The 56856-nt window shown below is 67.8% G+C and carries 61 protein-coding genes (1 of these 61 only partly in view); 19 read left to right on the plus strand and 42 right to left on the minus strand.

The genetic code is table 11. The annotated features are described in order from the left end of the window. The coding region (locus tag A5712_RS06795; protein ID WP_156766452.1) for a DUF222 domain-containing protein at nt 1-409 on the minus strand (409 nt) is incomplete at its 3' end. 194 nt (nt 410-603) lie between these two features. On the opposite strand from A5712_RS06795, the gene A5712_RS06800 reads away from it, so the two are divergent. After that, on the plus strand, nt 604-870 hold the full coding sequence (locus A5712_RS06800; protein WP_231982013.1) for a hypothetical protein: 267 nt from the start codon (nt 604-606) through the stop codon (nt 868-870). Nucleotides 871-883: 13 nt separating this feature from the next. Here A5712_RS06800 and A5712_RS06805 read toward each other — a convergent pair whose 3' ends face one another. The 10 genes from A5712_RS06805 to A5712_RS06850 are packed head-to-tail and all read right to left on the minus strand — an operon-like array spanning nt 884 to nt 10458. Further along, nucleotides 884-1657 (minus strand): hypothetical protein, encoded by a 774-nt coding sequence (locus A5712_RS06805; RefSeq protein ID WP_082973312.1) that lies wholly within the window; start codon nt 1655-1657, stop codon nt 884-886. A gap of 10 nt (nt 1658-1667) precedes the next feature. Beyond that, on the minus strand, nt 1668-2414 hold the full coding sequence (locus A5712_RS06810; RefSeq protein ID WP_068102811.1) for a hypothetical protein: 747 nt from the start codon (nt 2412-2414) through the stop codon (nt 1668-1670). A 16-nt stretch (nt 2415-2430) separates the two neighbouring features. After that, a complete protein-coding gene (locus A5712_RS06815) occupies nt 2431-3396 on the minus strand; it encodes an MlaD family protein (protein ID WP_068102813.1) in 966 nt (321 codons plus the stop codon). Continuing rightward, nucleotides 3393-4454, minus strand: a complete 1062-nt coding sequence (locus A5712_RS06820) for an MlaD family protein (RefSeq protein WP_068102815.1) — start codon at nt 4452-4454, stop codon at nt 3393-3395. Before A5712_RS06820 ends, A5712_RS06815 begins: the two co-directional genes overlap by 4 nt. Then, nucleotides 4451-5608 (minus strand): MlaD family protein, encoded by a 1158-nt coding sequence (locus A5712_RS06825; RefSeq protein WP_068102820.1) that lies wholly within the window; start codon nt 5606-5608, stop codon nt 4451-4453. Before A5712_RS06825 ends, A5712_RS06820 begins: the two co-directional genes overlap by 4 nt. 1 nt (nt 5609) lies before the next feature. Beyond that, nucleotides 5610-6632, minus strand: a complete 1023-nt coding sequence (locus tag A5712_RS06830) for an MlaD family protein (RefSeq protein WP_068102822.1) — start codon at nt 6630-6632, stop codon at nt 5610-5612. Further along, nucleotides 6632-7642 (minus strand): MlaD family protein, encoded by a 1011-nt coding sequence (locus A5712_RS06835; protein WP_068102824.1) that lies wholly within the window; start codon nt 7640-7642, stop codon nt 6632-6634. The genes A5712_RS06830 and A5712_RS06835 overlap by 1 nt, the downstream gene beginning before the upstream one ends. Next, nucleotides 7639-8691 (minus strand): MlaD family protein, encoded by a 1053-nt coding sequence (locus tag A5712_RS06840; RefSeq protein WP_068102826.1) that lies wholly within the window; start codon nt 8689-8691, stop codon nt 7639-7641. The genes A5712_RS06835 and A5712_RS06840 overlap by 4 nt, the downstream gene beginning before the upstream one ends. Nucleotides 8692-8694: 3 nt before the next feature. Continuing rightward, nucleotides 8695-9555: an ABC transporter permease gene (locus tag A5712_RS06845; RefSeq protein WP_068102828.1), complete on the minus strand. Its 861-nt coding sequence runs from the start codon at nt 9553-9555 to the stop codon at nt 8695-8697. Between the two features lie 9 nt (nt 9556-9564). Then, on the minus strand, nt 9565-10458 hold the full coding sequence (locus A5712_RS06850; RefSeq protein WP_369830365.1) for an MlaE family ABC transporter permease: 894 nt from the start codon (nt 10456-10458) through the stop codon (nt 9565-9567). Nucleotides 10459-10913: 455 nt separating this feature from the next. Between A5712_RS06850 and A5712_RS06855 the strand changes: the two genes are divergently transcribed. Genes A5712_RS06855 through A5712_RS06875 form a run of 5 tightly spaced genes read left to right on the plus strand, consistent with a single transcriptional unit; the run spans nt 10914 to nt 15022 of the window. After that, nucleotides 10914-11858, plus strand: coding sequence for a DUF4129 domain-containing protein (locus tag A5712_RS06855; protein ID WP_068102831.1), 945 nt, complete (start codon nt 10914-10916; stop codon nt 11856-11858). Further along, nucleotides 11855-12337: a hypothetical protein gene (locus A5712_RS06860; RefSeq protein WP_068102833.1), complete on the plus strand. Its 483-nt coding sequence runs from the start codon at nt 11855-11857 to the stop codon at nt 12335-12337. Before A5712_RS06855 ends, A5712_RS06860 begins: the two co-directional genes overlap by 4 nt. Further along, nucleotides 12334-13302: a MoxR family ATPase gene (locus tag A5712_RS06865; RefSeq protein ID WP_068102835.1), complete on the plus strand. Its 969-nt coding sequence runs from the start codon at nt 12334-12336 to the stop codon at nt 13300-13302. Before A5712_RS06860 ends, A5712_RS06865 begins: the two co-directional genes overlap by 4 nt. 5 nt (nt 13303-13307) lie before the next feature. After that, nucleotides 13308-14579, plus strand: a complete 1272-nt coding sequence (locus tag A5712_RS06870; protein ID WP_068102837.1) for a DUF58 domain-containing protein — start codon at nt 13308-13310, stop codon at nt 14577-14579. Next, a complete protein-coding gene (locus tag A5712_RS06875; protein ID WP_068102842.1) occupies nt 14576-15022 on the plus strand; it encodes a hypothetical protein in 447 nt (148 codons plus the stop codon). Before A5712_RS06870 ends, A5712_RS06875 begins: the two co-directional genes overlap by 4 nt. Nucleotides 15023-15034: 12 nt before the next feature. Here A5712_RS06875 and nuoN read toward each other — a convergent pair whose 3' ends face one another. The 26 genes from nuoN to A5712_RS07005 all read right to left on the minus strand — a co-directional run bounded on the left by nuoN (nt 15035) and on the right by A5712_RS07005 (nt 41067). After that, nucleotides 15035-16615 carry an NADH-quinone oxidoreductase subunit NuoN gene (gene nuoN / locus A5712_RS06880; RefSeq protein ID WP_068102844.1) on the minus strand — a complete coding sequence of 527 codons (1581 nt, stop codon included), beginning with the start codon at nt 16613-16615 and terminating at the stop codon, nt 15035-15037. Continuing rightward, nucleotides 16612-18186 carry an NADH-quinone oxidoreductase subunit M gene (locus tag A5712_RS06885; RefSeq protein WP_068102846.1) on the minus strand — a complete coding sequence of 525 codons (1575 nt, stop codon included), beginning with the start codon at nt 18184-18186 and terminating at the stop codon, nt 16612-16614. Before A5712_RS06885 ends, nuoN begins: the two co-directional genes overlap by 4 nt. Further along, nucleotides 18180-20066, minus strand: coding sequence for an NADH-quinone oxidoreductase subunit L (nuoL, locus tag A5712_RS06890; RefSeq protein ID WP_068102847.1), 1887 nt, complete (start codon nt 20064-20066; stop codon nt 18180-18182). Before nuoL ends, A5712_RS06885 begins: the two co-directional genes overlap by 7 nt. Nucleotides 20067-20078: 12 nt before the next feature. After that, nucleotides 20079-20378 (minus strand): NADH-quinone oxidoreductase subunit NuoK, encoded by a 300-nt coding sequence (gene nuoK, locus A5712_RS06895; RefSeq protein ID WP_007168303.1) that lies wholly within the window; start codon nt 20376-20378, stop codon nt 20079-20081. Beyond that, nucleotides 20375-21175: an NADH-quinone oxidoreductase subunit J gene (locus tag A5712_RS06900; RefSeq protein ID WP_068102849.1), complete on the minus strand. Its 801-nt coding sequence runs from the start codon at nt 21173-21175 to the stop codon at nt 20375-20377. The genes nuoK and A5712_RS06900 overlap by 4 nt, the downstream gene beginning before the upstream one ends. Continuing rightward, the gene (gene nuoI, locus A5712_RS06905) at nt 21172-21717 is read right to left on the minus strand and encodes an NADH-quinone oxidoreductase subunit NuoI (RefSeq protein ID WP_068102852.1); all 546 of its coding nucleotides are present in this window, start codon (nt 21715-21717) and stop codon (nt 21172-21174) included. Before nuoI ends, A5712_RS06900 begins: the two co-directional genes overlap by 4 nt. Then, complete coding sequence (gene nuoH / locus A5712_RS06910; protein WP_197519319.1) at nt 21710-22969, minus strand: NADH-quinone oxidoreductase subunit NuoH; 1260 nt, start codon at nt 22967-22969, stop codon at nt 21710-21712. The genes nuoI and nuoH overlap by 8 nt, the downstream gene beginning before the upstream one ends. 8 nt (nt 22970-22977) lie before the next feature. Beyond that, nucleotides 22978-25473 carry an NADH-quinone oxidoreductase subunit G gene (locus tag A5712_RS06915; RefSeq protein ID WP_082973313.1) on the minus strand — a complete coding sequence of 832 codons (2496 nt, stop codon included), beginning with the start codon at nt 25471-25473 and terminating at the stop codon, nt 22978-22980. 7 nt (nt 25474-25480) lie between these two features. Next, nucleotides 25481-26815 (minus strand): NADH-quinone oxidoreductase subunit NuoF, encoded by a 1335-nt coding sequence (gene nuoF, locus A5712_RS06920; protein WP_068102857.1) that lies wholly within the window; start codon nt 26813-26815, stop codon nt 25481-25483. After that, nucleotides 26815-27573, minus strand: a complete 759-nt coding sequence (nuoE, locus tag A5712_RS06925) for an NADH-quinone oxidoreductase subunit NuoE (RefSeq protein ID WP_068102860.1) — start codon at nt 27571-27573, stop codon at nt 26815-26817. Before nuoE ends, nuoF begins: the two co-directional genes overlap by 1 nt. Further along, a complete protein-coding gene (gene nuoD / locus A5712_RS06930; protein ID WP_068102865.1) occupies nt 27570-28868 on the minus strand; it encodes an NADH dehydrogenase (quinone) subunit D in 1299 nt (432 codons plus the stop codon). Before nuoD ends, nuoE begins: the two co-directional genes overlap by 4 nt. Continuing rightward, nucleotides 28868-29596, minus strand: coding sequence for an NADH-quinone oxidoreductase subunit C (locus A5712_RS06935; protein WP_068102867.1), 729 nt, complete (start codon nt 29594-29596; stop codon nt 28868-28870). The genes nuoD and A5712_RS06935 overlap by 1 nt, the downstream gene beginning before the upstream one ends. Continuing rightward, on the minus strand, nt 29593-30147 hold the full coding sequence (locus A5712_RS06940; RefSeq protein ID WP_068102870.1) for an NADH-quinone oxidoreductase subunit B family protein: 555 nt from the start codon (nt 30145-30147) through the stop codon (nt 29593-29595). Before A5712_RS06940 ends, A5712_RS06935 begins: the two co-directional genes overlap by 4 nt. 8 nt (nt 30148-30155) lie before the next feature. Next, nucleotides 30156-30533 (minus strand): NADH-quinone oxidoreductase subunit A, encoded by a 378-nt coding sequence (locus A5712_RS06945; protein ID WP_067012336.1) that lies wholly within the window; start codon nt 30531-30533, stop codon nt 30156-30158. Between the two features lie 263 nt (nt 30534-30796). Then, on the minus strand, nt 30797-31198 hold the full coding sequence (locus A5712_RS06950; RefSeq protein WP_068102872.1) for a response regulator transcription factor: 402 nt from the start codon (nt 31196-31198) through the stop codon (nt 30797-30799). A 29-nt stretch (nt 31199-31227) separates the two neighbouring features. Beyond that, entirely contained in the window at nt 31228-31770 is a 543-nt protein-coding gene (locus tag A5712_RS06955) for a YceI family protein (RefSeq protein WP_068102875.1), read from the minus strand. 34 nt (nt 31771-31804) lie between these two features. After that, a complete protein-coding gene (locus A5712_RS06960) occupies nt 31805-32206 on the minus strand; it encodes a nuclear transport factor 2 family protein (RefSeq protein WP_068102876.1) in 402 nt (133 codons plus the stop codon). A gap of 66 nt (nt 32207-32272) precedes the next feature. Next, nucleotides 32273-32617: a DUF6285 domain-containing protein gene (locus A5712_RS30700; RefSeq protein ID WP_068102877.1), complete on the minus strand. Its 345-nt coding sequence runs from the start codon at nt 32615-32617 to the stop codon at nt 32273-32275. Further along, nucleotides 32614-33606: a phosphotransferase family protein gene (locus tag A5712_RS06970; protein WP_068102882.1), complete on the minus strand. Its 993-nt coding sequence runs from the start codon at nt 33604-33606 to the stop codon at nt 32614-32616. The genes A5712_RS30700 and A5712_RS06970 overlap by 4 nt, the downstream gene beginning before the upstream one ends. Beyond that, nucleotides 33603-34841 (minus strand): acyl-CoA dehydrogenase family protein, encoded by a 1239-nt coding sequence (locus A5712_RS06975; RefSeq protein ID WP_068102883.1) that lies wholly within the window; start codon nt 34839-34841, stop codon nt 33603-33605. The genes A5712_RS06970 and A5712_RS06975 overlap by 4 nt, the downstream gene beginning before the upstream one ends. A 2-nt stretch (nt 34842-34843) precedes the next feature. Beyond that, nucleotides 34844-35461 carry a TetR/AcrR family transcriptional regulator gene (locus A5712_RS06980; RefSeq protein WP_068102884.1) on the minus strand — a complete coding sequence of 206 codons (618 nt, stop codon included), beginning with the start codon at nt 35459-35461 and terminating at the stop codon, nt 34844-34846. After that, entirely contained in the window at nt 35461-36372 is a 912-nt protein-coding gene (locus tag A5712_RS06985) for a hydroxymethylglutaryl-CoA lyase (RefSeq protein WP_068102886.1), read from the minus strand. Before A5712_RS06985 ends, A5712_RS06980 begins: the two co-directional genes overlap by 1 nt. Continuing rightward, on the minus strand, nt 36369-37568 hold the full coding sequence (locus tag A5712_RS06990; RefSeq protein WP_068102887.1) for a CaiB/BaiF CoA-transferase family protein: 1200 nt from the start codon (nt 37566-37568) through the stop codon (nt 36369-36371). The genes A5712_RS06985 and A5712_RS06990 overlap by 4 nt, the downstream gene beginning before the upstream one ends. Further along, on the minus strand, nt 37565-38740 hold the full coding sequence (locus A5712_RS06995) for an alpha/beta fold hydrolase (RefSeq protein ID WP_068102891.1): 1176 nt from the start codon (nt 38738-38740) through the stop codon (nt 37565-37567). The genes A5712_RS06990 and A5712_RS06995 overlap by 4 nt, the downstream gene beginning before the upstream one ends. Next, nucleotides 38740-39831, minus strand: a complete 1092-nt coding sequence (locus A5712_RS07000) for a homogentisate 1,2-dioxygenase (protein WP_068102893.1) — start codon at nt 39829-39831, stop codon at nt 38740-38742. Before A5712_RS07000 ends, A5712_RS06995 begins: the two co-directional genes overlap by 1 nt. A gap of 264 nt (nt 39832-40095) precedes the next feature. Then, nucleotides 40096-41067: an NADPH:quinone oxidoreductase family protein gene (locus A5712_RS07005; RefSeq protein ID WP_068102896.1), complete on the minus strand. Its 972-nt coding sequence runs from the start codon at nt 41065-41067 to the stop codon at nt 40096-40098. Between the two features lie 136 nt (nt 41068-41203). Here A5712_RS07005 and A5712_RS07010 point away from each other — a divergent pair, with 136 nt between their 5' ends. Continuing rightward, a complete protein-coding gene (locus A5712_RS07010; protein WP_068102898.1) occupies nt 41204-41725 on the plus strand; it encodes a GNAT family N-acetyltransferase in 522 nt (173 codons plus the stop codon). Here A5712_RS07010 and A5712_RS07015 read toward each other — a convergent pair. The 3 genes from A5712_RS07015 to hisN form a co-directional block, all read right to left on the minus strand. Continuing rightward, nucleotides 41718-42923 (minus strand): acyl-CoA dehydrogenase family protein, encoded by a 1206-nt coding sequence (locus A5712_RS07015; protein WP_068102903.1) that lies wholly within the window; start codon nt 42921-42923, stop codon nt 41718-41720. The two genes, A5712_RS07010 and A5712_RS07015, sit on opposite strands and share 8 nt — an antisense overlap. Nucleotides 42924-42955: 32 nt before the next feature. Beyond that, nucleotides 42956-44365, minus strand: coding sequence for an acyl-CoA dehydrogenase family protein (locus A5712_RS07020; RefSeq protein WP_068102907.1), 1410 nt, complete (start codon nt 44363-44365; stop codon nt 42956-42958). Nucleotides 44366-44454: 89 nt separating this feature from the next. Further along, nucleotides 44455-45234: a histidinol-phosphatase gene (hisN, locus tag A5712_RS07025; RefSeq protein ID WP_068102911.1), complete on the minus strand. Its 780-nt coding sequence runs from the start codon at nt 45232-45234 to the stop codon at nt 44455-44457. Between the two features lie 22 nt (nt 45235-45256). Between hisN and A5712_RS07030 the strand changes: the two genes are divergently transcribed. Further along, complete coding sequence (locus A5712_RS07030; protein WP_068102915.1) at nt 45257-45586, plus strand: hypothetical protein; 330 nt, start codon at nt 45257-45259, stop codon at nt 45584-45586. A gap of 3 nt (nt 45587-45589) precedes the next feature. On the opposite strand, the gene A5712_RS07035 is transcribed toward A5712_RS07030, so the two are convergent. Further along, nucleotides 45590-46762 carry a PPE family protein gene (locus A5712_RS07035; protein ID WP_068102917.1) on the minus strand — a complete coding sequence of 391 codons (1173 nt, stop codon included), beginning with the start codon at nt 46760-46762 and terminating at the stop codon, nt 45590-45592. Between the two features lie 389 nt (nt 46763-47151). Here A5712_RS07035 and A5712_RS07040 point away from each other — a divergent pair, with 389 nt between their 5' ends. Further along, entirely contained in the window at nt 47152-47943 is a 792-nt protein-coding gene (locus tag A5712_RS07040; protein ID WP_068102920.1) for a universal stress protein, read from the plus strand. Nucleotides 47944-47953: 10 nt separating this feature from the next. Then, complete coding sequence (locus tag A5712_RS07045; RefSeq protein ID WP_369830366.1) at nt 47954-48604, plus strand: response regulator; 651 nt, start codon at nt 47954-47956, stop codon at nt 48602-48604. 9 nt (nt 48605-48613) lie between these two features. On the opposite strand, the gene A5712_RS07050 is transcribed toward A5712_RS07045, so the two are convergent. Continuing rightward, entirely contained in the window at nt 48614-49984 is a 1371-nt protein-coding gene (locus A5712_RS07050; protein WP_068102924.1) for an FAD-dependent oxidoreductase, read from the minus strand. Nucleotides 49985-50124: 140 nt separating this feature from the next. Here A5712_RS07050 and prfB point away from each other — a divergent pair, with 140 nt between their 5' ends. From prfB to A5712_RS07095, 9 genes are all read left to right on the plus strand, one after another. Next, on the plus strand, nt 50125-51243 hold the full coding sequence (gene prfB, locus A5712_RS07055; protein WP_068102926.1) for a peptide chain release factor 2: 1119 nt from the start codon (nt 50125-50127) through the stop codon (nt 51241-51243). Beyond that, the gene (locus A5712_RS07060) at nt 51233-52228 is read left to right on the plus strand and encodes a mechanosensitive ion channel family protein (protein ID WP_068102928.1); all 996 of its coding nucleotides are present in this window, start codon (nt 51233-51235) and stop codon (nt 52226-52228) included. The genes prfB and A5712_RS07060 overlap by 11 nt, the downstream gene beginning before the upstream one ends. Next, a complete protein-coding gene (locus tag A5712_RS07065; protein ID WP_068102930.1) occupies nt 52225-52704 on the plus strand; it encodes a hypothetical protein in 480 nt (159 codons plus the stop codon). The genes A5712_RS07060 and A5712_RS07065 overlap by 4 nt, the downstream gene beginning before the upstream one ends. Before the next feature lie 43 nt (nt 52705-52747). After that, nucleotides 52748-53437, plus strand: a complete 690-nt coding sequence (gene ftsE, locus A5712_RS07070) for a cell division ATP-binding protein FtsE (protein WP_067153866.1) — start codon at nt 52748-52750, stop codon at nt 53435-53437. Then, entirely contained in the window at nt 53438-54331 is an 894-nt protein-coding gene (ftsX, locus tag A5712_RS07075) for a permease-like cell division protein FtsX (RefSeq protein ID WP_067153867.1), read from the plus strand. A gap of 2 nt (nt 54332-54333) precedes the next feature. Continuing rightward, nucleotides 54334-54843, plus strand: coding sequence for an SsrA-binding protein SmpB (gene smpB, locus A5712_RS07080; protein ID WP_068102932.1), 510 nt, complete (start codon nt 54334-54336; stop codon nt 54841-54843). A 92-nt stretch (nt 54844-54935) separates the two neighbouring features. Beyond that, complete coding sequence (locus tag A5712_RS07085) at nt 54936-55685, plus strand: EamA family transporter (protein ID WP_197519320.1); 750 nt, start codon at nt 54936-54938, stop codon at nt 55683-55685. A 33-nt stretch (nt 55686-55718) separates the two neighbouring features. Beyond that, a complete protein-coding gene (locus A5712_RS07090) occupies nt 55719-56564 on the plus strand; it encodes a maleylpyruvate isomerase family mycothiol-dependent enzyme (protein WP_068102936.1) in 846 nt (281 codons plus the stop codon). Nucleotides 56565-56710: 146 nt separating this feature from the next. After that, nucleotides 56711-56856, plus strand: the 5' end (the start) of a protein-coding gene (locus A5712_RS07095; RefSeq protein ID WP_068102938.1) for a hypothetical protein. It continues 817 nt past the right edge of the window; the window shows 146 of its 963 coding nt (coding positions 1-146); the start codon lies at nt 56711-56713; the stop codon falls past the right edge of the window.

Below are 56856 nucleotides of genomic sequence, written 5' to 3' on the forward strand. Positions count from 1 at the left end.
TGTGGTCCTCCCCGAGCGCGCCCGCTTCGACCGCTCCCGCCAGCACCTCCAGTTCGGGCGGCACCGGTGGTCCGGTCGGCGAGCGCCGCGGCCGAATCCGCGCGGCCAGTTTGAACCGGCGCGTCAGCTCCCCGCCGGTGATGCGCAGCCGCGCGCACACCCGGCCCCGCAGCCCCGGGCTGGACTCGGCGCCGTCGGGCGGTTCGGCGATCTCGGCGAACACCCGATACATCAACCCCCGGTTGGTCCGCTGCTGGGTCTCGAGCCGCTCGGCCACCGCGACGCGAAAGTCGTTGCCCACCAGATCCGACGAGGTGCCCCGCAGCACATCGTGGGCGGCGTCGATCGCGTCCAAAGCGGCGCTGATCCGCTCGCATGCCGCCTCGGCGCCGATGAATCCCACACCCACAACCTATCGAACAAATGTGCGAACCAGGCCGGCCGAACACCAATCTGTGGATAAAACCGAGACTGTGGATAAAGCTAGGGCCAATGCTCGGACCTTTAACACGAATTCTGCCCGTACCGCTCGTGGTCGCCGCGGTCACGATGTGCCCGCCGGCGTCGGCCGCCGGTGACTGGGAATGCAGCATTGTCCTACCGGTGGCCGACCGGCTCGAGAACGTCCTCGACCTCGTAAGCCCTTCCGGGACACCGCCCTACGTGGCGGGCCAGATCAGAAACGCCCTGTCACCACTGAACGGCTTGCGCGGTCCGGCTGCGGTCGACCTGCGGCTTCGATCGGACATGCTGGCTGCGCAGATCGACACCAGCGACCCCTATCGACCGGCGAGCCCGGAACTACTCGCCGGCGATCTCGTCCAGGCGCGACAGCAACTGGTCGCGTCCCGCGCGGCGTGCGCCCCTTGAATACGCCGGAGCGTTATTGCTGCCCGCGGCGCCAGCGCCGGATGTCAAGGCGCTCGGCGCCCGGCCAGATGGCCATGGCGGCCGGCGACGCGCAGAAAGATTCCTCCGCCTGGCGCAGGCTCATGTCGACCGCATGGAGGCCGTCTTCCTGGTGGGCGCGGCAGATGACGGTCAGGACCCGGTGCGTGTCGGGGTCGACCTGCTCGGCCTCGATGGTCAACACGACGACCAGCGTGTAGCCGGCTCCCGTGGGCAGATAGAAGGTCAGGTCTCGGCTGTCCAGCGCCCCCGCGTTGGTGACCAGGTAGCCGTCACCGCTGGGATACGCGGCCTGCGCGACCATCTGGGTGCGTTCGAAATGCAGCCGGTCGCCCGGCGCCCGCCACACCGTGAATCGGGTATTCGGGCTGCCGTTGAACGGGTGTCGCGCGATCGGGATGATCAGCTCGTCGCGCCCGTCGCCGTCGATGTCCTCCAACCCGACGCCGCCCGGGCTGGACGGCTCCAACAGCTCGTCGATCGTCTGGACCACCTCGCCCGACCCGTCGGTCACGACGACCTTGACCGCGCGGGGCCCGGGCAGCTCGGGCACGGTCCAGTAGGTGACCGCGAAATCCAGCGCGCCGGAATGCATTCGGCAGTCCGTGTGTGGCGACTCCGCGCTCGGCGCGATCACCGCGGCCGTCTGCGGGCACGAAGGCAACGACGTGTCGGCCGACGCGATCGGGCACACCGTGCCCGCCGTCGCCATCGTCACGATCGCGCCCAGCAGGGCCAGCCGCCGCACGGGTGCGCGCCTACCGTTTCGGTGCCGGCTTGGCCGGAGCCGGACTGGGCGCCGGAGCGGGAGCGGCCGGGGGAGGCGGCTCGGGCGCCGGGAGCTGCTGCTCGATCGGCGGGCGGGCGCCGGCCTTGGGGCCGATGTCGGCGACCTGCCAGGCATTGCCCACCCTGTTCACCGTGACCTGCAGCAGGATGATCGACACCTTCGGCGTCGGGTTTTGCAGATTGCGGGTGGTCTGATGGGCCGACACCACCACCTGGTAGACCCCGCCCGGCTGGGCCACCGGGTCCGTGGCCAGCACCTCACCGGTGGAGGTGACCTGGGCCTGCAGCATGATGCTTTTCAGCAGGTCGGAGGCGTTGACGTATTTGTCCTTAAGTTGTTGCGACACACCGTCTTCCACCGAGCGGAAGAAGGCGTCCGGGTCTTCGAAGCTGTAGGTCAGCGACTTCAGCGCATACTCCTTGGCCAGCTGTGCCGCGGCGTCGCGGTCGGCCTGCTGCTGACGCAGCTGCGCGAGCTGGCCGGTCACCTGGTGGTACTTGATGAACCCGAACACCCCGCCGGCGAGCACCGCCGCCGAGACAACGGCCGCCCCCCATCGCCTCGAGATCTTCGGCCGGAACCTGGAGAATCGTCGGGGCGGCTCGTCGGCCTCGTCGGCCGCGTCGGCCTCTACGGTGTCTTCTGCCCCGTCTTCGGGCGCCGTGGGCTCGGTGTCGTCCACGGTTTCATCTTTGTCGACAGTTGAATTGGTCATGCCCGTTCTTTCTTGATCATTGGTGCCATGCCGGGACGTTCAGTTGAACCCGCATGCCGCCGGTGTCGTTGAAGGTCGATTCCCAGAAGTCGAGCCAATGCCCGGCGTCGACCTTGACGTCGTGCAGCGGTGCGAGCGCGGGTTCCAGCACGGTGGCGAAGGTGCTCAGCGGACCGGCCAGCATGTCGATGTACTGGCTCATCTTGCCCACGAGAATGCCCGCCGGGTCGTCCGGGCCCACCACGCCGACTCCGCTGTGCGAAAGGGTTTCGAATTCGTGGACCATCCGCAGGAATGCCGGCACCGAACGCGGCAGCAGTTTTCCCGTCTCGCTGATCACTTCGCCGGCGTTGATGTCACCCAGGTTGGTGGTCATCGTCGAGACGTTCTCGAACAGGGTGGCCATCAACTGCTTGTCGTCGTGGATCACCTTGGCCGTCAACCCCGCCGTGGTGGCAAGGGAATCGAGGGTGGCGTCGTTGCCGGCGAACGCGGCGGCGACGTTGCTGATGATGGTGCGTACCTGGTCGAGGTTGAGCGCCGAGACCAGGGCATTCACCTTGGTGAGCAAGTCGGCGCCGGTAACCATCGGCGCGACGCGGTCCGGCGGGATCACCGCGCCGTCGGCGAAGTACGGCGGCGCAATGAGTTTCGGTTTGAAGTCGATGTACTGCTCGCCGGCCGCGGAGAGGTTTTCCACGCTGATCGGGCTGTCGGCTGGCACCGGGTGTTCGCGGTCGAGGTCGATTGAGACCGCCAGCCCGGTCGCGGTGGTCTGGATGCCGGTCACCCGCCCGACCTTGATGCCGCGCATCGTGACTTCCGATGTGGGCATCAGACCACCGGAAGTGTTGAGCAGCAAGGTGAGTCGGGTGACCTGTTTCGTCGGGCCGATGTCGAGCACGCCGATCGACATGTAGGCCGCGCCGAGCAGCGTCATCACCGCCAGGATGGCCAGCGTGACGCCGGCATTGAACTTCATGGCAGCATTCCCATCGTCTGCATCGCCGAGACCGCCGCATCAGCCTTGTCGGCGGGATCGACGCCCTCGTGGCCGGTGGGTGGATGAAGTTCGGAGACAATGTATTTCGGGCCGCCGTTGCGGAAAAATCCGAGAAGCTTGTAGTGCAGGAACGCGATCAGCTTGTCGGCCAGCACCGGAATAGTGGTGTCGAGGGTCGCCACGGTTCCCACCAATGGCGTGATGTAGGAGAGCATTTGCATCATGTCCCCGGCGACCGGGTTGAGGATCTGCCCGCCGAGGTCGCCGATTTCCCTGGAGTCCCCGACGACGTTCAGGATGGCCAGGGTGATTGCCGACAGCCCTTGGAGCTTGGGCGGCCCTTCGGTGACGAGCCGGTTGAACACCGTGGTGTTGGCGGCCACGTTGGTGGTGATGTTGTCCATGCTGGACAGGATTCCGTCGATGGTGTCCTGGTTGGCCGCCAGGTCGTTGAGGACGCCGGCGACGGTCTGCTGGGCCCGCGTCAGCTCGGCGGGATCCTTGGGGAACGCGTGGTTGAGGTTCACCACGGTGCTTTGCAGCGTGCCGATCGCGCCGCCGGCCACCAGGTTCGACACCGAGCGCAACACGTCTTCGACGTTGTCGGCCGGCGCGGTGTTGCGCAACGGAATCGTGTCGCCGTCGCGCAACAGCGCCACCGAGCGGTCCCCGGATCGATCCTCGGCTCGATCCGCCGGCGGCAGCAACGCGATGTAGATGTCCCCCAGCGGGGTGGCCTGGCGCAGTTCGGCACGGGTGTTGGCGGGAAGCCTGCTGTCGCCGGCGATATCGACGTAGGCGACCGCCGTGGTGCCGTCGAGCTGGACGTGGTCGAGCACACCGATCTGGATCCCGCCGAAGTCCACCTTGGCGCGGGCGGGCAGGTTGAGCACGCTGGAAAACTGGATCTTGACCCGGTAGGAATGTTCGGGGCTGTAGGCGCCCGGCACCGGCAGCCGCGTCGGATCCAGCGAACACGCCGCGGTCAGGCCGATCGTCAGCAGGGCCACCAGTACGCGCATCGATCGTCGGCTCATGACAGCGCGGCCCCCAGGATGAGATCGGTCAGGCCGAGGGTGACCGGATCCGACGCGGTGCCCGACGCACACGCCGCCGCGGCACCGGGGACATTGCGTTTCCGCAGCCCGTCGCAGATGGCGCCGGCCTGCGTCGGCGAAATCGCCACCTGCGGTGGGATATACGTGACGTTGTGGGTTCCCCACGCCGGCTCGTAGATGTCGCTGATCCAGTGGCTGAACTGCGGCCACGAGTTGATCATCGCGAGGATGGCGGGGGTGTGCCGGTTCAGCATGTCCCGCAGCCAGGTGATCGCCTTGTCCAGCTTTTGATAGAGCCGCGGCCCCCACCGGTCCAGCGCCTCGACCAGGATCGGCAGCAGGTGCGACATGTGGCTCAGGGCCGCGCCGAAGTTGTCCGAGAGGCCCTCGATCAACTCGGTGGTGGTCGGCAGCATTCGGACGAACGAGGCGAAGCTGTCCCAGTTCTGGAGAAAGTCGGAGGTGAGGATCTCGCTGTTCTCGAACAGCTGCCGGTAGTCGGCGTCGGCCTTGTACGGGTCGGCCAGCATCGTGACCAGGTTGCCGAGCGTCTGGTTGAGCTTGGGGCCGGTGCCGTCCAGCGAGCGGCTGAACGCCCGCAGGCTGTCGTTGATGGCCTGTACACCCGGCGACTTCGACGGGTCCTGGCCGGGTTGGGGACCCATGATGGTGTCGGCGAGCTTGCCTACGGCGGAGAAGGTTTCGCTGACACTGATCGGCGTTTTGGTGGACTTCAGCTTGATGCAGCCCGGGCCGGTGAATTTCGGGCCCCCGGTGTAGGGCTTGGTCAGTTCGATATGGCGGTCGGTGACAATCGATTGCGAGTAGGTGACCGCACCGACGTCGGCCGGCAGATCGAGGTCGGTGGGGACTGTGAAGTCGACCTCGACGTGGTCGGCCTTGTTGACGATCGCGGTCGTCGAGCCGACCTCGATACCCAGCAGCGCCACCTTGTTGCCCGGGTACAGCCCTACCGCGTCGGTGAATTCGGCGCACATCGCCCGGCTGTGGCCCGGCGCGAGGAGCCTGGCGCCGATGACCGCCGCCGCCGCGACCGCCGCGACGACGGCCAGCACCGCTGCGATCCCCAGTGGGGACCGCAGCCGCGAGCCGAGCGCCGAAAAGCGGGCCACCTCAACAGTTCCTCATGATGTTGGGTAGGCACAGGTCCTGCCCGGGCACCAGCCGGTTGTGTTTGTCGAAGACGACCCCGTTCCCGCTGAGCATCGGCCCCACGATGTTGAGGGTCTGACCCAGGTTCTCGAGCGCCTCGCCGATGCGCTCGGGGTGCGCGCCCAGCGTCTCGCTGATGTCGTCGAGCCCGTTGACGACCGGCGCGACCTCCCGGCCCCAAAACACCGTGATGCGGTCCATGATGCGAGCCAATTCGGACAACAGGCCGAAGAATTCGATGATGTCGACCGACCTCGAGGTGTAGGCCTGGCCGAGGATGTCGAGCTGCTCGAACAGCGTGATGAGCTGCTTACGCTCGGCGACCGTGGCGCGCAGGCCGTTGTTGACGAAGTCCAGGCCGCGATGGAAGTCGGCCGTCGTCTTGCTCAACGACGCTGTCAGCGCGTTGGCCGACCGGAGCAGGTCGCGCACCGCGTCGGGATACCTGTTGGCGGCGTTGGCCACCTCGGTGAAGGTGTCGTGGATGACCTGGCCGTCGACTTGCTTGATCAGGGGCGTCGCCGCCTGGATGATGTCGTTGGCCTCGAACGGCAGCGTGACGCGTTGCGGCGGAATCACCTTGCGGCCCAGCGGCAAACCGCCCTTCGGGTCGAGCGCCACATAATGGCCGCCCAACGGGGTCAGCAGCTTGATGTCCAGGGTGGATTCCGAACCGACCACCACCGATTGCTTGATGTCGAACTTCATCTCGACGACGGCGCCGGCGAGCCGGACGCCGGTCACCTTCCCGACCGGGATGCCGGCGATCCGAACCTGGTCGCCGGCGCGCACGCCGCCGGAGTTGGGCAGGTGCGCGGTGTAGCCGGTCTGGCCGGTGGGATTCAGGTATGCCATCGCGGTCGCGGCCAGCGCCGCAACGATGACGACGACGCCGATGATGCCGTTGCGGCGATTGCGGACGGCGGCCGCACGCTCGTCGAGCACGGGGCGCCGCCGTCCCGTCCCCTTGTCGCCGAACACCATTACCGGCACACCACCAAGTTCTGTTGCGCGAACGACACCTGACCGATCCCGGGCAGCGTCACTTCGCCGTGCGAGCAGTTAAACGTTGGCGTGGCGGGCTTTTCGTCGGCCAGCCAGTCCCGCATGCCCTGGATCAGCGACGGCGCCAGCGACAGGCCCGCGATGATCGTCGCGGTCTGCGGCCACATCCGGCTGAACAGGTCGTACAGCGGGACCGTCGTCCCGTCGAAGATGCGCTCGAAGTACTGCAGGAAATGGGTGGTGTTCCGCAGGACGGGCAGACCGGCTTCCATCGCCTGACTGAACTCCTCGCCCTTGGAGGCGAACTTCGTCACCACGTCGTTGAGCGTGGCGATGAGGTGGAAAAGTTGTTGCGATTTGCCGCCCAGGTCCGCCGAGATCGCGCTGAGGTTGCGCAGCACGCCGGCGATGACCGCCTGCCGGTCCACGGCCAGCTTGGAAATGACGTCGAGGTCATGCAGGAACGGGCCGATGCCGTTTTCGTCGCCCTGGATCAGCCGCAGCAGGTTCTCGCCCAACTGGTTGAACTGGGCGGGGTCGAGGGTTTGGAAGATCGGCCGAAACCCGTTGAACAGCTTGGCCACGTCGAACGACGGGATCGTCTGCGCCAGCGCGATTGTGCCGCCCGCCGGCAGCCGTTGGTCCGGCTTGGCCGGCTGGACGAGTTCGACGTAGCGCTGACCGAGCAGGGTTTGATAGCGCACCGCGGCGACGGTGTTGGCGTACACCGGGTGATCGTTTTGCGCGGTGAAATCGACCTTGGCGATCCGCCCGTCGAGCCGGATGGTTTCCACCTTGCCGACCTGCACACCGGAAATGCGGACGTCGTCGCCGACGTAGAGCCCCGACACGTCGGAGAACGCGGCGGTGTAGCGGGAGACCGCCCCGGTGACCGGGGAACGCAAGGCGGTCAACACGATCAGCGTGCACACCACCGCGACCGCGGTGAAGATGGTCAGCCACACCACCGATTTGGTGACACTTCTCATCGGCCACCCCGCTGCGGCGGCGCGGGGGGTTGGGAGGGCAGGGCCGCCGCCAGCCCCGGCATCGTGTCGAGGGTGACCTCGATCTGCATGCGGACCTTGCCGTCGATGATGGGGAACGCCGCGCTGGTGCGGTCCAGCAGACCCGAAAGCCGGTCATAGACCGGCGCCATGCTGCCCTGCATGTACGAGAGCGGCAGCAAGACGTCGCTCGTCGCGCGCATGAACGGGGCCAGCCACGAGAAGTTCTTCACGATCATCTTGTCGCTGGTGAAGAGGAGCTTTGCGGTCTGGTCCAGGATCACGTTCATGCGGTCGACCCCGTCGGGGTGCGCCAGGAACTCCATCCCGTTGAGCAGGTCGTAGGCCAGGCCGATGAGGGGGATGGAGTCGCTGGCGCCGTTGACCACCGAGGCGAACACCGAAAGCGATTGCGAGAACGGCACTTTCTGGGAGTCGACGAGCATCTTGACCAGATCGAAGTATGACCGGGTGACCGGCTCGGTCAGCTCGGCGTGCCGGCGCACCACCTCGATGATGTGGTCGACATCGGGAGAGTCCGCGATCCGGCCGAGTTTTTGGCCCTGACGCAGCAGCCCGGTGATAGAGGCCGACCGCGCGTTGGCGCCGATCAACAGCGTCTGGTTCGGCCGCAGCCGGGGGCCGGCGCCGCTGCTGACCAGTTCGACCGCCGCGAGGCCAAAAGTGTTCGACGACATGAAATTCGCCGTCGTGTCGGCAGCCAGTGCCCTCGCTTGCCGCGGCTCGAGTTCCACCGTGATCTTCTGCCTGTTGTATCCGACCGATTGCAGCGTCTTCACCGATCCGATCGTCAGGCCGCGGAACTTGACCTCCGCGCCCGGCGTCAGGCCCTCACCGATCGAATCGGCCACCACCGTCAGCGTGAACGTGTCGGCGTAGCCGCCGGTGCCCAGCTGATACAGCGCGGTGCCCGCGATCGCCAGCGCTATCGCGGAGATCAGTCCACGGATCCGCAACGAGCGCGAGCTCGGCGCCCGCGCTCCCTGATCCGCACCCGGCAATGTCGCCATGGGCTACCCCGAAATCCGAATGCCGGGGCTGTTGCCCCAGAACAACAGCGTCAGCACCATGTCCGCGGCGACCACCGTGACGATGCTGGCCCGGATGGCCCGGCCCGAGGCCCGCCCGACACCTTCGGGACCACCGCTGGCGTAGTAGCCCTGATAGCAGTGGATGGCGATGATCAGCGTCACGAAGATGGCGGCCTTGAGCACCGAGAACACCACGTCGGTCGGCTGGATGAACGAGTCGAAGTAGTGGTAATAGGTGCCCGACGACTGCCCGTGCAGCACGTTGACCACCATTGCGCACGAGGCGTAGCTCAACGCGAGCGTCACCACGTACAGCGGGACGATGGTGATCATGCCCGCGATCACCCGGGTGGTGACCACGAACGGGACCGACTGAATGCCAAGGGCTTCCAGCGCGTCGATCTCCTCCGAGATCCGCATGGCGCCGATCTCCGCCGTCATGCGGCACCCGGCCTGGGCCGCGAAGCCGATCCCCGCGATCATCGGCGCCATCTCGCGGGTGTTCGCGTACGCGGAGACGAAGCCGGTCAGCGGGCCCATCCCGACCATGTCGAGGGCCCCGTACCCTTCGACTCCGACCGAACCGCCGACCGCCGCGCCCATGAACACCAGCACGCCGATGGTGCCGCCGCCGACGATCAGCGACCCGTTTCCCCAGATCATGTCGACGAGCAGGACGCCGGTCTGGTGCCGGTAGCGCTTCAGCGTGTGCGGAATCGCGCCGAGCACCTGGGCGCCGAAGGTGACCTGATGGCCGAGGCGCTGGACGAGCGAATCGCCGCGGCGCGCGAACCATCGCGGGGCCCGCAGCGGCGTGGGTACATATCGAGCCGGCTCTGTCATCGGCGGCCGTCAGCCCACTCGCAGCGGCATGGACATCGACAGCCCCTGCGTGATCACCAGGTTGATAACGAACACGGAGACGATGCCGATGACCACCGAGGCGTTGACCGCATCGGCCACGCCCCGGGCGCCGCCCTTGGTCTCCAGCCCGCGCTGGCAGGCCACCAGGATCACGATCACGCCGAACAGCCAGGTCTTGAGGACGGCCACCACGACGTCGTTGACGCTGGCGAAGGACGCGAACGACGCGATGTAGCTCCCCGGGGTGCCGGACTGAAAGCCGACGTTGATCGCGTAGCCCGCCGCCAGCCCCATGAAGATGATGAAGGAGCACAGCACCGGCGCCACGATGACGATCGCGGCCAGCCGGGGGGTGACCAGCCGCTGCACCGGGTTGATGCCCATCACGCGCAGCGCGTCGACCTCCTCGCGAATGGTGCGGGCGCCGAGATCGGTTGCCACCGCCGAACCGGCCGCGCCGCCCAGCAGCAGCGCCGCGACGACCGGCGCACCCTGCCGGATCACCCCGAGGCCGCCGGCCGCCCCCGACACCGACGAGGCTCCGACCTGCTGGACGAAGTTGCCCACCTGCACCGCCACGATGACCCCGAACGGGATGGACACCAGCAACGCGGGTATCGCGGTGACGCTGATGATGAACCAGGCCTGGTTGATGGTGTCCCGCCAGGGGTGGCGCAACCGGACCAAATCCATGAGCAGGTACCTGAAGGACTGGGCGGCCAGGTCGAAGAAGCGGCCCAGCGTCTGCATCGAGGAATCGAGCTGACGCAGGACGTATCGGAAGGGTTTGCCCAGTGCCGTGACGGTCCGCCGGCCCGTAGGCGCCGCGATGGCGGCCTCCGGGACCGCTCGGCCGTCGTCAGGTTGGTCAGGCGTCTCCACCGCCTGACTGGGGGCAGGCTGGCCGTTTGTCGTGATGCCGGCGTCGGCGTCGATACAGGCGACTGCGTCGCCTTCGGTCTCAGTCGGTGGTTCAGCCGCTGTCGCGTTGTATACGGCGGTCAACGGCGGGTCCCTCCTTAATCGCTGCCACGGGTTCTCAGCCAATCAAAGATTGGGGGCTTGGTCGACGTGCGTCCAATAGTCGCACCGAGTACGCGGGTTGTACCGGCGGTAGCAAGAGTGTGACGTACGCCACAATCCGTTGAAGTTGCACACCGTGAGCGGCGGCGGTCCTGGCCTGTGGACAAAGCCGCAACCGCGGTCGGGGGCGCGCGTCGGCGCCGGCGTCCTTCCTGGCGGGATGGCCGCTTGACGTGCCAGTATGAACCAAGACAGAGCCGCAACCGCGTATGCAACCGGTCGGGTGGTGCCCTTTGCCCGTTATGAAGCCCGGTATGGACAAGCCGACGGGGCGCGTGGTTGCGCTGATCGTCCTGTTGATCTTTGCCGCCGCCGCGCTGCGCGGGTACTTCCCGGCCCAAGGCCATGCGGCTCATAGCGAGCCGGGCGGCGGCCGGGCGGCCCTGCTTTTCGTCATCGCGGCCCTGAGTGGGGCGCTCGCGCTGCTGGCGATCGCGGTCATCGCGCGGCTGCGGGATCCGCGGGCGCCGGCACCCGCCCAGGCGGACCTGTCCGACCTGCTCGGCATCGGTAAGGGCAGGCCGAGCTGGCGCGTGCTGCTGATCGGACTGCTGTTGATCGTGGCCTGGCTGCTGATCGTGACGCTGCTGGTCCGCTACCTGGTGCCGCACCACGCCAATCCCTCCGCCCCCGCCCAAGTCCCCGCCGCACGGACATCGAGCCCCCCCAACGGCTCGGCGAACCAGCCGCGCCCAGGCAACGGTTCGGGGGACATGTTCGGTGTTCTGCTGGCCGGCACGATCCCGATGATGCTGGTGATCGTCGCCGGGACGCTGATCATGGCGCGGCGGCGGTGGCGCGCGCCCGGGCCGGTCCCCAGGCCGGTCGTGGCCGACGATCGCATCGAATCGCCGGCGCCGGAGCCGCCGTCGGAGTCGCTGGCCCGCGCGGCCGAAGTCGGCCTGGCCGAAATCGGCGACCTCAACCGCGAACCCCGTGAGGCGATCATCGCCTGCTACGCCGCGATGGAACGCGAGCTCGCCCGCGTGCCCGGCGCCGCCCCGCAGGACTTCGATACGCCGACCGAGGTCTTGGTCCGGGCCGTCGAACATCATGCGCTGCACGCCGAGAACGCGGAGCGGCTGGTCAACCTGTTCGAAGAGGCGCGGTTTTCCCCGCACGTGATGAACGAGGGGCATCGCGAGGTGGCGGTCGACGTGCTGCGGCTGGTCCTGGCCGAATTGCGGAGCCCCGTATGAAAAGGCTTATCGCCCTGGGTGTTTGCCTCGTGGTGGGGATCGAGCTGCTGGCGTTGACGCTGCACGGCCGCCGCTTCCTGTTGGCCGCGTCCGGTGTCGGTCTGGCCCTGGTGTTGCTCAACGTTCGCCGTTACGTGGGGCGCGGCAACGAACCGGCGGCCGAGCCGGACTACGACGAACTGGGGGATTCGTTGCGCCGCTGGCTTTCCACCACCGAGACGACGATCCGGCGGTCGGACTCCACCCGGGCGGATTGGGACCGGCATCTGCGCCCCATGCTCGCCCGGCGTTACGAGATGACCACAGGGCATAAGCAATCCAAGGACGCAGGCGCGTATCACGCCAGCGGCCGAATGCTTTTCGGCCCGGAACTGTGGGAATGGGTCAATCCGAACAACGTCACGCGCACCGGCGACCGCGAACCCGGGCCCGGCCGCGGGGTGCTGGAGGAGATTCTGCGAAAGTTGGAGCAAATATGACGCTGCCGGTCGCGACCACCACCGCACGCTGCGAGGCTGTCCTCGACGAAATCGAACGGGTGGTGGTGGGGAAGCGCTCGGCGCTGACGCTCATCCTGACCGCGGTGCTGGCGCGCGGCCACGTCCTCATCGAGGACCTGCCCGGCCTCGGCAAGACGCTGATCGCGCGGTCGTTCGCCGCCGCGCTGGGGCTTCGATTCACCCGGGTGCAGTTCACCCCGGACCTGCTGCCCGCGGACCTGCTCGGCTCGACGATCTACGACATGCAGTCCGGCAACTTCGCGTTCCGGTCCGGACCCATCTTCACCAACCTGTTGCTCGCCGACGAGATCAACCGCACGCCGCCGAAGACGCAGGCGGCCCTGCTCGAGGCGATGGCCGAAGGCCAGGTGAGCATCGACGGCGAAACCCACAAGCTGCCAACGCCGTTCATCGTCCTGGCGACCGACAACCCGATCGAGTACGAGGGCACGTATCCGTTGCCCGAGGCGCAGCTGGACCGGTTCGCGATCCGGCTGGAACTGCGATACCTCTCCGAGCGCGACGAGACCTCGATGCTGCGCCGCCGCCTCGAACGCGGCTCGGCCGAGCCGACGGTCAACCAGGTGGTGGACGGGCACGACCTGCTGGCGATGCGCGAATCGGTCGAGCAGGTGACCGTGCACGAGGATGTCCTGCACTACGTGGTGTCGCTGGCCACCGCCACCCGGCACCACCCGCAGGTCGCCGTGGGCGCCAGCCCGCGCGCCGAACTCGACCTGGTTCAACTCGCCCGCGCGCGGGCGTTGTTGCTCGGCCGCGACTATGTGATTCCCGAGGACGTCAAGGCGCTCGCCGTCGCGGCCGTCGCGCATCGCATCACCCTGCGGCCGGAGATGTGGGTCCGCAAGATCCAGGGGGCCGACGTGGTCGGGGAATTGCTGCGACGCTTGCCGGTGCCCCGAACGAGCGGGGGACACGGTTGACCCCGATGGGCACCGAGGTCGAGTTCCGTTGGCGCGCATCGCCATTGACCCTCTCGATCGCAACCTGCGCCGGGGTCGCGCTGGCCGCCGCGGTGATCGGCGCGCGCTGGCAGCTGCTCGCGTTCGCCGCGCCGCTACTGGGTGTGCTGTGTTCGATCAGCTGGCAACCCGCGGTGCCGAAGATCCGCGTACACGGAGCACCCGATTCGCAGCGATGCTTTGAAAATGAACAGGCGCGGGTGCGCGTCTGGCTGACCCGGGGCGACGGCACGGACGGCGGCACCGGGCCCGCGGCGGTGGAGCTGACGGTGCCGCCCGTCGCGGGCATGCAGCTCGAAGCGCTCGACGCCGATTCCCGGCACGCGAAAACCGTTGCGGCAACGGCACAGCGCTGGGGCCGTTATCCCGTGCGGGCCCGGGTCGAGGTGCTGGCGCGGGGCGGGTTGCTGACGGGGACGGGCACCGTCGACGCCGCCGACGTGATCGTGTTCCCGCTGACGCCCCCGCAGTCGACACCGATCCCGCAGATCGAGTTGCTCGACCGGCTGGGTGCCCACCTGACCCGCCACATCGGCCCGGGCGTCGAGTACGCCGACATCCGCCCCTACGTGCCCGGTGACCAGCTGCGGGCGGTGAACTGGCCGGTGAGCGCGCGCCGGCGCCAGCTGCACGTGACACAGCGATTGACCGACCGCGCCGCGGACGTGGTGGTGCTGATCGACACGTATCGCCAACCCGCGGGCCCGGCAACCGAAGCCACCGAACGCGTCGTGCGCGGCGCCGCGCAGGTGGTGCAGACCGCGCTGCGGCACGGCGATCGCGCCGGGATCGTCGCCCTGGGCGGCAACCGCCCGCGCTGGCTGGGCGCCGACATCGGACAGCGCCAGTTCTACCGGGTGCTCGACACCGTCCTGGGCGCCGGCGACCGATTCGAAAACACCACCGGCACACTGGCGCCGCGCGCCGCGGTTCCCGTGGGTGCGATCGTCATCGCGTTCTCCACGCTGCTCGACACGGAATTCGCGCTGGCCCTGATCGACCTGCGCAAGCGGGGCCACGTCGTGATCGCCGTCGACATCCTCGACAGCTCGCCCTTCGAAAGCCAGCAGGATCCGCTGATCGACCGGATGTGGGCGCTGCAGCGCTCGGCCATGTATCGCGACATGGCGACGGTCGGCGTCGACATCGTGGCGTGGCGAGGGGACAGCACGCTTGATCAGTCGATGGCCGTCCTGCCCGACCGCCGTCATCGCGTCCGGGGACGGCTGCGGGCATGAGCTCGATCGCGCGTCCCGCAACACTGGGCATCTCAACGGTTTTCGGTTCACTCATGGTGGGGCTGGCGGCCTTCGGGTCGCACGGGCCGGCGGTCGTCGCGGGCGTGGCGGCCGCCGTCGCGGTGGCTGTCTCCGTGGTTTTCCGCCCGGCGGCGACGGTCGCCGTGCTGTTGTCGGTGGCGACCATCCTCGCCTCGGACCCCTCGCTCGTCTTCGCCGCCTGGTCCGGGCTGTGCGCGGTCGCCTATCTGGTGTGCCGGCACGCGGTCGGGGCGGCCGGCGGCGTCATGTGGAGCTGGCCGACCGCCGTTGCGGCCGTGGGCTTTATGTTCGCGGGCCTGGTCGCGACGGCCTTCCCGCTGCAGCTGCCGTGGGTGCCGCTGGCCGCGCCGGTGGGGGTGCTGGCGATCTACGTGCTGGCGACCCGCCCGTTCGTGAGCTGACGCGGGGGATTTCTAGTGCAGCAGCTGGGCCGCCTGGTCGGCCAGATCCAGCAGCTGTTGCGGGAAGATCCCCAAAATCACTGTGACGGCGGCGCATACCGCGATCGCGATCTTGCTCAGGATGCCGGGCTCCACCACGTGCGGGGTGTCGTCGGTCGCTTCGGTGAAGAACATCGACACGATGACGCGCACGTAGAAGTACGCGGCCACACCGCTGGCGATGACGCCGATGATGACCAGCGGCACCGCGCCGCCCTGGGCGGCGGCCTTGAACACCGCGAGCTTGCTGACGAATCCGCTCGTCAACGGGATGCCGGCGAAGGCCAACAGGAACATCGAAAACATCACGCCCACAATGGGGGAGCGCTGTCCGAGCCCGGCCCAGTGTGAGATCTGCGCGTCTTCGACGCCGTCGGCGTTGCGGATCAGGCTCACGATGGCGAACGCGCCCACGGTGCTGAAGCTGTAGGCGACCAGATAGAACAGCGTGGCGGACAGGCCGGCGGTGTTGTCGGCGATCACGCCGGTGAGAATGAAGCCCACATGCGCGACCGAGGAATAGGCCAGCATCCGCTTGACGTCGGTCTGGTTCACCGCCGTCACGGTGCCCACGGCCATGGTCAGGATCGCAATCGCCCACAGCACCGGGCGCCACTCGTGGTGCAGCGGGGGCAGCGCGACGTAGACCACGCGCAGCAGCGCGCCGAACGCCGCCACCTTGGTGGCCGCCGCCATGAATCCCGTGATCGGGGTGGGCGCGCCCTGGTAGACGTCGGGAATCCAGGAGTGGAACGGGACCGCGCCCACCTTGAACAGCAGGCCGACGGACAGCAGCGCGACGCCGATCAGCGCCATCGAGCTATCGCCATGGGCGGCAAGGGCATCCCGGATCCCGGGCAGCAGCAGCGTGCCCGTCGCGCCGTAGAGCAGCGCGACGCCGTAGAGGAAGAACGCCGAGGAGAACGCGCCCAGCAGGAAGTACTTCATCGACGCTTCCTGGGACAGCAGGCGGCGATGCCGGGCCAGCCCGCACATCAGGTACAGGGGCAGCGACAAGACTTCCAGCGCGACGAACATCGTCAACAGGTCGTTGGACGCGGGGAACACCATCATGCCGCCGACCGACAGCATCACCAGCGGGAAAAGCTCGGTCTGCGCGGCCCCGGCCCGCTCGGCCTCGCGCTCGGCCTCACCGCCGGGAACCGCGGACGCCTGCGGCGTAAAGGAATCCAGCCCGCCCGAACCTACCTTCGCGGCGACCTTGGCGTCCGCCTTGGCTTGGGTCCGCTCGCCGATGAAGATGACCGCCAGCACCGCGACCAGCAGCACCGTGCCCTGCAGGTACAGCGTCGGCCGGTCGATGGCCACCGCGCCCAGCACGGCGGTGCGACCGGACGCGGGAATCGACTCGGCGACTTCGATGTCGGCGAAAAGCGCCGCGAGCAGGCCGCCGAGGGCCAGCGTCATCTGGGCGGCGTAGCGAATCCGCCTGGGCAGGAAGGCCTCGACCAGGATGCCGACGACCGCGACGGAAAAGACGATGAGCATCGGGCACAGCAGGAAGTACTCGAAGCTTGGGGTGGGCAGGGTCATCGGTGCGGTCCTTCGGCAGTCCGGGGCGGCACGCTCGGCGCTGGGTCATGTTGGCCGATGGTGGTCATGGTGTTCTCGACGGCGGGGTTGATGATGTCGAGCACCGGCTTGGGATAGACGCCCAGCACGAACAGCAGCGCGAGCAACGGTGCCACGACGACCAATTCGCGCGCCCGCAGGTCGGTGATCCGGTCGTTGCCCTCGGCCACCGGTCCCGTCATCACCCGCTGGTAGAGCCACAGCATGTAGATGGCCGCGAGCACCAGGGCGGTTACCCCGAAGGCGCCGGCCACCCAGTACCGGTTGAAAGTGCCCAGCAGGACGAGGAATTCGCTGACGAACGGCGCCAGCCCGGGCAGCGACAGGGTAGCCATGGCCGAGACGAGGAACGTGCCGGCCAGGATCGGTGCGACCTTCTGTACGCCGCCGTAGTCGGCGATCGCCCGGCTGCCGCGCCGCGTCACCAGGAATCCCGCGATCAGGAACACCGCGGCGGTGGAGATGCCGTGGTTGAGCATGTAGAGCGTCGACCCGCTCTGCCCCTGGCTGGTCATGACGAAGATGCCGGCGATGATGAACCCGAAGTGCGAGATCGACGTGTAGGCGATCAGCCGCATCATGTCGGTCTGGCCGATCGCCACGATTGCGCCGTAGATCACGCCGATGATCGCCAGCGTCACGATCGCCGGACGGAAATACGTTGAGGCGTCGGGGAAGAGCTGCAGGCAGTAGCGCAGCATGCCGAAGGTGCCGACCTTGTCCATCACGGCCGTAATCAGCACCGCCGTCGCGGGGGTGGCCTCGACGCAGGCATCGGGCAGCCAGCGGTGCAGCGGCCACAGCGGGGCCTTGATCGCGAACGCGAACATGAAGCCCAGGAATAGCGCCTTGAACACCGCCGGGTCGGCGCCGTAGCGGCCCGATGCGACGCCGGCCACGATGTCACGGAAGTCGAAGGTGCCCGAGCCGTGCTGCGCGGTGACCACGTACAGCCCGATGACCGCCGCCAGCATGATCAGGCCACCGAACAGGTTGTACAGCAAGAACTTCACCGCCGCGCGTGACCGGCCGGAACCCTGCCCGAAGCCGCCGATCAGGAAGTACATCGGCACCAGCATGGCCTCGAAGAAGACGTAGAACAGCAGCACGTCCAGCGCGACCACCGAGATCAGCACCATCGCCTCGATGGCAAGCGTGAGCGCGACGTAGGCGTGCACGCTACGGGTATTCGCCTGGGTGCCCTTGTTGCCGTCGTTCCACCCGGCCACCTGCAGCACCGGGATCAGCACCGCGGTCAGCAGCACCAGCACCACCGCGATGCCGTCCACACCGAGCGAGTACCCGGCGCCGAACGCCGGTATCCACCTGTGGCTTTCGACGAACTGATAGGTGGGGCCGCCGGTCTTGAAGCCGACGGTGATGACGATCGCCACCGCCAGCGTCGCCACCCCGACGGCCAGGCCGGTCCACTTGGCGAGCTGCCGCAGCCCAGGGGGCAGCAGGATGATCAGCAGGGAGCCCGCCAGCGGCAACAGCCACAGGACGCTCAGCCACGGCACGTTACTCACCACACCCTCACCGCCAGGATCAGTGCGGCCACCAGCACGGCGCCCGCGAGCATCGACAATGCGTAGTTGCGGGCGAAGCCGGTTTGGAAGCGCCGCAGGCCGTTTGACGTTCGGCTCACGAGCGCGGCCAGCGCGTTGACCGAGCCGTCGACGCCGGCGTTGTCGACCTCGACCAGTGCCTCGGTCAGCTGCGCGCCGGGGCGCATGAACACCTCCTCGTTGAGCGCGTCGCCGTAGAGGTCGGCGCGCGCGGCGGTCGTGAGCGGCGAGACCCGCACGGGGGCGACCCGCGGAACGGGCGCGGCGGCGTACATGCGGTAGGCCACCGCGATACCGACGGCGACGACACCCAGCGCGACGACGGTGGTGACCCAGGCCGGCAGGGCGTGCGCGGCCTCTTCGTGCACGCCGACGACGGGCTCGAGCCAGTGCTGCAGCGCGCCGCCCCACCAGAACAGGAAGCCGGAGAACACCGAGCCGACGGCGAGCAGGATCATCGGCCACGCCATGACGGCGGGGGCCTCGTGTGGATGGGTGCCGGGGGCCCAACGCTTTTCACCGAAGAAGGTCATCAGCATGACCCGGGTCATGTAGAACGCGGTGACACCGGCACCGAGCAGCGCCGCCCCGCCCAGCACGTAGCCCCGGGTGTCCCCGGTCGACAGCGCCGCCTCGATGATCTTGTCCTTGGAGAAGAAGCCTGCGAACGGCGGCACGCCGATGATCGCCAGATATCCCAGCCCGAACGTGGCGAACGTGACCGGCAGCGCCTTGCGCAGGCCGCCGTAGCGGCGCATGTTCTGTTCCTCGTGCATCGCGTGGATGATCGACCCGGACCCGAGGAACAGGCCGGCCTTGAAGAAGCCGTGGGTGAGCAGGTGCATGATCGCGAAGGCGTAGCCGGCCGGGCCGAGGCCGGCGGCCAGCACCATGTAGCCGATCTGGCTCATCGTCGATGCGGCCAGCGCTCGCTTGATGTCGTCCTTGGCGCAGCCGATGAACGCCCCGAACAGCAGGGTGACGGCGCCGACGATGACGACGCCCAATTGCGCACCGGGCGAAAGGTTGTAGAGCGGATTGGACCGCACGATCAGGTACACGCCGGCGGTCACCATGGTGGCCGCGTGGATCAGGGCGGACACCGGCGTCGGGCCTTCCATCGCGTCGCCGAGCCACGCCTGCAGCGGAACCTGCGCGGACTTGGCGCAGGCGCCCAGCAGCAACAGCAACCCCATCGCGGTTACCGCGCCGCTCGAAGCCGAAGGCGCGCCCGCGAACACCCCGGCGTACGACAGCGTGCCGAAGGTGCCGAACATCAAGAACATTCCCACCGCCAGACCGGCGTCACCGACCCGGTTCATGACGAACGCCTTCTTGGCCGCGGTGGCGGCCGACGGCTTGTGGTACCAGAAACCGATGAGCAGGTAGGAGGCCAGGCCGACGCCCTCCCAGCCCACGTAGAGCACCAGGTAGTTGTCGGCGACCACCAGCAGCAGCATCGAGGCCAGGAACAGGTTGAGGTAGCCGAAAAACCTTCGGCGATCCGGGTCTTCGGCCATGTAGCCGACCGAGTAGATGTGGATCAGCGATCCGACCCCGGAGATCAGCAGCACGAAGCACATCGACAACTGGTCGAGCTGCAGCCCGAAGTCCACCTGCAGCTGCCCGACCGGGATCCAGGTGAACAGCTTCTGGTGGATGGTGCGATCGGCGTCGCCGCGGCCGAGCATGTCGGCGAGCAGCGTGGCGCCAACCCCGAACGCCCCGAGCGCGGTGGCGCAGCCCAGCAGGTGGCCCCACGCGTCGGTGAGTCTGCCCCCGAACAACAAGATCGCGGCACCCGCCAACGGCAGCGCCACCAGCAGCCAGGTGTAGTCAGTCATCTCGGCGTTCTTTTAGCCTTTGAGTAGGTTCGCGTCGTCGACGGAAGCGGATTTGCGGGCACGGAAAATCGTCATGATGATCGCCAGGCCGACGACGACCTCGCACGCGGCCACCACCATCGTGAAGAACGCGATCATCTGTCCGTCGAGGTGGCCGTGCATTCGCGCGAACGTGACAAACGCCAGGTTGACGGCGTTGAGCATCAGCTCCACGCACATGAACATCACGATGGCGTTGCGGCGCAACAGCACCCCCGACGCCCCGATGGTGAACAGCAGCGCCGAAAGGTAAAGGTAGTTGGCGGGATTCACGACGCACCGCCCTTGACGGCTTCGGTGGAGCGCGTCGCTGCGACGTCTCCGCCGTCGGCGCCGCGGATCCGCAGGATGGGGGACACCGACAACTCCGAGTACGAGCCGTCGGGCAGCAGCGCGGCGACGTCGACCGCGTTCTGGCGCGCGTAGACGCCCGGGTTGGGCAGCGGGGTGGGGCGCCCGCCGGCCCGGAAGCGTTCTTCGGAAAGCTCGCGCTGGGTCTTGCGCCGCTCGAAACGTTCCCGGTGCGCCAGCACCATCGCGCCGACCGCCGCGGTGATCAGTAGGGCGCTGGTCAGCTCGAAGGCCCACAGGTAGCGCGAAAAGATCAGCGCGGCCAGGCCTTCCACGTTGCCGCCGGAATTGGCGGTGGTCAGCCCGAGAAACCCTCCGGTCGCCACGTTGCCGATGCCGGCCAGCAGCAGGATCCCGAACCCGAGGCCGGTGACCACCGCGGCCACGCGCTGGCCGCGCAGCGTCTCCTTCAGCGATTCCGCGGAGTCGACACCGATCAGCATCAGGACGAACAGGAACAGCATCATCACCGCACCGGTGTAGACGACCACTTGAACGACACCCAAGAACAGCGCGTCCTGGATCATGTAGAACACCGCCAGGATGATCATGGTCATCGCCAGGAACATCGCCGAGTACACGGCGTTCACGGCGAGCACCACCCCGAGCGCGCCGATCAGCGCCACGGCGCCCAGCACCCAGAACGTGACCGCCTCGCCGGTGGAGGTGCGAACGATGGTCTCCGAGGCGAGCGGGGTTGAGGCGAGCACAGCGATCATCGGGTGTCTCCCGCGTTCTCGCGCTCCCGCAATCCCTCAGCGGTCACGTTGCCCTGGTAGTAGTCCTTGTCGGTGGCGCCGGGTGCCCTCGGGTGCGGCGGCGGGGTCATGTCGGGGAGCAGAGGGGCGAGCAGCCGGTCCTTCTCGTAGATCAGGTCGGCGCGGTTGTCGTCGGCCATCTCGTAGTCGTTGGTCATCGTCAGCGCCCTGGTCGGGCAGGCCTCGATGCACAGCCCGCAGCCGATGCAACGCAGGTAGTTGATCTGGTAGACGCGACCGTAGCGTTCGCCCGGCGAATACCTCAGCTCCTCGGTGTTGTCGGCGCCCTCGACGTAAATCGCATCGGCGGGGCAGGCCCACGCGCACAGCTCGCAGCCGATGCACTTCTCCAGCCCGTCGGGATACCGGTTGAGTTGGTGGCGCCCGTGGTAGCGCGGCGCCACCGGGCCCGGCTTTTCCGGATACTCCTCGGTCACCCTCTTCTTGAACATCGACCCCAGGGTCACGCCGAAACCTGCGACGGCGTCGAAGAATTTAGGCACGTGCTTTCTCCTTGCTCGCGCCGACTTTCTGCGCCGGCAGCGGCGGTGTTGGGAAGGCCGGCTCGGTGGCCTGGGCGGCTGGGATTTCCCCGCCCTCGCGGCGCAGCTCGCGTTCCATCGCGCGAATGGTCGGCGTGCTGAACGGTTTTCGCAACAGCAGCACCAGCGCCACGGCGAAGACCAGGCTGCTGACCACCAGGATCGGGGTCCAATGCGCGTAGCCCTGGTTGCGCGCGGTGCGGATCACCGCGGCGATCAGCACCCACACCAGCGAGGCCGGGATCAGCAGCTTCCAGCCCAGCGCCATGAACTGGTCGTAGCGCAGCCGCGGCAGGCTGGCCCGCAGCCAGAAGTAGATGAACAGGAAGGTCCACATCTTGGCGGTGAACCAGAGCACCGGCCACCAGCCGGTGTTGGCGCCCGCCCACATGTTCAGCGGCCACGGCGCGTGCCAGCCACCGAAGAACATGGCGGTGGCGAGCGACGAGACCGTCATCATGTTGACGTACTCGGCGAGCATGAACATCGCGAACTTCAGCGACGAGTACTCGGTGTGGAATCCGGCGACCAGCTCACCCTCAGCCTCGGGCAAGTCGAATGGCGCCCTGTTGGTTTCACCAACCATCGAGATGAGGTAGATCACGAAGGACGGCAACAGCAGGAAGACGTACCACACCCGGTCCTGTGCGCCGACGATCTGCGACGTAGACATGGAGCCGGCGTAGAGGAACACCGCCGCGAACGACAAGCCCATCGCCACCTCGTAGGAGATGACCTGCGCGGTGGACCGCACCCCACCCAGCAGCGGGTAGGTGGACCCGGACGCCCAGCCGCCCAACACGATGCCGTACACCCCGATCGCCGAGAGGCCCAGGATGAACAGCACCGCGACCGGAAGATCGGTCAGCTGCAACGGCGTTCGGTGGCCGAACACGCTCACCACCGGACCAAAGGGGATGAACGCGAACGCGGTGAACGCCGGAATCGTCGAAATGACCGGCGCCGCAAAGTACACGAACTTGTCGATGCCGCCGGGGGAGATGCTCTCCTTCAGCGCCAACTTGATCCCGTCGGCCAGGCTCTGCAGCGCGCCCCAGGGGCCCGCCCGGTTGGGGCCGGGCCGCAGCTGCATCCAGCCGAGGATCTTGCGTTCGAGCAGGATCGCGACCAGCACGTTGAGCATGAGGAAGACGAAGATGGCCAGCGCCTTGCCGAGCACCAACCACCACGGGTCGTGTCCGAAGGCGGACAAGGGAACCGTCATTTGCGCCGCTCCTCCTCATCGCTCCGTCCCCCTCGCCGCTGCGCGGCTGGGGGGACCCCCAGTGCATCGTCGCCGGCGGTGCCCACTCCGATCTCGACGATGCTCCCGACGGTTACGCCCAACTTCCGGTGCACCGCCGAACCCGGCGAGTTCAGCGGAAGCCACACCACCCGGTCGGGCATGTCGGTGATGGCCAGCGGCAACATGATCGAGCCACGCGGCGTGCTGACCGTGACGTTGTCACCGTCGGCCGCGCCGATCTCGGCGGCGGTTTCGGCCGACAGCCGCACGACGGGCTTGCGGGCGGTACCGGCCAAATGCGGTTCGCCGTCCTGCATTCGGCCCTCGTCGAGCAGCAACCGCCATCCCGCCAGCACGGCCTGCCCTTGCCCGGGAGTGGCCGGTTCCGACGCCGCGACCTGGGGGTCGGCGACGTGGCCGCCGTCCCAGGTGCCGAGGGCGGCGAGTTCTTCGCGGGCCGCCTCGACGGTGGTCGTTCCCAGGTAGACACCCATCTCGTCGGCCAGCGTGTCCAGCACCCGGTGGTCCGACTGGCCGGCCTCGCCGCTGGTGCCGCGCAGCGCCGGCGCGAACGCGCGGTAGCGCCCTTCCCAGTTGACGAAGGCACCGGACTTCTGGGTCGTCGGCGCGACCGGGAACACCACGTCGGCGCGTTCGGTGACGGGGCTGTGCCGCAACTCCAGGCTGACGATGAATCCGGCTGCGTCCAGCGCGGCGAGCACCGCCTCCGGATCGGGGAAGTCGTTGGGCTCGATGCCGCCGACCACCAGCGCCGCCAAGGACCCGTCGGCGGCGGCGGCCAGGATGCCGTCGGCGTCCCGCCCAGGGGCAGAAGGCAGTTCGTCGACGTTCCACGCCGCGGCGACCTGGGCGCGGGCGGCGTCGTCGGCGACCGGGCGGCCGCCGGGCAGCAGCGTGGGCAGCGCGCCGGCTTCCAGCGCGCCGCGTTCACCGGCGCGGCGCGGCACCCAAGCCAGCTTGGCGCCGGTGGCCTCGGCGAGTCGCGCCGCGGCGGACAGGCCGCCGGGCACGGTGGCCAGGCGCTCGCCGACCATGATGACGGCGCCCGGCTTCGAGAGCAGCTCGCCGGCTTCGCCGGTGGCGAGCCCGTCCAGCGCGGCGGCCTCGGCGCCGGGAACGGTCTTGACCAACCGGCCCTTCATCTTCGTCAGCGCCCGGGTCGCGAACGGCGCGATCGCGTACACGCGCAGCCCGTGCTTGCGGGCGGCCTTGCGCAACCGCAGGAACACGATGGGCGACTCGTCCTCCGGCTCGAAGCCCGCCAGCACCACCACGGGCGCCGACTCCAGGTCCGAGTAGCTCACGGTCACCGGCCGGCCGGCGATGCGGGCGGCCAGGAAGTCGGCCTCCTCGGCGGAGTGCGGGCGGGCGCGGAAGTCGATGTCGTTGCTGTCCAACGTGATTCGGGCGAACTTGCTGTAGGCGTAGGCGTCTTCCCAGGTCACCCGGCCGCCGACCAGCACGCCGGTGCGACCGCGGGCCGCTTCGAGCCCCTCGGCCGCCGCCACGATCGCGTGCGACCACGACGCCGGCTGCAGCGTGCCGTCGGCGTCGCGGATCAGGGGAGTGGTGATGACGTCCGGCTGGGTCGCGTAGTTGAACGCCCACCGGCCCTTGTCGCAGTTCCACTCCTCGTTGACTTCGGGGTCGTCGCCGGCCAGCCGCCGCAGCACCTTGCCGCGGCGGTGGTCGGTGCGTTGCGCGCACCCCGAGGCGCAGTGTTCGCACACGCTCGGGCTGGAGACCAGGTCGAACGGGCGGGCCCGGAAGCGGTACGCGGTGCCGGTCAGCGCCCCCACCGGGCAGATCTGCACCGCGTTGCCCGAAAAGTACGAGTCGAACGGCTCATTGGCGTAGATGCCGACCTGCTGCAGGGCCCCGCGCTCCTGCATGTCGATGAAGGGGTCACCGGCGATCTGCTCGGAGAAACGCGTGCAGCGGGCGCACAGGATGCAGCGCTCGCGGTCCAGCAGCACCTGCGAGGAGATGTTGATCGGCTTGGCGAACGTGCGCTTGACGTCGGTGAACCGGGATTCGGCGCGGCCGTTGGACATTGCCTGGTTCTGCAGCGGGCATTCGCCGCCCTTGTCGCACATCGGGCAGTCGAGCGGGTGGTTGATCAGCAACAGCTCCATCACGCCGTGTTGCGCCTTGTCCGCGGCCTCGGAGGTCAGCTGGGTGCGCACCACCATGTCGTCGGTGGCCACCGTCGTGCAGGACGCCATCGGCTTGCGTTGTCCCTCGACCTCGACCAGGCACTGGCGGCACGCCCCCACCGGGTCCAGCAGCGGGTGGTCGCAGAACCGGGGGATCTGGACGCCCATCAGCTCGGCCGCGCGAATCACCAAAGTTCCCTTGGGAACGCTGATCTCGGCGCCGTCGATGGTTAATGTCACCATGTCCGGCGGACGCACCCCGTCGCCGGATTCGGTTTTAGCCGCACTCGTCATCGGCGGGTCAGGCCTTTCCGTTCGCGCTCAGCATGGAATCCCGGGGGTCGAACGGGCAGCCACCGCCCTCGACGTGGGCGACGTACTCGTCGCGGAACAGCTTGATCGACGACATCACCGGGCTGGCGGCGCCATCGCCCAACGCGCAGAACGACTTTCCCAGGATGGTGTCGGAGATGTCCGACAGCTTGTCGATGTCCTCGAGGGTCCCCCCGCCGGTTTCGAGGCGCTCGTAGATCTTGTCCAGCCAGAACGTGCCCTCGCGACACGGCGTGCACTTCCCGCACGATTCGTGCTTGTAGAACTCGGTCCAGCGGCGCACCGCGCGCACCACACACGTTGTCTCGTCGAAGATCTCGAGCGCCTTGGTCCCCAGCATCGAACCGGCGGCGCCCACGCCCTCGTAGTCCAGCGGCACGTCGAGGTGCTCGTCGGTGAGCAGTGGCGTCGACGATCCGCCGGGGGTCCAGAACTTCAGCCGGTGCCCGGCCCGCACCCCGCCCGCGTAGGCGAGCAACTCGCGCAACGTGATTCCCAGCGGGGCCTCATACTGTCCGGGCCGGGCCACGTGCCCGGACAGCGAATACAGCGTGAAGCCAGGCGACTTCTCGCTGCCCATCGAGCGGAACCACTCGACGCCGTTGAGGATGATCGGCGGGACGCTGGCGATGGTCTCGACGTTGTTGATCACCGTGGGCGATCCGTACAGGCCGGCCACCGCGGGGAAGGGCGGGCGCAGCCGCGGCTGGCCACGCCGGCCCTCCAGCGAGTCCAGCAGCGCGGTCTCCTCACCGCAGATGTAGGCGCCGGCACCGGCGTGCACCACCAGCTCCAGGTCGAGGCCGGAGCCGTTGATGTCGCGGCCCAGGTAGCCGGCGGCGTAGGCCTCGGCCACCGCGTTTTGCAGCCGCCGCAGCACCGGCACCACTTCCCCGCGCACGTAGATGAACGCGTGGCTGGCCCGGATCGCGTAGGAGGCGATGATGACGCCCTCGACGAGCAGGTGCGGCGTCGCGAACATCAGCGGAATGTCTTTGCACGTACCGGGTTCCGACTCGTCGGCGTTAACCACCAGGTAGTGCGGCTTGGCGGCCGGGCCGCTGTCGCCCTGCGGAATGAACGACCACTTCGTCCCCGTGGAGAAGCCCGCGCCGCCGCGGCCGCGCAGGCCGGAGTCCTTGACGGCCCCCATGACCTCGTCGGGATCCATCGCCAGCGCCTTCTGCATGGCCTGGTAGCCGTCGTTGCGGCGGTAGGTCTGAAGGGTCCACGACTCGGGATCGTCCCAGTAGCGGCTGATCACCGGAGTCAACGGCGTCGCCTGCGCGCCGGCAGCGGCCATCAGTCTTCCTTCCCGGGGGCCGGCGGCGCCTCCATGCCGAGTTCCCTGGCCACCTTCAGCCCGGCCAATGTCGCCGCGCCTGCGCCGCCCTGGCCCTCGTCGGGGCGTTCGTCGGGCAGGCCGGCCAGGATGCGCGACGTCTCGCGGAACACGCACAGCGGGGCGCCGCGGGTGGGGGCGGCGGGCTTGCCGGCGCGCAGCGAGTCGACCAGTTCGCGCGCCGAGTCCGGCGTCTGGTTGTCGAAGAACTCCCAGTTGACCATCACCACCGGCGCGTAGTCGCACGCCGCGTTGCACTCGATGTGCTGCAGGGTGACCGACCCGTCGTCGGTGGTCTCGTCGTTGCCGATGCCCAGATGCTCCTTGAGGGAGTCGAATATCGCGTCGCCGCCCATGACGGCGCACAGTGTGTTGGTGCAGACGCCGACCAGGTAGTCGCCGGTGGGCCCGCGGCGATACATCGTGTAAAAGCTTGCGACGGCGGACACTTCGGCGCCGGTCAGCCCGACCTGCTCGCCGCAGAACTCCAGGCCCGCCGGCGTTATATAGGAGTCTTGCGCCTGCACCAGGTGCAGCAACGGCAGCAGCGCCGAACGCTTGTCGGGGTAGCGGCCGATGATCTCCTTGGCGTCGACCTCGAGGCGCGCCCGCACCTCGGGCGAATACGACTGCGGCGCACCCTCGGTCACGAACGCGTTGGGTTCCCCGGGCGGCGGTCCAAGCCGGATGAACACCGGCTGGCCCTGCGGCCCGGTCATCGGTCCACCCCACCCATCACCGGGTCGATGCTGGCGACCGCGGCGATCAGGTCCGCGACCATCCCGCCCTCGCACATCGCGGCGACGGACTGCAGGTTGGTGAAGGACGGGTCCCGGTAGTGCACCCGGTAGGGCCGGGTGCCGCCGTCGCTGACCATGTGCACGCCGAGCTCGCCGCGCGGCGATTCCACCGCGACGTAAACCTGGCCGGCCGGAACGCGAATGCCCTCGGTGACCAGCTTGAAGTGGTGGATCAGCGCCTCCATCGAGCTGCCCATGATCTTGGCGATGTGCTCGGGCGAGTTGCCCATGCCGTCGGGCCCCACCTTGAGGTCGGCGGGCCAGGCAATCTTGCGGTTCTCGACCATCGTCGGGCCCGGCCGCAACTTGTCCAGACACTGCTCCACGATCTTGATCGACTCCCACATCTCCTTGACGCGAATGATGTAGCGCCCGTACGCATCACAACCGTCGTCGGTGATCACGTCGAACTCGTAGTTCTCGTAGCCGCAGTAGGGTTCGCTCTTGCGCAGGTCGTGCGGCAGCCCGGTGGAACGCAGAATGGGGCCGGTGATGCCCAGCGCCATGCAGCCGGTCAAGTCCAGGTAGCCCACGCCCTCGGTACGCGCTTTCCAGATGGCGTTTTCGTTGAGCAGCTCGCCCATTTCGCGCAGCGGCTGCTTCAACTCCTCGAGGGCCTCGGCGATCTCGGTTTCCGCGTTGGGCGGCAGGTCCTGTGCGACCCCGCCGGGCCGGATGTAGGCACTGTTCATCCGCAGCCCGGTGATCGATTCGAACAGCTTCAGCACGATCTCGCGCCCGCGGAAGCCGACGAACATCGGGGTCATCGCGCCCAGTTCCATGCCGCCGGTGGCCAACGCGACCAGGTGCGACGAGATCCGGTTGAGCTCCATCATCATCACCCGGATGACGTTGACCCGCTCCGGTATCTCGTCGGTGATGCCGAGCAGCTTCTCCACGCCCAGGCAGTAGGCGGTCTCGTTGAAAAACGGTGACAGGTAGTCCATCCGGGTCACGAAGGTGACGCCCTGGGTCCAGTAGCGGTATTCGAGGTTCTTCTCGATCCCGGTGTGCAGGTAGCCGATTCCGCACCGGGCCTGCGTGACGGTCTCGCCCTCGATCTCGAGGATCAGCCGCAGCACGCCGTGCGTGGACGGGTGCTGGGGGCCCATGTTGACGACGATGCGTTCACCGGGGTCGGCGTTGCGGGCGGCGTCGACGATCTGGTCCCAGTCCTGACCGCCGGCGACCAGAACCGTTTCAGCTTGAGTCATTAGTTGTAACCCCTGCGTTCGTCGGGCGGCGGTATCTGTGCGCCCTTGTACTCGACCGGGATGCCGCCCAGCGGATAGTCCTTGCGTTGCGGGTGCCCGTGCCAGTCGTCGGGCATCTCGATCCTGGTGAGCGACGGGTGGCCGTCGAAGATGATCCCGAAGAAGTCGTAAGTTTCGCGCTCGTGCCAGTCGTTGGTGGGGTAGACCCCGTACAGCGACGGGATGTGCGGATCACTGTCCGGCGCAGCCACTTCCAGCCGCAGCCGACGGTTGTGGGTGATCGACTGCAGCGGGTAGACGGCGTGCAGCTCCCGGCCCGTCTCGTGCGGGTAGTGCACCCCGTTGACACCCAGGCACATCTCGAACCGCAGGTCGGGTTCGTCGCGCAGCCGCTGGGCGACCTGCGGCAGCAGATCGCGGCGCACATGCAGGGTAAGCTCATCGCGGTCGACCACGACCTTCTCGATCGCGTCGTCGAATTCGATGTCGTTGCGGCCCAGCGCTTCCGCCAGCTTGTCGGCGATGTCGTCGAAGTAACCGCCGTAGGGCCGGGGGCTGCTGCCCGGCAGCGTGACCTCGCGCACCAACCGTCCGTAACCGGAGGTGTCGCCGGTGCCGCGGACCCCGAACATGCCGCGACGAACGTCGATCACTTCTTCGTCGGCGGTAGGGACGGCGCCCCCCACTTCGCTGGCCGCTACCGTCGGGTCGTGGTCGGGAGAGCTCATCGCAGCAGTCCGCGCATCTCGATCGTGGGCGTGGCCGCGAGCGCGGCCTGTTCGGCTTCGGCGATGGCCTCTTCGCGGTTGACGCCCAGCGGCATCTGCTGAATCTTCTCGTGCAGCTTCAGGATTGCGTGCAGCAGCATCTCCGGGCGCGGCGGGCAGCCGGGCAGGTAGATGTCGACCGGGACGACGTGGTCGACGCCCTGGACGATCGAGTAGTTGTTGAACATTCCGCCCGACGAGGCGCACACGCCCATGGCCAGCACCCATTTCGGCTCGCCCATCTGGTCGTAGATCTGGCGCAGCACCGGGGCCATCTTCTGGCTGACCCGCCCGGCCACGATCATCAGGTCGGCCTGCCGCGGGGTGGCCGAGAACCGTTCCATGCCGAAGCGCGCGATGTCGAACCTCGGTCCGGCGGTTGCCATCATCTCGATCGCGCAGCACGCCAGCCCGAACGTCGCCGGCCACAGCGAGTTCTTGCGGACGTAGCCGGCCACCTTCTCGACGGTGGACAGCAGGATGCCACCGGGCAGCTGTTCTTCCAGGCCCACTCTTTACCTCAATCCCATGTCAGTCCGCCGCGGCGCCACACGTAGGCGTAGGCCACGAAGACCGTGAGCATGAACACCACCATTTCGACCAACGCGAATGTCCCGAGCGCGTCGTAGCTAACGGCCCAGGGATACAAGAACACGATTTCGATGTCGAAGACGATAAACAGCATTGCGGTCAGGTAATACTTCACCGGGAACCGCTGCCCGGCCGTCGCGTGCGGGCCGCTCACCGGGGATTCGGTGGGCTCGATCCCGCATTCGTAGGCGGCCAGCTTCGACTTGTTGTAGCGCTTCGGCCCGGCCACGCTCGCGATTCCGACCGAGCCCACGGCAAAGGCGGCGGCAATCCCGCCGAGAACCAGGATGGGTATGTAGACGTTCAATTCGCTCCATGATCCGTCGTAATGCGGCCGCCTTCTCGACTGAGCGGGCGGCCGGGCGGTGACCGGGCTGCTGTGACGAACCGGGTCTGTGGCCCGTCACAGTGACTTTCAACATAGCGTCGTTGGCGTCGGCGCACGTGCTCGGGGTGGTGCTATTTGCCCGGTTTTAACGTCCCCGCATTCGGGCGAGTCGTCGCGGCGGTGCTGAGCACCCGCCCACACGGTCTACGGTTCCGTGTCGGCGCAGGTGAGAGCGGTAATTGCTAGTGGGCGGGGGCGCGGAGCAACCCGATCACCGTACGGCCCAGCACGATGGGGTCCAGCGGATGCGGCACCGCGGCGTCGGCGCGCGACCAGCTGGCCAGCCACGCGTCGTCGCGGCGGCCGGTGAGCACCACGATCGGCGGGCAGGTTTCGAGTTCGTCCCTGAGCTGTTTGGCGATGCCCATGCCGCCGGTGGGCGTCGCCTCGCCGTCGAGAATGGCCAAGTCGATGCCGCCCTCGTCCATCGTGCGGATCACCATGGGGCCGGTCGCGACCTCGACGTAGGTCAACTCGGGTAGGTCCGGGTGCAGGTGCTTGCCCAATGCGCGCATCACCCGTTCGCGGGTTTCGACGTTGTTGCTGTAGACGAGGATCCGCAGGGCGCTGCTGGAGTCGGGCACGCTCAGATGGTACTGGTGGCGCGCAAGCCCTACCGGGTTGCCCGAACGAAGACCGCCTGCGCCGCCGCCGTTGCCGTCGCGCCGACCATGCCGAACCTGTTCCAGCCTAGGTCGAATTGGGACCGGTCGACCTTCGTTTCGCCCGAGATCCGAATCGAACCGTCCTGAAGCTCGGTGATCGTCACGGGCAGCGGCAGCGGCAGCGGCGCGGTGACGCCCTTGATGGTGAAGCTGGCGCGAAGTTCTGCGGCGTTGCCTTTGGTTGGGTTCACTGCGGTGACGACGACGCTGATCTGGGGGAAACGCTCGACGTCGAAGAAGTCGGCCGAGCGCAGGTGCTTGTCGCGACGGCCGATGCCGGTGGACAGCGACGCGGCCCGGATGTCGACGCGGCCGAAAACGGCGCCCTTGCCGGTGAGCTGCCCGTCGCCGCTGAACTCGCCGAAGCGGCCCTTGACGTTCAGCAGGCCCCAGAAGTTTGCGACCTTGAAGGTGATGGCCGAGCGATCGGGAACCAGGTTCCACACGCCGGCCAGGTCGGGATCGCTCAGCAGTGTTTCCAGCGTCGTCATCGTCCCCCCTTCTGACTCGTGGCAAATCTAGCCGTTAGGCGAGCAACGGCGCGATCTCGGCGGGGTCGAAGTATTCGTCGATCCGATCGATGAGCCCGTCGGCGCCCACCCTGATCACGATGCAGACCCGCATGGAGATCGATTGGCCGGCATGGCCGGTGGCGTGCAGGATGTGCTGCTGCACGAACCCGGCGACGGAGCCATCGTCGAAGAGCCGCCGGTCGAGGATTTCGTAGTGGCGCTCGGTGGTGGCGGTGATGAACCAGTCGATGACCCGCATCGCCCGGGCCTTGTCGTTATCGCGGCGCGCGCCGCTGCGCCAGACCGCGATGTCGTTGCTCCACAGTCGATCGACCGCGGCGGCGTCGCTCCTTTCGATCGCCGCGAACAGGCGGTCGGCCACGTCGACGACGGTCTGCTCGGAGGCTGCGGACATGGGGGCTCCTAAGTCTGATTGTCGGGTTCCTCCTCGCGCCGCTGCGCGGCGCGCATCGTCACCCTCCTATTGATCCGATTGCTCGTATCCGGGATGCGCGATGGCCAGGCGACGCCGGACCAGGGTGCGCAGGCAGGCGGTGACGTCGTTGGCGCGGCCGTCCAGCTCGCCGGCCCGGATCGCGGCCGCAAGCTCTTCCTCGTCGGCGAAGCCCAGGCCGGCCAGCGCCGCGCCGGCCTCCGCCTCGCTCTCGTCAAGCAGTTCGCGCTCGACGATGCGCAGCGCGTTCGCGGCGACCCTGGCGTGGAAGTTGACCTGCCCGGTGGTGGCCTCGCGGACGTCGGTTTCGAGGAACTCGGCCACCGCGGCGACGAGCTCGGCCGCGAGCGGGCGGCCGTATGCGCCGATCACGCTTGCGCTCCTTCCAGCAGGTCGAGCAGGTCCCACTCCGTCTCGCAGACCCGGCGCCCGATCGTCGCCAGCTCCACCGAGCGGAACTCCCCGCTCAGGTGCCGCTCGGCCTGGTAGCGGCAGATGACACCCCAGCGCAGCGTCGCCAGCACCAGCCACCAGTGAAACGCCACCCGGTCGACGCTAACGGCACCGGTCTCCTCGTAGGCGCGGAGAAAGGCCTCGATGCTGCCGAGGCCGCCGGCGGCCAGGCCGGCCGGGGCGCCGAACCGCCAGGCCCGGATGCAGAACCAGGCCAGGTCCTCGTACGCCTCGCCGAGGTGGACCAGCTCCCAGTCGAGCACCGCGGCCAGGTCGGACCCGTCGACGATGAGGTTTCCCATCCGGTAGTCGCCGTGCACCAGGACGGTCGGCCCGTATTTTTGCGGCCGGTTCGCCTCGAGCCAGCGAAACGCCCACTCGAAGGTGGCGGTGGTGTCGCCCATGGCGTCGAGCCGCTCGCGCCACTGCGTGAGTTGGTCCTCGTGTGCCAGGCCGGGAATGTCCGGGTCGGCTCGATGGATGGCGGCCAGCGCCCGCGCGCACTGCTGCAGCAGGCGGGTGCGGCCCGCGTGGCCGTCGGTGGCGTCGAGCTGGCGCTGGATGCGCCGGACGATGGTCTCGCCCTGGATCGCGTCGCAGATCAGGAACGGATTGCCCAGGGCGGCAACCGAATCGTCGGCGACCAGGATGTGGGGGACCGGCGCACCGGCCGCCGCGGCCGCGGCCTGGGCGCGTGCTTCGAGCTCCATGCCAGCGTGCACGTCGTCGGGCGGGCCGGTGCGCAGGATCAGCGAACGGCGTTGCTCACCCGCGACGGCGTCGAACGCCCACGTGGTGCGGCTGGCGCCGCCGGTCAGCGCCCGCAGGTTCTCGATCGCCGGGCTCGCGCCCAGCGCCGGCGCCAACACCCGGGCCAGCTTGCCGGCCAGTTCGTCGTTGTCGGTCACTTATGGCCGAACTTGAACAGCCGTTGCGCCACCCGCCGGATCTGGATCTCCTCGGCGCCCTCGGTGATCCGGTAACGGCGGTGATGGCGGTAGATGTGCTCGAACTGCTCGTGGCGGCTGTAGCCGAGGCCGCCGAAGACCTGCATGGCCCGGTCGGCCGCGTCGCAGACCAGCCGGTTGGCGCGGTAATTGGCCATCGACACCTTGTCCGAGACCTCCATGTGGTGGTTGCGGTCCAGATGCCAGGCCGCATATTGCACCAGCAGCCGCACCATCTGGGCCTCGGTCTGCAGCTCGGCCAGCGGCCACTGCACGGCCTGGTTGACCGACAAAGGCTTGCCGAAAACCATGCGGCCGCCCGCGTATTCGGCGGCACGGTCGATGCAGTATTGGGCCGCACCCAGGCTGCTCGCCGCTTGCCGGATCCTGTTCTCGTGCAGGAAGGTTTGCGCGACTTCCAGGCCGCGGTCGACTTCGCCGAGCACCCCGTCGGCGGGCACCCGCACGTCGGTCAACTCGACCTCACCGTGGTCGGTGGGCATGTTGAACGTCCACCAGTAGTAGGGGACGCGGAACCCCGGCGCATCCGTCGGGACGAGGAACGCTGTGATGCCCAGCGCGGCCCCGGGTTCGCCGGAGGTGCGCGCGAAGATCAGGTCGTGAGTGGCCCGGTGCACCCCGGTGTTGAACCGCTTCGAGCCGTTGAGCACCCACCCATCGCCGTCGCGTTCGGCGCGGGTTTCCAGCCAGGTCGCATCGGAGCCGTGCCGCGGCTCGGTCAGCCCGAACGCCATCGACCGTTCCCCGGTGATCAACGCCTCCGACCAGTCGCGGCGCTGCTCATCGGTGCCGAAGCGCTCCATCATGATCACCTGCGGGAAATTCCCGACGATCGACGACTCGTTCTGCAGGTCGTTGTGCAAACCAAGGCCCCTGTGCGCCAAGTGTTCCCGAATGACGGCCATGTCCAGGTTGGTGCCGTCGCGGCCGCCCAGCGACGCCGGCAGGCCGTAGCGCAGCCAGCCCGCCTTGTCGGCGCGCCTGCGCATCTCGGCGAGCAGGTCTTCCCACTCGCGTGATGGGATGCCGTCGTTGTCCCAATCGGTGCGCGCATGCTCGCGGCGATGGTCGAAATACTGGATGTTGTCACGTTCCAGCGGCTTGATCTCCGACTCGATGAACGCATCCATCTCGGCGAGCACTCCCGGAAGATGTTCTGGCAGAGTGAAATCCACGGTTACTCCTTTGCGCCGTAGAGGGTTTTCTTCCAGACCGTCGACAAGGTGGTGATGGCGTCGTGGTCGCTGATCTGAAGGTCCAGGCCCGACGGGCCCGCGAAGACGGTGGTGAAGTTCTCGAACAGCAGCGCGATCGCGGCCGCCGTGTGTTGGGGATTGAGCTCGGTTCCGTAGCCCTGCTGCTGCGCGCGACGTACCGAGGCGGCGACGATGTCCATGCCGAAGCGCCGGAATTCGTTCTGTACCCGCGCGAAGCGCGGCTGGGTGGCCGCCAGCTGTGCCACGGCGATCATGATGCCGATGTTCTGCTTGAACATGTTCCAGTACCCGGTGACCACCGACGTGAAGAAGGCGTCGTCGTCGGGCGACTCGGGGAGCTCGAGGCGCAACCCGGGCGGCGCCACGACCTCGTGCAGAAACGACTCCGCCAGGGCGGCCAGCAGGTCTTCCTTGTCGTCGAAATACCGGTAGAACACGGCGGGTGACTTGCCCGCGGCCGAGGTGATGTCGGCCAGCGTGGTGCCGTGAAAACCGCGTTCGGCGAACAGTTTTCGGGCGGCCTGTTCGATGGCCTGCCTGGTCTGGCGGCCCTTTGCGGTCAACGTGTCGGTCGGCATCAGTTCCGGATTCGGTCGCCGGCGCGCAGCAGCGCGCTCGGCAGGTCATGGCCCACAACGGATTTGGCGACCTCGGCCGCCGCGATGGCGGCCCGCAGGTCCACGTCGACGTCGACACCGCTGTCGGTCAACAGGTAGACGAGGTCCTCGGTTGCGATGTTGCCGGTGGCGCCCGGGGCGAAGGGGCAGCCGCCCAGGCCCCCGACCGACGCGTCCAGCCGGGTCACCCCGGATTCGACGGCCGCGTAGGCGCTGGCCAGCCCGGTGCCGCGGGTGTTGTGGAAATGGCCGCCCAGCGGCATGTCGCCGATCACCGGACGCAGTTGGGCGACGAGTGAACTCACCCGTCGCGGGGTGGTGGTGCCGATGGTGTCGGCGATGCAGAACCGGTCGACACGTTGGTCCCGGGCGGCCGAGCCGATCTCGAGCACCCGCCCGGGCGGCGTCGGCCCCTCGAACGGGCAGTCCCACGCGGTGGCGACGATGACCTCGACGGTGGCGCCGGCGTCGTGCGCGATGTCGACGATCTCCTCGATCTGCCCGGTGGCCTCGGCGCTGTCGCGCCCGACGTTGGCCGCGCTGAATGCGTCGCTGGCGGCCACCACATATTCGACCGAGCGCAGCCCCGCGGCGATCGCGCGCCGGGCGCCGTTGGGGCTGGCCACCAGGGCGGAGAACTCGATGTCGGGGTAGTTGTGCAGGTGCGCGGCGACTTCGGCGGCATCGGCCATCGACGGCACCTTGGATGGGGACACGAACGCGGTGGCCTCAACCTCGCGCACCCCGGTGGCGGCGACCGCGGCCAGCAGTTCCAGCTTGGCGGCCAACGGGATTGGCTTTTCGATCTGCAGGCCGTCGCGCAGGGCCACCTCGCGAATGTCAACCCTCGTCGGAAATTCCGGGTGGGTCATAACACCCCCTCAGCCCTTAGCTCTTCGAGCTCCGCGGCGGTCTTGCCGAGCAACCCGATGTAGACGTCGTCGTTGTGTTGTCCGGGGCGCGCGGGGCCGGCGTAGCGGACGCCGCCGGGAGAGTCCGACAGCACCGGGACCACGCCCGGTCCGAGCACGTTGCGGCCGACCCGTTCGTCGTAGTGCTCGACCAGCATGCCGCGGGCCCGCAACTGCGGGTCGTCGACCACCTCGGCGACGGTGTTGATCGGCCCGGCGATCACGCCTGCGGCGGAGAGGGTTTCGATGATTTCGCCGGGCTGGCGGTCGGCGGCCCACGCGCCGATGATCTCGTCGAGTTCGTCCTGATTGCGGCCGCGGCCGCCGTGTGTGGCGAACCGGTCGTCGGTGGCCAGCTCCGGGCGCCCCATCGCCTTGCACAGGCGCGCGAACACGGTGTCCTGGTTGGCGGCGATCACCACCCACGAGCCGTCGGCGCTGCGGTAGATGTTTGACGGCGCGATACCCTCCAGCCGGGTTCCCGACGGCCCGCGCACCACGCCGCCGACGTCGTAATCGGGGATCGTGGATTCCTGGACCGCTAAACACGATTCGGTCAGCGCAACGTCGACCACTTGCCCGCGCCCGGTGACGCCGCGGCGATACAGCGCGGCCAGCGCGCCCTGGGCGCCGAACATGCCGGCCAGGCTGTCGCCGAGCGAGAGCGCCAGCCGGGGCGGCGGGCCGCCGGGGAATCCGTTGAGGTGCCGCAGCCCGCTGGCCGCCTCGGCCACCGACGCGTAGCCGGGCTTGTGCGCCTCGGGGCCGGTCTGCCCGTAACCGGATACCCGGACCAGGATGATGCCCGGGTTGCGCTCGGAGAGCACGTCGTAGCCCAGTTCCCATTTCTCCAGGGTGCCCGGGCGGAAGTTCTCCACGACGATGTCGGATTTCGCGACGAGGTCGAGGAACAGCCCGCGGCCGCGTGGCTTTCGCAGGTCGAGCGTGATGGCGCGCTTGTTGCGTGCGTGCACCGTCCAGAACACATGGTGCCCGTCCACTTCGGCCTGACCCCAGGTCCGCAGCGGGTCCGGCGCGCCGGGGGGTTCCACCTTGACGACGTCGGCGCCCATGTCGCCGAGCAGCCGGCCGGCGAACGGCCCGGCGATCAGGGTGCCGAGTTCCAGCACCCGGACACCGTCCAGCGGGCCCGTCACTCTTTGCTCGCGAAGTCGTGGCGGACCAGCCAGTCGGTGACCACGTCGACGGCGTGCCGCAGCTTGTCCCGCTGGTCGGGGCCGGCGTAATAGTGTGTGGCGCCGGGAATTTCGTGCATCTCCTTGTCCGGGTGCCCGATCGCCTCGTAAAGCCGTCGGGTGTGGCTGGGCGTGCAGGCGTCGTCGGCCAGGTTACCGATCACCAGCGCCGGGACCGCGAGGTCGCGCCCGCACGCGACCCCGTCGCCGCGGGCGTCGTCGTAGCTCCATTGCGACAGCCAGCCCCGCAGCGTCGAAAACCGGGCCAACCCGACCGGGCTCATGTTCACCACTCGAGGATCGCCCAGGTAGCAGGTTCCGGGGGTGCGTTCGTTGGGATCGACGGTCGGATCCAGCCAGCGCGGGTCGGCCATGGTGCCGTGCACGACGAAGCAGAATTCTTCGTCGGGGCCTCCGGAGTCCCGCAGTTCGGCGAGCTTTTCCTTGACCCACGCGGTGATGCGCCGGTTGCGGTCGATCTGCGCCTGCCGGTAACGGGCCAGAAATTCGGGGCTGTAGGGCGGCTGGTTGGGGTTGTCGGGGTTGTAGAGATCGAGCTCGGGATCGCGCTTGGTGGGGTCGGATTCGTCGAGGATCGACGCGTCCAGCCACTCGGTGAGTGTGCCGTGCCGGCTGATGTGCGCGGCGAGCAGCATGACGCCGTCGGCCGCCGGCAGGTCGAGCCGCGTCAGGTCGGGGCCGTCCCCGGACGGGCTCGACGTGACGGTCGCGTGCTGGGCCTGCTGCTGGTAGAACATCGACAGCGAGCCGCCGCCGCTCCATCCGGCCAGCACCACCTTGGCGTAGCCCAGCCTCTTCTTGGCGTCCTTGATGCACTCGCCGAGGTCCTCGACCACCTTCTCCATCAGCAGCGCCGAATCCGTGCCGCGGAACCGGCTGTTGCAGTAGATGACGTGGTGGCCGGCGCGGGCCAGCGCATTGATCATCGGCAGGTACGCGCCGCCGCCGATGGGATGCATGAACACCAACACGGTGTCGGACGGCTTGTCCTTGGGCTTGAGCAGATAGCTTTCCAGCACGGTAATTTCGGCCAGCCCGCCGTACACGTCGCGGACCGCGGAATTGTTCTGGAACGCAACGAGATACGGGATGCGGTCGTATTCGTGTTTCATCAGTGCTGCCCGAGGTCGTGCGCCAGCACCTCGGCCGACGGGGTCAGCCGCCGGCGGGTGTCGACAGCGATGACCTGCCAGTCCACCCGCGAATGCTCGTCGAACTTGCGGCGCGCGCGTTCCCGCGCCTTCTCCGGCGCGCCGTGGTGAACCCCTTGCGGCGCATGGGTGATCAGGCCGGGCGGCATCGGGATCCCGTAGAGCGACCCGCCGTGGAAGAAGGCGATCTCGTCGTAGTCGACGTTGCGGTGATACCAGGGTGTGCGCTCGGTGCCGGGGACCCCCTCGGCGGGCTTGGGCAGGAAGTTCATCACGTAGACGCCGGTGGCCTGCATGAACAGATGCACGGTCGGCGGCAGGTGAACGCTGTCCGACGTGACCACGTTGTAGTCGGCGATGTTGAAGGTGAACGGAAAGTTGTCACCGCGCCAGCCTTCGACGTCGATCGGATTGTGTTGGTAGTAAAGCGTTGTCGGCCCGCCCGCATGGATGAGCCGGACCTCGTACTCGTCGCGGCCGTCGTCATCGATCGGCTGTGGTTCGGGGATCGTGGCCTGCGACGGGTCGAACGGGAAGTGGCGTCCGAGCGCGCCGGGCGGCGGCACCCGGAACTCGTCGGTGGCCTCGATCATCAGCAGCGTCGTCTCGGTATCGGGCAGCTGCCGCCAGGTGCACGCTTTGGGGAGGTAGAGCCAGTCGCCCTCCCGGTAACGCAGCGGCCCGAACTCGGTCTCCAGCAGGCCCGCGCCGCGGTGCACGAAGCACAAGAGGTCGCCGTCGACGTGACGGACGTAGAAAGGCATCGGCTCGTGGCGCCGGCTCAACAGGATTCGGCAGTCGTCGTTGCTGAACATCAGGAGCGGCCCGCCGCAGGCGTCGGTGGCGTCGCCGGGTTTCAGCTCTCCGGCGAGCACGTCGACGGGGCGCAGCGGGCCGACCGACCGATACGCGGTGGGGTCGTTGCGGCGGTACATGTTGGCGGTCCGCCCGGTGAATCCGCCCCGGCCCAGCTCGTCGTCCTTGAGCCCGTCGAGGTCGGCGTGCAGCCGGCGCGGCGTCTTGCCTTTTCGCAGGTGAACGAACGATTCCACGGGGCGACTCCTGGGCTCCGGCGGCAGGCCTCAAAACTGAAAGTGACATTAGTTTTTGTTTTGCCGCCGCACAAGGGGCGAGGGCTTCGTAGCTTTGGTCACATCCGCCCCGAGCGTCTCCCGGAGGAAGGGACACCCTTTGTGCCCGCCTCGCAGCGACAAGTTCCTTGGTGCAAGACCGGCGCGGCCGTTGTCGCTGCGAGGCGGGCAAAGAGGCAATTCCTTCTCCGCTGCGGCGTGTGTGGCAGACGTGACCGGAGTGCGTCAATCGCGCACGCGCACCACGACTTTCCCCTTGGCCGTACGATTCTCGAGCGATGCGACCGCCGCGGCCGCCTGCTCCAGCGGGTAGACCTCCGGCGTGGGCGCGGCCAGCTTGCCCGAGCTGAGCAGGCGCTCCAGGCCGGCCCACTGCTCGGCCAGCGCGTCCGGGTGGGTCGCGGTCCAGGCTCCCCAACCCACGCCGACGACGTCAATGTTGTTGAGCAGCAGCCGGTTCACTTTGACGGTGGGAATCTCGCCGCCGGTGAACCCGATAACGAGCAGCCGACCGCCGGGCGCGAGCGAGCGCAGCGAATCGGTGAAGCGGTCGCCGCCGACCGGGTCGACCACCACATCGACGCCGCGGCCGCCGGTGAGCTCCTTGACGGCGTCCTTGAACCCCTCGGCCAGCACCACGTCGGTGGCGCCGGCGGCCGTCGCGACGTCGGCCTTGTCTTCGGTGCTGACGACCGCGATGGTGCGCGACGCCCCCAACAGCGAGGCCAGCCGCAGCGTCGAGGTCCCGATCCCGCCCGCCGCGCCATGCACCAGTACGGTCTCGCCGTTGGCCAGGCGGCCGCGCACGGTCAGCGCGAAGTACACCGTGAGGTCGTTGAACAGCAGGCCGGCGCCCGCCTCGAAGCTCACGTTGTCCGGCAGCTTGAACACCCGGTCGGGGTGCACGACGGCCACCTCGGCCATTCCGCCCGACAGCATCGTCAGCGCGACGACCCGGTCGCCGGCCTTGACGTGGACGTCGTCGGGCGCCGACCGCACCACGCCGGCGATCTCGGCTCCGAGCACGAACGGCGGCTCCGGCCGGTACTGATACAGACCGCGGGTCAGCAGCGCGTCGGGAAACGCCGCGCCGGCGGCGTACACCTCGACGACCACACCGTCCCCGGCGGGTTCGTCGACCTCCGCCACCTCGATCGCATCTGGACCATCCAACCGAGTCACCCGTGCCGCCCGCATGGTCGGACAGCCTAACGCCGGCTCGGAATCCGCCGGAAACCTGCCCATACCGGCGACGCTAACCTCACCTCATGGAAACCGTTCGGCCGCCGATCACCGGCACCTCCTCGGTGCGGCTGGGCGCCCTCGCTCCTTGATGCGCGTCCGACCCGCCACCGCCGCCGACGCCGCGGCGTGCGTCGACATCTACCGGCCCTATGTGCTGGACACCGTCATCTCGTTCGAGACGGAGGTGCCGACCGTCGAGGAGATGGCGCGCCGCATCGCCGGCGCCCGCGAATGGCTGGTGCTCGAGGACGACGACGTCGTGACCGGTTACGCCTATGCGCACCAATTCAATCCGCGCGCGGCGTACCGATGGTCGGTCGAGACGAGCATCTACCTCGCCCCGGATCGACTGCGCTCCGGCGGGGGTCGGCTGCTCTACACCGAACTGCTGCGCCGGCTCGCCGAACGCGGCTTCCGGCGGGCGTTCGCCGGCATCGCCCAACCCAACGAGGCCAGCAACGGGCTGCACAAGGCGTTCGGCTTTCGGCCGGTGGGCTACTACCCGCGCGTGGGGTGGAAGCTTGGCGCCTGGCACGACGTCGAGTGGTGGCAGCTCGACCTGCTCGGCCCCGACGAGGATGCGGCTCCGCCGCGACCGATCGCTACTTGAGCTCCGCGGACGACAGCCCCAGCAGCCGCCGCGCGACCACCAGCTGCTGGATCTGTTGGGTGCCCTCGAAGATGTCCAGGATCTTGGAGTCGCGCGCCCACTTTTCCAGCATCGACTGCTCGGAATACCCTGCGGTGCCTGCCAATTCGACGGACTTGAGGGTGACGTCGCTGGCCATCCGCCCGGCCTTGGCCTTGCTCATCGAGGCCTCTTTGGAGTTGGGAATCTTGTTGTCGGCCTGCCACGCCGCGCGCAGCGACAGCAGGTAGCTGGCCTCCCAGTCGGCCTCCATGCGCAGGAACTCCGCCGCGGCCGCGCTTTGGGCGTGGGAGGGCCTGTCGTAGGAGATCTCGACCCCGGCCTCGGTGAGGATCTTGCGGATTTCCTCCAGCGCGGCGCGGCCGACCCCGATGGCCATGGCGGCGACGATCGGGCGGGTGTTGTCGAAGGTCTCCATCACCCCCGAAAAGCCCTTGCCGACCTCGATTTCGGGGTTGCCCAGCAGGTTGTCCTTGGGAATGCGGACGTTGTCGAACCGGATCGCCGCGGTGTCCGAACCCTTGATGCCGAGCTTGTGCTCGAGGCGTTCGACGGTGACGCCGGGATGTTCGCGCGGCACGATGAACGACTTGATCGCGGCGCGGCCCTGTGACTTGTCCAGCGTGGCCCACACCACGATGTGGGTGGCGCGCGAGCCCGCGGTGACGAAGATCTTCTCGCCGTTGATGACGTACTCGTCGCCGTCGAGCTTGGCGGTGGTGGACACCGCCGCCGAGTCGGACCCGAAGCCGGGCTCGGTGATGGCCATCGCCGCCCATACCTTGCCGAGGCGTTCCAGCTGTTCGTCGGTGGCGACCGCGGAGATGGCGGCGTTACCGAGCCCCTGATAGGGAACCGACAGCATCATCGCGACATCGCCCCAGCAGGCTTCCATCGTCTGCAGCAGCGCGGCCATGTTGGCGCCGTTGTGGTTTCGGTCCCTGTCCTCGTCCTCGTCGCGCAGCGCGTCCGCCCCAGCGAATGCCACCGATTCGGACGCGCCCTCGAAAAGACTGATCAGGGTGTCGAGCTCGACCGGGTAGGCGTGCTCCTTGAGGTCGTATTTGCGCGCGATCGGCCGCATCATCTCGGCGGCGCCCTGATGGGTCTTGACGATCACCGACTGCAGCTTGCGGGGCAGTTCCAGATTGATTGCCATGGTTGAACTTTCAGCTCGTTTTAGATGACGACTCAGATGACGACAACGCCCTCGGCGACGCCGATGGCCCGCAGGTCGCGGTACCAGCGCTCGACCGGGTGCTCCTTGGTAAAGCCGTGGCCGCCGAGCAGTTGCACGCCGTCCAGGCCGATCTGCATGCCCTTATCGGCGCCGAGCCGCTTGGCCAGCGCCGCCTCCCGGGTGAACGGCAGGCCCTGTTCGGCGCGGGCGGCGCCGCGCCAGGTGATCAGCCGCAGCCCGTCCAACTCGATCGCGATGTTGGCGCACATGAAGGCCACGGCCTGACGATGCGCGATCGGCTCGCCGAAGGCGTGGCGCTCTTTGACGTATGGGACGACGTAGTCGAGCACGGCGTGCGAGGTGCCGACCGCGAGCGCCGCCCAGCCGAGCCGGGACAGCGCGATCGCCTCGGAGTAATCCTCGTCGGAGGCCTCGTCCTCGCCCAGGCGGGCGCCCAGCGGCACCGACACCCCGGACAGCTCGACCTGGCCCAGCGCCGCGGCGCGGATTCCCATGCTCGGATCCGCCTTGACGGTAAGGCCTTTGGCGGACGATTCGACGATGAACAGCGCGGGCTTGCCGTTCAGCTGGGCGCCGACGACGAACAGCTCGGCGTCGGCCGCGGCGGGAACCAAGGACTTGACGCCGTCGAGCCGGTAGCCGCTCGGGGTGCGCACGGCGGTGGTCTTCAACCGGGTGGGGTCGAACAGCGGTTGTGGTTCGGCGATCGCCACGCAGGCCTGCGGGACGTTCTCGCCGGCGAACTCGTGCAGATAGGTGGCTTGCTGGTCGGCGCTGCCCCAATGGGTCAAGGCCGCGGCGACGCCGCCGGGCGCCAGGATGGGCAGGGCCAGGCCCATGTCGCCGTAGGCCAGCGCCTCGGCCGCCAGCACGTTGGTCACGCTGGAGCGGTGCGCGGCGATGCCGTCGAAGTCCTCGGGGATGTTGATCGCGGTGATGCCCAACTCGGCGGCCTTCGCGATCAGATCGGGCGGGTAGGTCGCGGCCTCGTCGGCGTCGTGCGCCGCGGGACGTAGCACCTCCGCGGCGAACTCGTCGAGGGTCTCGACGATCATCTTCTGCTCGTCGTCGGGCGTCAGGTCGAAGTAGTCCTTGCCGCTGGACTTCAGCCGGGTCGGTCCGCCGCGCAGGTTCTGGGCCCGCTTGAACTGGCGGGAAGTGGCCGCGGCGGTGGAGAAGACGGTCTTCGTGCCGTAGCGCAGGCCCCGGTTCAGCGGGTCGCGCAGGTGGTATTTGTCCAAAAACTCCTGACCGACCAGCGGGGTGAGCAGCGCCAGGGTGATGTCGATGCCCGTGCGCTTGTGCGGTTGCAGCCCGACGCCGGTCTTGCGGCCGCGCCGTCGGATGCGTGAGCGAGTGTTTTCTGAAGTCTGTTTTGAACCGGAACGGGTGTCGGTCATTTCAGCCTCTATCGATGGGCGTTGCGGATGAAACCGATCTTACTCCGGAGTAAGATAGATGCGACCGCCTGTTAACTAATTCACAAAGACTAAGCGCGCAGGCGGGAAAGCACCTGCTCATGCAGCAATCCGTTTGTCGCCACGGCGCTGCCGGCGTGCGGGCCCGCGGTCCCGTCCAGGCCGGTGAACGTCCCGCCCGCCTCGCGCACCAGGATGTCGAGCGCCGCCAGATCCCACACCGACACCTCCGGTTCGGCGGCGATGTCGACCGCCCCCTCGGCGACGAGGCAGTAAGAGAAGAAGTCGCCGTAGGCCCGTACCCGCCACACCGCATCGGTCAGGCCGACGAAGCGATCGCGCAGCCCGCGTTGCGCCCATCCCGACAGGCTGGAGAACGACAGGCTCGCCGAATCCAGTTGTGCCACTGAGGAAACGGACAGCGATCGCGGGGGACCGCCGTCGACTGCGGCGAACGCGCCGCGTCCACGCGCCGCCCACCACCGGCGGTGCAGCGCCGGTGCGCTCACGACGCCGACCGACGAAACGCCGTCCTCGAGCAACGCGATCAGGCTGGCCCACACCGGCACCCCGCGCACGAAGTTCTTGGTGCCGTCGATCGGATCGATGATCCACTGCCGCCCGCTGAAGGTGGCGGTTCCACCGAACTCCTCGCCGACGATGCCGTCGTCCGGCCGTTCGCGCCCCAGCACGTCACGCAGTTCGGTTTCCACCGCGCGATCGGCGTCGGTGACCGGAGTCAGATCGGGTTTGGTGTCGACGCGCAGGTCAAGCGCCCCGAACCGCGCGGAGGTCAGCGCGTCGGCGCGGTCGGCCAGCGCGAGTGCCAGCGCCAGATCGTCGTCGGTCATTGAGCAGTCCTACCATGGCCGGATGTGGGAATACGGTGTGCTGATTCTGCTCGTGGCGGTCCTGGGAGTGGCCCTCGCGCAGCGGTTCGCCCCGCGCGGCCCCCGCGGTGAGCTCGCGCACGGCACCCTCCTGGTGACGGGCGTCAGCCCGCGGCCGGACGCGACCGGCGAGCAGTACGTCACGGTCGCCGGCGTCATCAACGGACCCACGGTCAGCGAGCACGAGGTATATCAGCGCATGGCGGTCGACGTCGACCACTGGCCGACCATGGGCCAGCTGCTCCCGGTGGTCTATTCGCCCAAGAACCCCGACAATTGGCGGTTCGCTCCCGCCGAACCGCCGGCCGCGTAGCGGTCATCCGCCCGCGGGCGGGCGCGTCATCACGGTGAGGCGGGTTCCGTAGCGTGGCAGGACGCCCGACGCCCGGGCCAACGTCCCCGCCGGCATGCCGGGAACGCCGGGATAGCCGGAACCGGCCAGCTCGTCGGTGCCCGGAAGGGTGGTGAGGCCGGCGGGCTGCAGCGCCGAGACGCGGCTGGCCGACGGCGTTGACCAGCTGGCGGGCACCGACATCGGCCCGATGGCGTTCGCCCGCCCCATGCTCACCGTGATCGCGTTGGGTAATCCCCCTACCCCCGTCGCGGCGCCCTGCAAATGCCCGAGCCCTATCGGCCCGAGCGCGGGCGCGGGCGCCCCGAGGCCGGCGAGGTACGCCATATTCGCTTGGATGCCGAAAAGATTGGCTGTGTTGCCGCTCAGCGACGCCGGGATCCCGGCCATGGTTCCGGTCCCGGAGATCGCCGTGTTCACGAGCTGGATGGAGTCCAGCACGCTGATGTTGTTCCAACTGGTGGAGCTGATTGGAATCGGGCTGAGATTCAACAGGTTCTGCAGACCGTCGCCGATCTGTGCGGTGAACTGGTACAGCGCCTGGTACAGATCGCCGAGCGGATCGCTGGCCGCCTGGTTGGCCGCGGCGGTCTGCTCGTTCACGCCGTCGGGATTGGTGGTCTGCTGCGGCGACGCGAACGACGTCAACCGGGACGCGGCCGCCGACGTCGCGGCGTAGCCGTTCATCGCGGTCGCGTCCTGGGCCCACATCTCGGCGTACTGGGCCTCGGTGGCCGCGATCGCCGCGGTGTTCTGGCCGAAGAAGTTCGTCGCTATCAGGGTCATCAGTTGAGTCCGGTTCGCCACGATCACCGGCGGGGGCACCGTCATGGCGAACGCCTGGTCGAACGCCGCCGCTGCCGCCCTCGCCTGCATGGCGGTCTGCTTCGTCTGCTGGGCGGTCGTGGTCAGCCACTCCACGTAGGGCGTCGCCGCGGCGGTCATCGCCGCGGACGCCGGGCCGTGCCAGTGCAGCGTGGTCAGGGCCGAAAGCACCGAGCCATAGGTCTCCGCCGTGGTGCCCAGTTCGGCGGACAGCGAGTCCCAGCTTCCCGCCGCCGCCAAAAGCGACCCGGAACCCGGACCGCTGTACATCCTGGCGGAATTGAATTCGGGCGGAAAAAAGGCGTAATCCATTGTCAGATCTCCCCTATGGGTGTGCCGGGTGAACCGTGCCGAGCCCGAATCGGCACCTTTTCCGCCGCCGGCCCGTCGGCGGTGGTCATAAAAATGTAGGCGCCGATCCGCGTTCTTACTGGAGTTTTAAGACGAAAAGGCAAGTGGGTCATTGCGATAACGCCGATACCTGAAAACGACCGAATTCGCTTACAGTGCCGGCGCCCGAACCGGAAATCCCCCAAGTGATGCGGCATTGCGACGAAGGTGACCGGCTGCCCCGTCATCGATAGGGACTAATGGCCCCCATTTGTAGACCGAATGCCCCTGGGTCGCGCCGGTCTGCGCTCAATAGCGTTGGGTGGGACGAATCCGTGATTTGTCCCCTCTGATCAGCACAGGAGACCGCGATGCTTCAGCCAGCCCCGACGGTCGTCGTTGGTGTAGACGGGTCGAAAACGGCCACCGATGCGGCGCGCTGGGCGGTCGACGAGGCGATGAGCAGAGACATACCGCTGCGGTTGGTGTATGTGGTCGCGCCGCCGGATTCTCCACCACGCTGGGCCCATGACGGCCGACTGGCCGCGGCCCGCGCCGTGTTGCACGACGCTCGTCGGGCGGTCGAAGCGACCGGGCAACAGGTGAAGATCGAAGCCGAAATCCTTTGGGGCAGCCCGCTTGCCAAGCTGGCCGAAGAGTCGAGGTCGGCGGCGATGATCTGTGTCGGATCCATCGGACTGAGTCATGCGGCCCGTGGGGTCGGGTCCCTGTCCGCGACCCTGGCCGCGTCGGCCCTATGTCCGGTAGCCGTTATCAGCCGCCCGTCGGGCAGGCCGGCAACCGCCAAGCTCGACCGTGTCATCGTGCAGGCGGACAACACGGTGGCGCTGCGCCACGCCTTCGAGGAGGCGACGCTGCGGCACGCGCCGGTGCTGGCAATCGCCGTGGCGGCGGGGGACGACGATGCCGACACGAAATCTTCGGCGGCGGCCCAACTGAGGCGACGCATCGCGCGCTGGACTCACCTATATCCCGAGGTGCGCGTCGAATCCGCCGTCGTGCGCGGTTCCGTCGAGCAATACCTGGCGGCCGATGGGGAGCGTGATCAGCTGTTCGTCACCGACGCACGCGCCTGTTACGACGTCTGCGGCGCGCACCACCCGGGAACCTCCGTTCTCGCCGCGCGTTCGAGCAACTTGTAGAGACGTGCGGGTGGGGACTCGGTTGGGCTCCGAAGGAGCGGCGTTAAGAGTATTTCTGGTCGACGATCACGAGGCGGTGCGGCGCGGCCTGGTCGATTTGCTTTGTGCGGACCCCGAACTCGACTGCGTCGGCGAGGCCGGATCCGTCGCCGAGGCGATGAACAAGATTCCCGCGGTCGGCCCGGACGTCGCGGTGCTCGACGACTGGTTGCCCGACGGCAACGGCATCGAGCTGTGCCGCGAACTGTTGTCCTGCATGCTGGATCTGCGCTGCCTGATCCTGACGTCGCACACCTCCGACGAGGCGATGCTGAACGCGATCCTCGCCGGGGCCAGCGGCTATGTCGTCAAAAACGTCAAGGGAATGGAATTGGCCTGCGCCATCAAGGATGTGGGCGCCGGCCGCTCGCTGCTCGACACTCACGCCGCGGCGGCATTGATGGCGAGGCTGTGGTGGACCATCGAGAACAGCGACGAGCTGTGGGCCTTCAACGACCGGGAGCGAACGTTGCTCGGATTGCTCGGCGACGGCCTGACCAACCGGCAAATCGCCGACCGGACGCTGCTTGCCGAAGACGTCGTGAAGAACCACGTGTCGCGCCTGCTGGTCAAACTGGGGGTGTCCCGCCAGCCCAATCGCGCTTACCGCCAATGGTTTTGAGGCGCCGGCTCAGCCATGGCTGATTCGTAGCATTTCGGCCACGCTCGGCAGCTTGACCCGGGGACGCCCGTGCGGCTCGCCGGCCGCTCGCTCGTGGCGATCGATGACCTCCCAGTGGGCCGACGTCACGACTTTCGGCTGCCGGGACGCTAGCCACTCGGCCAGCTTGTCGGCGTGGTCGTCGGGGAACTCCGCGAGCGCGCCCTGTTGTTTCGAGGCGGTCAGGTCGTTCAGCAGCGTGTCGACGGTGTCTTGGGAGTCCTTCTTATTGGTACCGATCACACCGGTCGGCCCGCGCTTGATCCACCCGACGACGTACTCGTTGCGGCTGCCGTGCACGCGGCCGTCGGTGTTGGGGATGGTTGCGCTCTTGTCGTCGAAAGGCAGCCCGGCCGTGGGCATTCCGCGGTATCCGACGGACCGCACCACCAACTGCGCCGGCAGTTCCTCTCGCTCGCCGGTGTCCTTGGCCGATACCCACCCGCTCTCATCGGTGACCAGTTCGTTGCGGCCTAACACGATGCTCTCGACCTTGCCGTCGCCCTTGATCTCGATCGGCGAAGTCAGGAAGCGGAAGACTATTCGTCGGTGGCCGGGGCGCGGCGCCCGCGCGGCGTAGTCGCGGAACACCTTGATGTTCTGCTTCGTCGTCTTGCCCGCCGCGGCCGCGTCCTCGTCGCTGATGCCCTCCAGCTGCGCCGGGTCGACGATCACGTCGACCCCCTCGAGATCCGCGAGCTCGCGGAGCTCCAGCGTGGTGAACGCCGTCTGCAGCGGCCCGCGCCGGCCGATGACCACCACCTCGTCGACGCCGCACGGGCGCAGCGATTCCAGGGCGTGGTCGGCGATGTCGGTGCGGGCGAGCTCGTCGGGGTCGGTCACCAGGATGCGGGCAACGTCCAGCGCGACGTTGCCGTTGCCGATGACCACCGCCCGGGCGCCCGACAGATCCGGGGTCGACGCCTCGAAGTGCGGGTGTGCGTTGTACCAGCCGACGAATTCGACGGCGGCCATGCTGCCCGGCAGGTCCTCGCCGGGGATCTTCAACGACCGATCCGATTGCGCCCCGATCGCGTAGATCACCGCGTGGTAGCGCTCGGCGAGTTCGGCGGCGCTGACGTGCTTGCCGACCACCACGTTGCCGAAGAAGCGAAGGCGGGGGTCTTCGGCGGTCTTCTCGAATTGCTTGCTGATCGACTTGATCTTCGGGTGGTCGGGCGCGACGCCGGAGCGGACCAGCCCCCAGGGCGTCGGCAGCATCTCGAGGATGTCGATGGCCACGTCGATGTCCTCCGACGCGTCGGCCGCCTTGAGCAACGATGCCGCGGCGAAGAAACCCGACGGCCCGGAGCCAACAATCGCGACGTGATACAAGCGCATCCTCGAGCCTTCTACTCGTGCCGGGCCGTGCGCGAGGGGGCTGAGCGTCGCGGTCCGGGCTGCACATACGGGTCACCTGATGCTAAACGCTGCGGCCCGGACGACGACCTGTGCGTTCGCCGCCGGTAACGTGGGCGGCTGTGGAACCCGACCGTCAAGCCGACATCGCCGCCCTTGACTCCACCCTGACCACGGTGGAGCGGGTGCTCGACGTGGAGGGTCTGCGCAGCCGCATCGAGAAGCTCGAGCACGAGGCGTCCGATCCCAAACTGTGGGACGACCAGAGCAACGCGCAGCGGGTGACCAGCCAGTTGTCCCACGCGCAGGGGGAGCTGCGCCGCGTCGAAGAGCTGCGCCAGCGCCTCGACGATCTTCCGGTGATGTACGAGCTGGCAGCCGAAGAAGGGGATGCCGCCAGCGGCATCGACGCCCTCGCGGAGGCCGACGCGGAACTCAAGGCGCTGCGCGCCGATATAGAGGCCGCCGAAGTCCGCACGCTGTTGTCGGGCGAGTACGACGAGCGCGAGGCGCTGGTCACCATTCGCTCGGGCGCCGGTGGGGTGGACGCGGCCGACTGGGCCGAGATGTTGATGCGGATGTACATCCGCTGGGCCGAGCAACACAAGTACGGCGTCGAGGTGTTCGACACCTCCTACGCGGAAGAGGCCGGGATCAAGAGCGCCACGTTCGCGGTGCATGCGCCGTATGCCTACGGCACGCTGTCCGTCGAACAGGGCACGCACCGGCTGGTGCGGATCAGCCCGTTCGACAACCAGAGCCGGCGCCAGACTTCCTTCGCCGAAGTCGAGGTGCTTCCGGTGGTGGAGACCACCGACCACATCGACATCCCCGACGGCGACGTGCGCGTGGACGTCTACCGTTCCAGCGGTCCCGGCGGCCAGTCGGTGAACACCACCGACTCGGCGGTTCGTTTAACCCACATCCCAACGGGTATCGTCGTGACTTGCCAGAACGAAAAATCGCAACTGCAGAACAAGATCTCGGCAATGCGAGTGCTTCAGGCAAAGTTGTTGGAGCGCAAGCGATCAGAAGAGCGCGCTGAGCTGGACGCATTGAAGGGTGAGGGCGGCAGCTCCTGGGGTAACCAGATGCGCTCCTACGTACTGCACCCGTACCAGATGGTCAAGGATTTGCGAACCGACTACGAGGTGGGCAATCCGGCTGCCGTCCTGGACGGAGACATCGACGGGTTCCTGGAAGCGGGAATCCGGTGGCGCAACCGAAAAGATGACGACTAATACCACTGTTCTTGCATCGACCGCTTCGATAAAGGCGCTGGGCTGGCACGACTTCTGGCGTGGCGAAGCCGGCCAATGGATCATCACCCGCGGCCTGCGCATCGTCATGGTGCTGATTGCGGCCATGCTCATGGCCCGGTTCGTCAACTGGGTGGCGCAACAGGTGACCCGCCAGCTCACCGAGGGCTTCGCCGAAAGCGACGCGCTGGTGCGCTCGGAGACGTCCAAGCACCGCCAGGCGGTGGCGTCGGTGATCTCCTGGGTGTCCATCGTCATCATCGGCATCTGGGTGATGATGCAGCTCGCCAGCATCATGCAGTTTTCGGTGGGCGGGCTGGTCGCACCCGCCACGGTGGTCGGCGCTGCGCTCGGCTTCGGCGCCCAGCAGCTGGTCCGGGATCTGCTTTCCGGCTTCTTCATCCTGGTGGAGAAGCAGTACGGGTTCGGCGACCTGGTCACCCTGACCGTCGTCTCCTCGACCGAAGCCACCGGCACGGTCGAGAACGTGACCTTGCGAGTGACCCGCTTGCGTTCACCGGACGGTGAGGTGCTGACCATTCCCAACGGGCAGATCGTCAAGGTGGTCAACCTGTCGAAGGATTGGGCACGCGCGGTGGTGGACATCCCGGTGTCGACCAACGCCGACCTGAACCGGGTCAACGAGGTCCTGCACCAGGAATGCGACCGCGCCATGGACAACCCGGTCCTCGGGGAACTGCTGCTGGATCCGCCCACCGTGATGGGCGTGGAAAGCATCGAGGTCGACACCGTCACCCTGCGGGTGGTGGCCCGCACCCTGCCCGGCAAACAGTTCGAGGTCGGCCGGCAGCTGCGTGTCCTGGTCATTCGCGCGCTGGCCCGCGTCGGCATCGTGACCGCGGCCGACGCGACGGTGGGCCTGGTCGAAGACCCGTCCGTCCCGGCCGCCGAAGCCGCCGAAGGGTCGGCCGACGGCAAAGTCGAAGACGCGGTGCGACGGCGGTGAAGTTGACCCTCAGCATCTTCGAGAAGCGCAGCGAGGACAAGCAACGACGGCGCTGGAGCCACCTCTTCGGCGGCCGGATGCGCACGTCCACGCTGGTGCTGATCATCGCGTTCTTTGCGGTGTGGTGGGTCTACGACACCTACCGCCCGGAAGCGACACCCAAACCGCCGGCCCCGCAGGTGGTGCCGCCGGGCTTCGTGCCCGACCCCAACTACACCTGGGTGCCGCGCAGCCGCGTGCAGCAGCCGCCGGCCACCGTGACGTACACGCCGACGCCGACCACGACTCCAAGCACCACCACGCCCCCGCCCGTCACGACGACGACCACCACACCCCCGCCGTTCCAGTTGCCCACGCCGCCGTGCCTGCTGCCGCCGCCCTTCTGCCCGCCCAGCACCAGCCCGACGCCGACGCCGACGCAGCTACCCCAGCCGGGGCCTGGTCCGGTGCCGAGTTCCCCGCCGCCGGCCAGCTGACTTGGCTCGCCAGCGAAATTCACGGCTACACTGGCGTGCCGTGATGATCACCCTTGACAACGTCAGCAAGAAGTACAAAGCGTCGGCTCGTCCGGCGCTCGACGACATCAACGTCAAAATCGACAAGGGTGAATTCGTCTTCCTGATCGGCCCTTCGGGGTCGGGCAAGTCGACGTTCATGCGGCTGTTGCTGGCCGAGGAGAGCCCGAACACCGGTGATATCCGGGTATCGAAGTTTCACGTCAACAAGCTCCCCGGACGCCACGTACCGAAGCTGCGTCAGGTCATCGGCTGCGTATTCCAGGATTTCCGGCTGCTGCAGCAAAAGACCGTGTACGAAAACGTCGCTTTCGCGCTGGAGGTCATCGGCAAGCGCCGCGAGGCGATCAACCGGACGGTGCCCGAGGTACTGGAGACGGTCGGGCTGTCCGGGAAGGCCAACCGGCTGCCGGGCGAGTTGTCCGGCGGCGAGCAGCAACGCGTCGCGATCGCCCGTGCTTTCGTCAACCGCCCGCTGGTGCTGCTGGCCGACGAGCCGACCGGCAACCTCGACCCGGACACCAGTAAGGACATCATGGATTTGTTGGAGCGGATCAACCGCACGGGCACCACGGTGCTGATGGCGACGCACGACCACCACATCGTCGACTCCATGCGGCAACGGGTCGTCGAGCTGTCGCTGGGCCGGCTGGTTCGCGACGAACAGCGCGGCATCTACGGGATGGATCGCTAAGTGCGCTTCGGCTTCCTGCTCAACGAGGTCCTGACCGGCCTTCGTCGCAACGTCACGATGACGGCCGCGATGATCCTGACGACCGCGATCTCGATCGGCCTGTTCGGCGGCGGGCTGCTGGTGGTGTTGTTGGCCGACCATTCCCGCGCCATCTACCTGGACCGCGTCGAGACGCAGGTGTTCCTCACCGAGGACGTGTCCGCCAACGACCCGTCCTGCGGCACCAACCCGTGCAAGGCGCTGCGGGAAAAGATCGAAGCACGGCAAGACGTCAAATCGGTGCGCTTCCTCAACCGTCAGGACGCCTACGACGACGCGATCCGGAAGTTCCCCCAGTACAAAGACGTTGCCGGAAAGGATTCCTTCCCAGCCTCGTTCATCGTCAAGCTGGACAATCCCGAGCAGCACAAGGACTTTGACTCCGCGATGCAGGGACAGCCCGGGGTGCTTTCGGTGCTCAACCAGAAGGATCTGATCGACCGCCTGTTCGCGGTCCTGGACGGGCTGAGCAAGGCAGCGTTTGCCGTCGCCCTGGTGCAGGCCGTCGGCGCGATCCTGTTGATTGCCAACATGGTCCAGGTGGCGGCGTATACGCGCCGCACGGAGATCGGGATCATGCGCCTGGTCGGCGCGAGCCGCTGGTATACCCAGCTGCCGTTCCTGGTCGAGGCGATGGTCGCCGCGGCGGTCGGTGTCGCGATCTCGGTCGCGGGGTTAATCCTGGTACGGGCAACGTTTTTGGACAACGCGCTGAACCAGTTCTACCAAGCCAACCTGATCGCACGGGTCGACTACGCCGACATCATTTACATCTCGCCCTGGCTGTTCCTGCTCGGCGTGTCGATGGCCGCCCTGACCGCCTACGTGACGTTGCGACTGTACGTACGGCGGTAGCTGTGGCCAAGGACTCCAGGGGGGCCAAGGCGGCCGGCGACAAGCCCGGCAGCAAACGGATCGTGGCCACCAATCGCAAAGCGCGGCACAACTATTCGATCCTCGAGATTTTCGAGGCGGGAGTCGCTTTGCAGGGCACCGAAGTAAAGAGCCTGCGGGAAGGGCAGGCCTCTTTGGCTGATGCCTACGCAACCATTGATGACGGCGAAGTGTGGTTGCGTAACTTGCACATTCCGGAGTATCAGCACGGTAGCTGGACCAACCATGATCCGCGTCGCAATCGAAAGTTGTTGTTACATAGGCAACAAATCGACAGACTGGTCGGCAAGATACGAGATGGTAACCTCGCCCTGATGCCACTGTCACTTTACTTCTCCGAGGGCAAGGTCAAGGTTGAGCTCGCGCTCGCACGAGGCAAGCGGGCTCACGATAAACGTCAGGACATGGCCCAGCGCGATGCCCAGCGCGAAGTGCTTCGCGAACTGGGGCGACGCGCCAAGGGCATGAACTGATCGGGGCGGCTTACGCCCAGCTGTCGGCCGTTACGTACGGCGTCAGCGATTTCGTGGGCGGTGTGGCCGCTCGACGGGTAGCGGCGCTGCGAGTGATGCTCGTGGCCTACCCGGTCGAGGCAGTATTGCTCGGTCTGCTGGCCGTCGTGGTGGGCGGCCCCATTCAGTCCGGCGCGGTCGTGTGGGGCTGCCTGTACGGCGTCGGGATGGCGTTCGGCATGTGGGCGTTTTTCGCCGCGCTCGGCGCCGGCCCCATATCGGTGGTCTCTCCGTTGGCCGCCGTGCTCAATGCCGCGGTGCCGGTGGCGGTCGGTGTGGCGCTGGGGGAGCGGCCGGGTCGCGCGGCCTCGGTGGGCGTGGTGCTGGCCCTGGTCGCCGTCATGCTGGTCAGCCGCGAAGCCGCGACCGAGGGAGTGACGCCGTATCGATTCACCCCGAAGGTCGCCTGGCTGACGGTCGTGGCGGGCTCCGCGATGGGACTGAACCTGGTGTTTCTGCACCAGGCGCCGCACGAGACCAAACTCTGGCCGCTGGTGTTCGCCCGGCTGTCCGCCTCCGCGGTGGTGTTCGCCATGTCCGCGATGAGCAAGAACCTGAAGATGCCGGCCGGCAAGCCGCTGAAGCTGGCGCTGGGCGTGGCGGTGCTGGACATCTGCGCGAACGTGACCATGCTGCTGGCGCTGCACACGTGGCTGCTCTCGCTGGCCAGCATCTTGATCTCGCTGTACCCGGCGGCGACGGTCGTGCTGGCGATGGTGGTGCTGCGCGAGCGGGTGAGCCGGTGCCAGGGCGTCGGCATGGTGATGGCCATGGGTTCCGTGGCGATGATCGCCGCAAGCTAACGGATCGGCTCGCGATCGGCCTACTATCCGACCATGGCCGACCGCCCCGTCACGAAGCTGGATAAATCCGACGTCCTCTCCGGGCTCTTCGCCGTGTGGGACTCCATCGACGCGCTGCTCGACGGGCTGCCGGAGGGCGATTGGCTGGCGCCGACGCCGCTACCCGGCTGGGACGTCAAGGCCGTGGTGTCGCACATCATCGGCACCGAGTCGTTCCTGGCCGGCATCGCGGCCCCGCGGCCCGATATCGACGTGTCGGCGCTCGACCACGTGCGCAACGACATCGGCGCGATGAACGAGTGCTGGGTGCGCCACCTCAGCGGGGAATCGGCCGCGGAAGTACTCGCGCGGTTCAGGGACATCACCGCCGATCGACGCAAGGCGCTGGCCGCCATGTCGGAAGAGGAGTGGAACGCGGTGATGCCGACGCCGGTGGGCCCGGAAACGTACGGCCGGTTCATGCGGGTGCGAACGTTCGACTGCTGGATGCACGAGCAGGACATCCGCGAGGCGCTGTCGCGGCCGTCGTCCGACAACGAACTCGTCGGGCCGGCGTCACAGCTTTCGCTCGACGAGATCGCGGCCACCATAGGTTATGTGGTGGGCAAACGCGGCAAGGCGCCCGACGGTTCGCGCATCCTGTTCGAGCTGACCGGCCCGGTGGCCCGCGACATCCGTGTCAGCGTGGACGGTCGCGCCCAGCTGGTCGAGGACTTCGGCGGCCAGCAACCGACGGCGACGATCCGGCTGGACGGGCTGCAGTTCACCCGGCTGTCGGGCGGGCGCCCCATGTGCCCGGCCCGGGTCCAGGACGTCGCATTGTGCGGTGACAAAGAGCTGGCGGCGCAGGTTGTTGAAAACCTCAATTTCGTGATCTGAGACCATATTTGGCGCACGCGCGATAAGCAATGCGATATCTCAACCCCGCGCGTGGGGTTTGTTCTCCGGGGGCGATCGGGTAGCCGGAACTTACAGGCGCACCTCGCGCCGACATCAAAATCGTCAACGCCAGGAGGGCGACAATAATGACTGCACCCGAAACCACCCGTTTGCTCGCGCAGCTGCGCACGCTGCTCGACTTGACCAACACCGAGATCCAGGTCGCGGAAACCCGCGTTGTCCAGGCGCGCACCGACGCCGTGCGCCGCGAGCTGTCGCAGAACGCGGCCAA

Origin of the sequence: Mycobacterium sp. E2327, from assembly GCF_001672675.1 — a bacterium.
In the GTDB taxonomy this organism is placed as follows: Bacteria; Actinomycetota; Actinomycetes; order Mycobacteriales; family Mycobacteriaceae; genus Mycobacterium.

Bases quoted from the DNA above. Each gene is read 5' to 3' on its own strand.
- A5712_RS06810 (WP_068102811.1), bottom strand. From the start codon at position 2,414: ATGACCAATTCAACTGTCGACAAAGATGAAACCGTGGACGACACCGAG.
- A5712_RS06815 (WP_068102813.1), bottom strand. From the start codon at position 3,396: ATGAAGTTCAATGCCGGCGTCACGCTGGCCATCCTGGCGGTGATGACG.
- A5712_RS06820 (WP_068102815.1), bottom strand. From the start codon at position 4,454: ATGAGCCGACGATCGATGCGCGTACTGGTGGCCCTGCTGACGATCGGC.
- A5712_RS06830 (WP_068102822.1), bottom strand. From the start codon at position 6,632: ATGGTGTTCGGCGACAAGGGGACGGGACGGCGGCGCCCCGTGCTCGAC.
- A5712_RS06835 (WP_068102824.1), bottom strand. From the start codon at position 7,642: ATGAGAAGTGTCACCAAATCGGTGGTGTGGCTGACCATCTTCACCGCG.
- A5712_RS06840 (WP_068102826.1), bottom strand. From the start codon at position 8,691: ATGGCGACATTGCCGGGTGCGGATCAGGGAGCGCGGGCGCCGAGCTCG.
- A5712_RS06845 (WP_068102828.1), bottom strand. From the start codon at position 9,555: ATGACAGAGCCGGCTCGATATGTACCCACGCCGCTGCGGGCCCCGCGA.
- A5712_RS06855 (WP_068102831.1), top strand. From the start codon at position 10,914: ATGGACAAGCCGACGGGGCGCGTGGTTGCGCTGATCGTCCTGTTGATC.
- A5712_RS06860 (WP_068102833.1), top strand. From the start codon at position 11,855: ATGAAAAGGCTTATCGCCCTGGGTGTTTGCCTCGTGGTGGGGATCGAG.
- A5712_RS06865 (WP_068102835.1), top strand. From the start codon at position 12,334: ATGACGCTGCCGGTCGCGACCACCACCGCACGCTGCGAGGCTGTCCTC.
- A5712_RS06870 (WP_068102837.1), top strand. From the start codon at position 13,308: ATGGGCACCGAGGTCGAGTTCCGTTGGCGCGCATCGCCATTGACCCTC.
- A5712_RS06875 (WP_068102842.1), top strand. From the start codon at position 14,576: ATGAGCTCGATCGCGCGTCCCGCAACACTGGGCATCTCAACGGTTTTC.
- nuoN (WP_068102844.1), bottom strand. From the start codon at position 16,615: ATGACCCTGCCCACCCCAAGCTTCGAGTACTTCCTGCTGTGCCCGATG.
- nuoL (WP_068102847.1), bottom strand. From the start codon at position 20,066: ATGACTGACTACACCTGGCTGCTGGTGGCGCTGCCGTTGGCGGGTGCC.
- A5712_RS06900 (WP_068102849.1), bottom strand. From the start codon at position 21,175: ATGATCGCTGTGCTCGCCTCAACCCCGCTCGCCTCGGAGACCATCGTT.
- A5712_RS06915 (WP_082973313.1), bottom strand. From the start codon at position 25,473: ATGACGAGTGCGGCTAAAACCGAATCCGGCGACGGGGTGCGTCCGCCG.
- nuoF (WP_068102857.1), bottom strand. From the start codon at position 26,815: ATGGCCGCTGCCGGCGCGCAGGCGACGCCGTTGACTCCGGTGATCAGC.
- nuoE (WP_068102860.1), bottom strand. From the start codon at position 27,573: ATGACCGGGCCGCAGGGCCAGCCGGTGTTCATCCGGCTTGGACCGCCG.
- nuoD (WP_068102865.1), bottom strand. From the start codon at position 28,868: ATGACTCAAGCTGAAACGGTTCTGGTCGCCGGCGGTCAGGACTGGGAC.
- A5712_RS06935 (WP_068102867.1), bottom strand. From the start codon at position 29,596: ATGAGCTCTCCCGACCACGACCCGACGGTAGCGGCCAGCGAAGTGGGG.
- A5712_RS06955 (WP_068102875.1), bottom strand. From the start codon at position 31,770: ATGACGACGCTGGAAACACTGCTGAGCGATCCCGACCTGGCCGGCGTG.
- A5712_RS06960 (WP_068102876.1), bottom strand. From the start codon at position 32,206: ATGTCCGCAGCCTCCGAGCAGACCGTCGTCGACGTGGCCGACCGCCTG.
- A5712_RS06980 (WP_068102884.1), bottom strand. From the start codon at position 35,461: ATGCCGACCGACACGTTGACCGCAAAGGGCCGCCAGACCAGGCAGGCC.
- A5712_RS06985 (WP_068102886.1), bottom strand. From the start codon at position 36,372: ATGACCCACCCGGAATTTCCGACGAGGGTTGACATTCGCGAGGTGGCC.
- A5712_RS06995 (WP_068102891.1), bottom strand. From the start codon at position 38,740: ATGAAACACGAATACGACCGCATCCCGTATCTCGTTGCGTTCCAGAAC.
- A5712_RS07005 (WP_068102896.1), bottom strand. From the start codon at position 41,067: ATGCGGGCGGCACGGGTGACTCGGTTGGATGGTCCAGATGCGATCGAG.
- A5712_RS07010 (WP_068102898.1), top strand. From the start codon at position 41,204: ATGCGCGTCCGACCCGCCACCGCCGCCGACGCCGCGGCGTGCGTCGAC.
- A5712_RS07015 (WP_068102903.1), bottom strand. From the start codon at position 42,923: ATGGCAATCAATCTGGAACTGCCCCGCAAGCTGCAGTCGGTGATCGTC.
- A5712_RS07020 (WP_068102907.1), bottom strand. From the start codon at position 44,365: ATGACCGACACCCGTTCCGGTTCAAAACAGACTTCAGAAAACACTCGC.
- hisN (WP_068102911.1), bottom strand. From the start codon at position 45,234: ATGACCGACGACGATCTGGCGCTGGCACTCGCGCTGGCCGACCGCGCC.
- A5712_RS07030 (WP_068102915.1), top strand. From the start codon at position 45,257: ATGTGGGAATACGGTGTGCTGATTCTGCTCGTGGCGGTCCTGGGAGTG.
- A5712_RS07035 (WP_068102917.1), bottom strand. From the start codon at position 46,762: ATGGATTACGCCTTTTTTCCGCCCGAATTCAATTCCGCCAGGATGTAC.
- A5712_RS07040 (WP_068102920.1), top strand. From the start codon at position 47,152: ATGCTTCAGCCAGCCCCGACGGTCGTCGTTGGTGTAGACGGGTCGAAA.
- A5712_RS07050 (WP_068102924.1), bottom strand. From the start codon at position 49,984: ATGCGCTTGTATCACGTCGCGATTGTTGGCTCCGGGCCGTCGGGTTTC.
- A5712_RS07060 (WP_068102928.1), top strand. From the start codon at position 51,233: ATGACGACTAATACCACTGTTCTTGCATCGACCGCTTCGATAAAGGCG.
- ftsE (WP_067153866.1), top strand. From the start codon at position 52,748: ATGATCACCCTTGACAACGTCAGCAAGAAGTACAAAGCGTCGGCTCGT.
- A5712_RS07090 (WP_068102936.1), top strand. From the start codon at position 55,719: ATGGCCGACCGCCCCGTCACGAAGCTGGATAAATCCGACGTCCTCTCC.